The organism is Pseudomonas sp. FW305-70, assembly GCF_058783925.1.
This window is the reverse complement of record NZ_JBYSYZ010000002.1, coordinates 1-57,671: the sequence shown is the minus strand read 5'-3', so window position 1 is coordinate 57,671 and position 57,671 is coordinate 1. Positions and strand designations below refer to the sequence as shown.

Genomic DNA, 57,671 nt, shown 5'->3' with positions numbered 1-57,671 from the left:
GTAGTCAACGCCAGTAAAGGGTGGCTTGGCTGCCCATGCAGGCGTTGAAACAAGTACGGTGGATATGATGAGTTTTTTTAACATGTTTACCTCTCTCCGCTCTTGTAGGAGTTGTGACGATTAAGCTGTAGGAACAATCGTTGTTGAAGTGCGCGAGTATTTTTTATTATTCAACTCGCGGGAGCGGAGTATGAGCGTGGTAATGGATTTGTTAAGTGCTAACTCAATACGAGGTTTTTCCAGGCATAGATGCAGTTTTGAATGTTGTTTTAATTAAACATGGCGTTAACGACGTCGCATCAAACCGATGAAGAACAACCCGCCAATCGCCGCCGTGGCCACCCCGATGGGCAAGTCTTCGGGCGCGATCATCGTCCGGGCGGCGACGTCGACCCAGACCAGAAACACGCTGCCGAGCAACACGCACACTGGCAGCACTCTTCGGTGTTCAGCTCCGACCAGACGCCGCGCGATGTGCGGCACCATCAGCCCGACAAAACCGATCGAGCCGCTGATCGACACCAGCACCCCGGTCATCAGCGATGCAATCAGAAATACCCGCAGGCGCACGGTGCGCGCATCCAGGCCCAGGGTCACTGCCGTCTGCTCACCGGCCATCAGCGCATTCAACGGTCGCGCCATGCCCAGCAGCAACACCAGCCCGAACAACACACTGGCGGTCGGTACCGCCAGCAATTCCCAGCGCGCGAGCCCGAGTCCACCGAGCATCCAGAACATCACCGCCGAACTGGCTCGATGGTCGCCCAGGAACAGCAACAAATTGGCGATCGCCATCATCACGAACGACACCGCCACGCCGCACAACAACAGGCGATCACTGTCGAGGCGACCGTGGCGGCTGGCGATCATCAGCACCACCAGCATGCTCAGCAATGCACCGATGAAGGCGGCGATCGGCAAGGTCAGCAGGCCAACGATTTCTCCGACATGCAACACCACGATCACCGCGCCCAATGTCGCGCCGGACGTGACGCCGAGTAAATGCGGGTCAGCCAGGGGGTTGCGCGTCACCGCTTGCAGCACCGCGCCGATCAGTGCCAGCCCTGCGCCAACCAACGCACCGAGCAGCATGCGCGGGACGCGGATCAGCCAGACGATATGCTCCTGCCCGGGGCTCCAGTGTTGCACACCGAAACCGAACAGCTTGTGCAGCAGGATGCGCCACACCACGTCCAGCGGTACCCGCGCCGGGCCGAAACCCAGGGACACTACGCACGACACCAGCAACAGGGTACCGAGGACGATCAGCAACAGGGCGTAGCGACGGTTGATCATTCGCTGTGAAAGCCCTTGGCCAGGGTGGCGACCGCCAGCACGTTATCGATGCCCGGCGTGGCCTGTACGTACGGGATGACGATGAAGCGCCGGTGCTTGATCGCGTCCACTGATTGCAGGGCCTTGTTGGCCAGCAGGAACTGAATCTTCTGTTCGGCAGTGATTTCGCTGTAGTCGACGATCACGATCACCTGTGGATTGTGTTCGACCACGCTTTCCCAGTTGACCCGGGTCCAGCTTGCGTCGACATCATCGAGGATGTTGCGCCCGCCAGCGGCGTCGATCAGCGCTTGCGGCATGCCGAGGCGGCCTGAGGTCATGGCCCGGTCTTCGCCGCTGTCGTACAGGAAGACCCGCGGTCTTTGCGCGGGCAGGGTTTTGCGAATGTCCGCTACTTGCGCCTGCATGTGGGCGACCAGGGCGTTGGCGCGGTCCTGCACGTCGAAGATCCTGCCGAGGTTGCGCAGGTCGTTGTAGGTGTCTTCGAGGCTGGCTGGTGGGCGCTTCATCACGAAGGCGCAGGATTCGCTCAGCTCATACACATTGATGCCCAGCGGCTGCAGGGTTTGCGGAGTGAGATCGCCGCCGACCCGCATGCCGTAGTCCCAGCCGGCGAAGAGGAAATCGACGTTGGCATCGAGCAGGGTTTCCACCGACGGGTACTTGGCCGCCAGCTCCGGCAGACCGTCGAGCAGCGACTGCATGTCGGGTGTCACGGCCTTCCAGCCACTGACGCCGCTGTAGCCGGCCATCCGCGGCTTGAGGCCGAGGGCGAGCATCATCTGGGTCATGTTGATGTCGTGGCTGAGGGCATGTTGCGGTGCTTGCGTGAAGGTCACTTCGCGGTTGCAGCTTTTGACTGTCAGCGGGTAATGGGTGGCTTCGGCCAAGGCCTGGGCGCTGATCGACAGCATCACGAGGCAGAGGCCGGAGCGCAGCAGGGAACGCAAATTCATGGTTGGGTTATCCAGGTGATTCGTGGGTAGCCGTGCAGCGGATGGTCATCGATAAGCGCTTCGACGCCAAACACATTGCGCAGCAGGGCGGTGGTGAGCACCTCTTGCGGCGTGCCGCTGGCGACGATGCGGCCATGGTTGATCACGTACAGCCGATCACAAAAAGCCGCCGCCAGGTTGAGGTCGTGGATGCTCGCCAGGGTGCCTATGTTCAGGTGCTTGACCAACTTCAACAGCTCAAGCTGATAGCGTGGGTCGAGGTGGTTGGTCGGCTCGTCGAGGATCAGCAGTTGCGGTTGCTGGGCCAGGGCGCGGGCGAGGATTACCCGCTGTTTTTCACCGCCTGAGAGGGTGGCGAACTCATGGTCATCGAAGCCCTTGAGGCCGACGGACTCCAGCGCCTGATGAATGAGTGTCGAGTCCTCGAGCGTGTCGCCATCGAACAGGCCTTTGTGCGGCGTGCGGCCCATGGCGACCACTTCCTCGACGGTCAGGCCGAAGGCGTCGGGGAACTCCTGCAAGACCACGGCGATGCGTTGCGCACACCAGCGCGAGGATTGCTTCCAGACATTCTGGTGATCGAGCCTGACCTCACCGTGCTCCGGTTTACTGAAGCGCCAGGCACAACGCAACAGGCTGGTCTTGCCACTGCCGTTGGGGCCGATCAACCCGACGAACTCACCCGCGGCCACGTGCACGGAGGCATCACGCAGCTGGAACTGATGGTGGCAATGGCCGTGGCCCAGTGGGGACCAGGTGAGGTTGGTGAGGTGCAGCGAGGTCATGCCGTTACTCTTGAGGTGAAGCTGATGGCCTCTTCGCGAGCAAGCCCGCTCCCACAGGAGTTGCGTGAATCCTGTGGGAGCGGGCTTGCCCGCGAAGAGGCCCGAAAGGACACCCTTGATGCTAGAGGGTGACGTGCGGGGCAGTTTACAGCCCCTTGAGCCCCGCGCATCTCAGCTGTTTCATGATGAAGATGAGGCGTTCTCAGTCTGCCGGGTAAAACGCGACAGCAGCACACGATCCAGCACCCACACCACCACCAGCGAAGCGCCCACCAACGGGAAGGCCACCGCGAGGGCGAACATGATCACCATGGCGGTTTTCCATTTCGGCAGGTCGTGGCGCAGCGGTGGTACGCCGAGTTTTCCTTGCGGACGACGCTTCCACCAGATCACCACGCCGCTGACCGCGCTGAGCAGGATCATCAGGCAGATCAGCAAAACGATGATTTGATTGAGCGTGCCGAACATCTTGCCTTCGTGCAGCATCACCCCGATTTCCGTGGCGCGGGCGACGGCGCCGTAGTGCTCGAAACGCACATCGGCAAGAACCTTGCCGGTGTACTGGTCGATGTGCAACGTGGCGTCATTGCGCGGGTCGTCGGCGAACACCGAGATGGTGAACACGCCGGTTGCGGATTTCGGAAAAGTGATGCTGTAGCCCGGTTCGACCTTACTCTGCGTAGCGATGTTTTGTACGTCTTGCAGGCTGATAGTCGGCGCGGCGGGGCCGGCGTGCGCACCGTCGTGGGCCATGTGCTCGGCGTGGTCGCCGGACATTGGCATCGGCGTGTTTTCCATGGCCCAGGGCACGGTCTGGCGGGTGGCGCTGTTGAGGCTGCGCGCCTCGACGTCGGACTTCGGTACGTTGTCCCACATTGCCGCCGGAAAGACGTTCCACACGGCAGCGTATTGCTGGCCCCAGAAGCCGGTCCAGGTCATGCCGCTGAGCAGCATCACCAGCAGCAGGGAGGCGCCCCAGAATCCGGTGACGGCATGCAAGTCACGCCAAAGCACCCGCCCGCGACTGCTCAGGCGTGGCCACAGAATGCCGGCGGCCTGACCGCGCGGCCACCACAGGAATACCCCGGACACCACCAGCACCACACCCCAACCGGCGGCCAGTTCGATCAGCCGATCGCCGACGGTGCCGATCATCAGCTCGCCGTGAATCGCGCGCGCAATGGCTTGCAGGTTCTTCTTGGCATCTTGCTCGCCGAGGATGTCGCCGTGGTACGGATCGACAAAAACGTTCAGCTCGTTGCCGTCGTTGAGCACGACGAACTGGGCGCTACGTTCGGCATTGACCGGTGGCAGGTACTGTTTGATCGTGGCCTGGGGATACGCATCTTTTACCCGCTTGAGCAGGTCGTCGGCCGGGACAGTGTGATGACCGGCCGGCACGTTGAGCAGGCTGCTGTACATCAGCGAGTCGAGTTGCGGCTTGAACAGGTAAATGGTGCCGGTCAGGGCCAGCATCACCATGAATGGCGCAACGAACAATCCGGCATAGAAATGCCAGCGCCAGGCCAGGTTGTAGAAGTTCACTTTTGGCTGTTTCATCACGTGTGCTCCGCTTGGCTGGATTTTTTAGTTGTTTGTTTTACGGTTGCTGCGCAACCGATCGCGGGCAAGCCCGCTCCCACAGGTTCAACATTGTCCATGTGGGAGCGGGCTTGCCCGCGATGCTCTTAAAAGCTCATATCCACCTTGGTCCAGAGCGTGCGCCCCGGCTCCTTGATGGCTTGCGGGTCATTGGCGGGGTAGCCGAAACCGGCGTTCCCTGCCAGGTTCAAGTGCTCGGCGTAAGCCTTGCCGAACAGGTTGTCGACGCCGCTGCTGACCTTCCAGTTGCTGTTGATCCGATAGGCACCGTTGAGGGAGAACACGCCGAACCCCGGCGTCTTGCCGAAGTCCTTGCCGACCACGTTGCCCTTGTTCTGGTCGATACGGTTTTGTGCGGCGACCACTCTCCACAGTGCGCCGGCACTCCAGTTGTCTTCGCTGTAGGTCAGGCCGAAACGGGCATCCAGCGGCGGCATCTGCGGCAATGCAGAGCCATCGCTGCTGTTCTTGCCCCAGGCGTAGGCCAGGGTCGCGTCGGCTTTCCAGTGTTCAGTGAGGCTGTACGCGGCGCCCAGTTCGCCGCCCATGATTCGTGCGTCGATGTTCTCGGCTTGCGAGGTCGTGCCCATCATCGTCGGGGTGTAGTTGAACAGGATGTAATCGCGCACCTGCCCGACGTAACCCGAGGCCCAGGCTTGGAGTGTTTCGGTCTTGTATTGCAGGCCGAAATCGAGCTGGGTGGTTTTTTCCGGCTTGATCGAATCGAAGGCATTCACCGAACCGGCGGGGCCGGACTTGGGTGAAAACAGCTCCCAGTAATCCGGGAACCGCTGGGTGTGACCGAGGCCCGCGTACAAGGTGGTCGGGCTGTCGGCCAGGTCATGCTCGTAGCGGATGAAGCCGCTTGGCAGGGTGTCGGCGCGGGTGTCGTCGGCGGTCGGATTCGGGCGGGTCATCATTCCCGAGCCGATGGTCTGCCGATAGTCCTTGGCCGAGGCGCGGTCCAGGCGTGCGCCGCTGATCAAGCGGTCACGGTCGGTGGCGTACCAGGTCAGTTCGCCGAACGCACCGTAGTTATGGAAGTCGGCATCCTTGGTGTAGGGCAGGTCCTTGTAGGTGTCGATGCCCATGGCGCTGCGCTGGCGATGTTCGTTGGTCTGTGCGTCGATGCCGCTGATCAGCTGCACATCAGCCCAACGCCAGGTGGCCTTGATCCGTGCGCCGAGGGTGCGGCGGTCGACGTTGGAGGCCATGGGGCCGGCCATCATGCCGGTGCCGGACGGCGTGCGCAGGGTGTAGTTGTCCATCACGTGGTCGGCGTAGTTGTAATAGACCTGCGCCTCGACTGTATCCAGCACATCGCCGATGCTGGATTTCTCGAAGCGCAGGCCGAGGCTTTCGCGCAGGAACTGCGAACCGTCCATGCTGCGCCCGGCGTAGCGCGCTTCACCGTCACCCTTGCCGGCGGTCAGCTCCAGCAGGGTATCGGCATCCGGGGTCAAACCGAGTGCGACGTCGCCGTTCCATTTGTCGTAACGCGATGGGACGGTGTCGTTGTTGCCGTCCTGGTAGTCGTCTGCATGTGCGGTGTTGCCGATTACCCGCACGTAGCCCAGTGGCCCGCCGGCAGCGGCGTCCACCAGTTTGTCGAAGCGCCCGTTGGAGCCGGCCAGTACGCTGGCATTCACCCTCGTGCCGAGTTCGCCGAAGCTTTCCGGCTCGCGCTCGAACAGGATGGTGCCGGCCGAAGCGCCCGGCCCCCAAAGCACGGTTTGCGGGCCTTTGATCACGGTCAGCTTGTCGTAGGTTTCCGGCGAAATGTAGGAGGTCGGCGCGTCCATCCGCCCAGGACAGGCGCCAAGCATCATGCCGCCGTTGGTGAGGATGTTCAGGCGCGAGCCGAACATGCCGCGCAGCACCGGGTCGCCGTTGGTGCCGCCGTTGCGCACCTGGGCGAAGCCCGGAATGGTTTTCAGATAATCCGAGCCGTCGCTGGCCGGCACCGGTTGGCGCGGGTCCTTGGGGTTGGTGACGATGGTCAATGGCGAGCTGGGGGCAACGGCGGTAATCACCGTCGGACTCAGTTCTTCAGTGTGACCGGCGTGTTCATCGGCCAGCGCGGAAGGCGCCAGCAATGCACTGCACAAAATTGCAGTGGCGTGCCTGAAACGAATGCCGGATTCGTTTTGGGCCATGGAGACTTGAGCTGGGCTCAAGCCTGTGTCAGCAGAAAACCTGGACATGAAATTTCCATCGAACAGTCGTAAACGACACGGCCGGCAGCCTGAAGCTTTCCCTGTGGGAGCGGGCTTGCTCGCGAAAGCAGTGTGCCAGGCGACATCAACGTTGACTGACACTCCCTCTTCGCGGGCAAGCCCGCTCCCACCGGTTGCTTGGGTTGTCTTGCGGACCGTGTGAGATCGGAGGTGGGTGTTTACGCGACGGAAGGCGGGGCGCGGGTGCGGGCGCCGGGGAAGACGGTTAGCCGGGCATGGCCCAGGCGCGGAGAGGGTGTGGTGAAGGTGTTGACGGGTGCAATGACGAAGTTGGCGAAGGACACGCCGCCGGTCAGCGCCGGGCAATTGAACAGCAGGCTGCAATAGCCGCACTTTTCCCACAGCACATGGTGCCCCGGGGCAGGCGGGCAATGCTCGGCAGAGGTTTGCTTGCCGTGGTCGGCATGCTCCATCGCCGACATGTCCATGCTCATACCTGCAGGCATGCTCATCGACATGGCGCGCGAATCCATCGGCATCGACTGGGAAATCAGCGGACCGATAAAGATCATCAGCATGGCGAACAGGCTGATCCAGCTGCCGCGTGTCAGGCTCAATGCCTGACTGCGTGGCCTGGATGACCTGGCGCTAAGCGGGCGCATGGGCGTTTTCAGTTCAGGCGATTATGGATTGTGCATGTGCGCTTGCATGCCGTCCGGCGCCTGCTTCTGCACCGCGACTTCGACCGTCACGTCACCGGCTTTCTCGAAGTGCAGCGTCATGGGGAAGCGCTTGCCGTCAACCAGCAGGCTGCGGTCCTTGAGACCCAGCAACATCACGTGATAGGCCATCGGTGCGAAAGTGACCTCGCCACCGGCGGGCACTTCCACGCTTGGTACGTGCTGCATTTTCATCATGTCGCCTTGCATCACGTGCTCATGCAATTGCGCTTCGCCGGCAATGGGGGTATCGACGCTGAGCAGGCGGTCGGCGGTCATGCCTTCGTTGTCGATCACGAAATACGCCGCAACGGTGGGCGCATTGGGTGGCAACTCCTGAGACCACGGATGGGCGATTTCCAGCGTGCCGACCTTGTATTCGTGGGCATTGGCAAAGCAGGCAGGCAGCAACAACGCGGCCAGAACGATGAGTTTGTTCAACATGGCAGTTCTCCGGAACGATTTAAACGCAGGTCAATTGCGAGAAAAAATCACACCAGAGGGGACGCGCGGGGGTTGAGACTCGGCCATTGCTGGCGCGGTGACGGGCTGTCGAGCGAGGTGGCAGGCAAGCTTCGGTTGGATTCGAAGTGCGCGAAATACAGCTGTGGCGAATGTCCCGGCAACGCCACCAATGGCGCAGAACCCGAGCAGCACCAGCAATGCTGCATATTGGAATGATCGTCGTTCTGCGGGGCTTTCTGTTCAAGGTCGCCGATGGAAATCGCCACCATCCTGGTGCCGCTGGCGCTGCAGAAGCTGCCCCACAACAACTGTTCGGCAGGTGACTTCGACGTTTGCGCCATCGCTCCGGACATCGGCATGGCGAGCAAATTGAACAGCACTGCGAAGCAGGCTATCCAGGCAATTGCGAGCCGTTGTCGGGACATGGGACAAAATCCGTTTGGGTGGGCGATCAGGCGCGGGCTATTTAGCCTGATCAGGGCCGATAAGTAAAAACGCGGTGTGCGGTTTGGTGTCGCAGTGCGTTGCACCGCGGTCATTGATTTCATGATAGCCGCGAATTCCAGAATGCTAGCACCGCTTAAACATTGTTCAGAATCTCAGAGATTCAGTCGTTCCTTAAAGGTTTGTACGTAAAGTCGGAGTGACGGGTAGGTTCCAATCTTTGCGTCACCACTGATGGCGCCTTCACGGGCAAGCCCGCTCCCACAGGTTTCTTTGTCTGGCCATGGATTTGTGCTCAGTGAGGTCCACTGTGGGAGCGGGCTTGCCCGCGAAGGCGTCCTGACGTGTTCGCAAAAATCAGATCAATTGCTGCTCTGCCATTACCTGCAGTATCACGGCCACCGCCGCAAACTCTCGCTCAACCCCAGGCAACACCGGCCGCTTCAAAACAATCACCGGCACCCCACGCTCACGCGCCACTTCCAGCTTCGGCTCGGTCGCCGTGCTGCCACTGTTCTTGCTGATCAATACGTCGATCTGCCGACGTTCGAACAACGCGCGCTCATCGTCGATCAGGAACGGTCCCCGTGCGCCGATCACTTCGCAGCGCTCGTTGCCCGGATAGATATCCAGCGCGCGCAGGGTCCAGAATTGCTCCGCAGGAATTTCATCCAGGTGTTGCAGGGGCTCGCGGCCGAGGGTGAACAGCGGTCGGCGGAAGGGTTTCAGGGCCTCGATCAGTTCGGCCCAATCGCTGACTTCCCGCCAGTCATCACCCGCCCGGGCTTGCCAGGCCGGACGCCGTAGCGCCCAGCAGGGAATACCGCTCAAGCGCGCGGCGGTCGCAGCGTTCTGGCTGATTTGGGCGGCGTAGGGGTGAGTGGCGTCGACCAGCAGTCCGATACCCTCATTGCGAATAAATTGCGCCAGACCCTCGGCACCGCCGTAACCGCCAACGCGGATCTGACATTGCAGGTCCGTGGGCACCCGACCGATACCGGCCAGGCTATAGATGTGCTGCGGCCCCAGCGTGCGGGCAATGGCCAAGGCTTCGGTCACACCGCCGAGCAACAGGATGCGCTTCATTGAAAAGCGCCTGCATGGCCGACAATCCCGCCCTGGCGATCGATGGCAAAGACTTCCACCTGAACCTGCGCCGGCACCACGCTGCGGGCAAAGTCCAGGGCGTGCTGACAGACTGCATCACCCAGGGCGACCCCGGCTGCGGCGGCCATGGCCAGTGCCTGCTGGCTGGTGTTGGCCTCGCGGATGCTTTGCTGCAATGCCGTATCGGCACCGACCTGTGCGGCCCATTGCGCCAGTTGCGGCAGGTCGATGCTCGAATGACGACTGTGCAAATCCATATGCCCGGCCGCCAGTTTGCTGATCTTGCCGAAACCACCGCACAGGCTGAGCTTGTCCACGGGCACTTTGCGCAGGTGCTTGAGTACGGCACCGACGAAGTCGCCCATTTCGATCAGGGCAATTTCCGGCAGGTTGTAGACCTGGCGCATGGTGTCTTCGCTGGCGTTGCCGGTACAGGCGGCGATGTGCAGGTAACCGTTGGTTTTCGCCACGTCGATGCCCTGATGGATCGAGGCGATGTAGGCCGCGCATGAAAACGGCCGGACGATGCCGCTGGTGCCGAGTATCGACAGTCCGCCAAGAATGCCCAGGCGCGGGTTCATGGTTTTCAATGCCAGTGCCTCGCCATTCTCGACATTGACCGTCACGTCGAAACCGCCGGCATAACCGAGCTCGTCGGCCAGCCGGGCCAGGTGATCGCCGATCATTTTGCGTGGCACCGGGTTGATCGCCGGTTCGCCGACCCCCAGCACCAGCCCGGGCCGGGTCACGGTGCCAACGCCGCGGCCGGCATGGAAGCGAATCCCCGGCTCGGCGCTCAGGCGCACCTGGGAGTACAGCAGGGCGCCATGGGTCACGTCGGGATCGTCGCCGGCGTCCTTGAGGGTTCCCGCTTCGGCGCCGTCCTCGGTGAGGCGGCAGAACTCCAGGCGCATCTGCACGTGCTTGCCTTTGGGCAGCACGATGTCCACCGCGTCGGCTGTTACACCGGCCAACAGCAAGCGTGCGGCAGCGAGGCTGGTAGCGGTGGCGCAACTGCCGGTGGTCAGGCCACTGCGCAGCGGGGCGGGTTGTTCGGCGGTTTCGTCACGCATCGAAAGGCTTCGTCACGTCCAGCAAGGTAATCGGCAGGGCCTGGCGCCAGGTGTCAAAGTCGCCCAGCGGTTGTGCTTGCGCGATATGAATTCGCGTCAGCTCTCCGCCGTGTTGCTCGCGCCAGGCCATCAGGGTCATTTCACTTTGCAGGGTGACTGCGTTGGCAATCAGCCGGCCACCGGGTTTGAGTTCGGCCCAGCACGTATCCAGCACGCCTTCACGGGTGACACCGCCGCCGATGAAAATCGCGTCCGGTCGCTCCAGGCCGGCCAGGGCCTGCGGCGCATTGCCGCGAACCAGTTGCAGGCCGGGAACGCCGAGGGCATCGCGGTTGTGCTCGATCAACGCCTGGCGGCCGTCATCCGCCTCGATGGCCAATGCGCGACAACCGGGGTGGGTGCGCATCCATTCGATGCCGATCGAGCCACTGCCGGCACCGACATCCCACAACAGTTCGCCGGGGATCGGGGCCAGACGTGCGAGGGTGATGGCGCGCACATCGCGTTTGGTCAATTGACCGTCGTGCCTGAAGGCGGAGTCCGGCAGTCCGGCCAGTCGGGACAGGCGAGGTGTATTCGGTTCAGCGACACATTCGATGGCGACCAGGTTCAGGTCGGCGATCAGCGGGGCGTTCCAGTCGCTGGCAATGCTGTCGATACGCCGCTCGGCTTCGCCGCCCAGGTGTTCCAGCACGGTGAGACGGCTGGGGCCGAAGCCTCGTTCGCGCAACAGTGCAGCGATGGCCGCGGGGCTGCGGCCGTCGTTGCTCAATACCAGCAAGCGCACGCCGCTGGACAGGTGGGCGTTGAGTGCGGCGAGCGGCCGGGCCACCACCGAAAGGGTGACCACGTCCTGCAAGGGCCAACCCATTCGCGCTGCTGCCAGTGAGCATGAGGAGGGCGCGGGAAGCGTCAGCACTTCGCTGGCAGGGAGTTGTCGGGCAAGGCTGGCGCCGACGCCATAGAACATTGGATCACCGCTGGCCAGGACGCAGACGGGCTCGCCACGTCGGGCCAGGACCGGTTCAAGGGAAAAGGGACTTGGCCACACTTGCCGTTCGCCACGGATGCAGGCTGGCAGCAGATCCAGTTGTCGTTGACCGCCAATGATCCGCGAAGCCTTCAGCAGAGCATGTCGGGCATTTTTTCCAAGCCCCTTGAAGCCTTCCTCTCCGATGCCTACTACTGTCAGCCAGGGGGTCATGCTGTTCCTCATCTATCAATCGAAGCCAAATCACGGAGCCGGTCCGTGCCGGGCTGGCGGTTGCGCATCATACCGCGGCGCGGCATTCGCCTGTTGTCATCGGGTGAAGGCGTGCTTTTGACCGTGATGACACCATTCAAGTGTCAGGATATTCAATCTTATGATGGCTTGCGCAGTTCGAATCTCTTCATGGTGATCTCGCGAAGCTTTTTTTCAATCAGCGGTTTTTTATTTTCGAGTTTGTATCTGTCCAGTTTAAGGCTGGCCCGTCGCTGGGTGATTTGTGCATCCTGATCTTCCCAGTTCCAGAACAAAAAACCACTTTTTCTTGTGGTTACTACCAATTCAAGATTAAAGACGGCTATTTCAAGGAACCCCCTTGAATCGTAGCGTGCAGGTATTACCTGAAAACCTTCTCCCATAAGACTCTCTTTATCCAGTGAAAACAGCGCCGATTTGTCGGGCTTCAGCGCGTCGAGCGTGTCTATCATGGCATTGCCTTGTCGGGAGTCCCGCATGCCTTCAGCGCTTTGCACCAGAAAGTGCGCAACGCTTTGTGAAATGACGCTACGGGTGCGGGTGAAAATCGCGTCTTCAAAGACAGACCAACCCAGGAAATCCAGCGTATTTACATACTCATGCAGCCACGTTGACGAATCAGTGAAGCGACTACAAAGCATGTCAGCGGATTTTGTGGCTATTTGTGTGCAATCGGTAAGGTCGTTGTGATCTTGCAGTGAAAGTTCGTCTATGCATGAAGTAAGGCTGTGTCCGGTTAATGCTCCAGACAGGCTGTTTTTGCTCATGGGTTGCTCCTGATAGTTAGCTGTTTGCTATTGCTGTTTGCGAATTAAAAGTACAGGAGTCGATAGAGGGTTGAAATAAGAGCGGGTTGTGAAGTTGATTTTTGTTGTGAGTGTTTTTTGCGGCGTTTATGCCTGACATGAGCCAGTACGACTCGTGCGCCAGAACAAACACTCTGACGCCGGAGCCAGGCGCTTTTCGTCGTCCATCTGCCTGGACTTTTCATCCCGCCTGACAAAGCAGGCATAATGCTGCCCTTCGCCTCGTACCGGTCATCCAGTGAATCCTCGTCAGAAATCCAACCCTTTACGCCCTTCGGCCTGTCCCGGGTTGCTGCGTATCGTCCAGGCGTTGGACGGCGGCATTTGCCGAATCAAACTCAGCAGTGGTTCCATCCGCGCACAGCAGGCCTTCGCGGTGGCCGATGCAGCCGAGCGATATGCCGGTGGTGTGATCGAGGCGACCAACCGCGGCAACTTGCAGATTCGTGGCATCGGCAACGAACAGGCCGCCTTGATCGACTGCCTGCTTGCCGCAGGATTGGGCCCGAGCCATGCGGCGGGTGATGATGTTCGCAATCTGATGCTCAGCCCTGCCGCCGGGTTCGATCGGCAGATGCTGTTCGATACCCGTGCGCTGGCCGATCGGATTTTGGCCACGGTGCAACAGCAAGAACGCTTTCACGATCTCAGTGCCAAGTTCGCTGTGCAACTCGATGGCGGCGAGGCTCTGGCGATGCTTGAGCATCCCCACGACCTGTGGCTCGCGGCCTTCGAGCGAAACGGTGAGCAACGGCTGGCGTTTGGGTTGGCTGGATGCCCGACGGACCAACCGGCCGGTTCGGTCGCGCTCGACGATGGCCATGCCCTGGTAGTCGCGGTGCTTGAGTTGTTCCTTGAACGGGCGCGCCCCGAGCAGACGCGGATGCGTCATTTGCTGACCGAGTACTCCATCGAGCACGTTCTGCTTCGGCTGGCTGAGTGTGTATCGATGCAAGCGGTTGTCGATTGGCAGCGGGTTTCGGCTGGCAGCGATTTGCACATCGGCGCCCATCCCCAGGCCGACTCCGGCGTTGTCTATGTGGGGGCTGTCCCGCCACTGGGACGGCTCGATCCGACGATGCTGCGGGGCGTGGCGCAAGTGGCCTGCGAGCTCGGTGATTCGAGTCTGCGCTTCACACCCTGGCAAAGTCTGCTGGTGCCCAATGTTCGCGCGGAAAATGCCACTGAGGTCATTCGGCGACTGCAGTGTCTGGGTCTGCAGTGCGAAGCCGATCAGCCATTGTCCCGGCTGATCGCCTGCACCGGCTCAAACGGTTGCGCCAAAGGCCTGGCCGAGACCAAGGGCGATGCCCTGCAATTGGCCGCGCTGCTGCGCCGCCACGGACCGGCGCTGAACATACACCTGAGCGGTTGCCCGCGTTCCTGCGCCGCCGCGCATATCGCGCCCGTCACGTTGCTGGCCGTCGCCCCCGGTCACTACGATCTATATTTTCGCGACGCAGCGCAGCCGGGTGTCGGCGCGCTGCACGCACACAACCTTACTATTGAAGCGGTCGCGGCCTTGCTCGACGCTCGCTCACGGAGCCCCCTTGATGCTTGATTACATCCGCGACGGTCAGGAGATCTATCGCAACTCCTTCGCGATCATTCGCGCCGAGGCCAACCTCGACCGAATTCCTGCCGATCTGGAGAAACTCGCGGTCCGTGTGATTCACGCCTGCGGCATGGTCGAGGCCATCGACGGTTTGCAGTTTTCCGAAGGGGCGGGCAAGGCCGGGCGTGATGCGCTGGCGGCCGGCGCGCCGATTTTGTGCGATGCGCGAATGGTCTCCGAAGGCGTGACCCGCGCGCGGTTGCCAGCGAACAATCCGGTGATCTGCACCTTGCGCGACGAAAGCGTTCCGGAACTGGCCCGTGAGTTGGGCAACACCCGCTCAGCCGCTGCGCTGGAACTGTGGCGTCCCCATCTGGAAGGTAGCGTGGTGGTCATCGGCAACGCCCCGACGGCATTGTTTTATTTGCTGGAAATGCTCGACGCCGGTGCGCCGAAACCGGCGCTGATCCTCGGGTTCCCTGTAGGTTTCGTCGGCGCCGCCGAATCCAAGGCAGCGCTGGCGGCTGACAGCCGTGGCGTGCCGTTTGTCATCATGCAGGGTCGCCTGGGCGGTAGCGCCATGGCTGCCGCCGCCGTCAATGCCCTCGCCACGGAGATCGAATGATGCAGCAACCTGGACGTTTGATCGGCCTTGGCGTCGGTCCCGGTGATCCGGAACTGATTACCGTCAAGGCGTTGCGACTGCTGCGCGAGTCGCCTGTAGTAGCGTACTTCGTCGCCAAGGGCAAGAAGGGCAACGCCTTCGGTATCATCGAAGCCCACCTGCAGGACGCACAGAATTTGTTGCCACTGGTGTACCCGGTGACCACTGAAGCCTTGCCAGCGCCGTTGTCCTACGAGCAAGTGATCAGCGACTTCTATGATGACGCTGCCGCAGAGCTGGCCGCGCATCTCGACGCAGGTCGCGATGTGGCAGTGATCTGCGAGGGCGATCCGTTCTTCTACGGCTCCTACATGTACCTGCACGACCGGCTCGCCCAGCGTTATCAGGCTGAAGTCGTGCCTGGGGTGTGTTCGATGCTCGGCGGTGCTTCGGTGCTCGGTGCGCCGCTGGTGTATCGCAATCAGAGTCTGTCGGTGTTGTCCGGTGTGCTGCCGCACGACGAACTCAAGCGTCGCCTGGCCGATGCCGATGCGGCGGTGATCATGAAACTGGGACGCAATTTTCCCAAGGTCCGCCAGGTGCTGGAGGAACTCGGCCTGGCCGAGCGAGCGCTGTACGTCGAACGCGCAACCATGGCCAACCAGAAGATCGTGCCGCTGGATCAGGTCGAGCCGATGTCTTCGCCGTACTTCTCGTTGATCATCGTTCCCGGTGAAAGGTGGCAAGGCTGATGACCCGTCCAGTTCCGGCGATTGTCATTCTCGGCAATGGCAGCCTCGCGACCGCACAGAAAATTCAGCAGTTTTATCCGGGGGCGTTGATCCACGGCCTGACCGGGCGGGTTGAGGGCGCTGATCGCGTCTACCGAGAATTCGGTGCGACCCTGCGTGAGCTTTATCAACAGGACACACCGATCATAGCCTTGTGCGCAGCCGGGATCGTGATCCGAACGCTGGCGCCGTTGCTGCTGGAAAAAGGCGCCGAGCCGCCAGTGCTGGCCGTGGCCGAAGACGGCAGCGCGGTGGTGCCTCTGCTTGGTGGTCTTGGCGGCGTGAATGTGATGGCGCGCGAGATTGCCGCCGCACTGGAAGTCTCGGCGGCGATCACCACCAGCGGTGAACTGCGTTTCGGCACCTGCCTGCTCAATCCGCCCAGTGGGTATGTCTTGGGCGATCTGGAATTGGGCAAGCGTTTCGTGTCCGATTTGCTGGCGGGTGAAACGGTGCGCATCGAAGGTTCTGCACCGTGGTTGGCGCAAGCGCAATTGCCTGAGAATGAACACGCGCGACTGACCGTTCACGTCGGTCATGCCGAGCGAGCGCCTGTGGCCCACGAATTGCGGATCTATCCACGCAACGTGCTGGTTGCCGTGGCGGGCGAAGTGGCCAATGCATCGGCCGCCATTCGCCAGGCTTTGCGTCAGGCCGGAATCGCAGTGCAATCGGTGGCTTGCCTGTTGGCCGCCGACAGTGAAATGGCCGGCTCCACGTTGCGCGAAGCGGCGCTCGAGCTGGGTGTGCCGTTGCGTTTTGTCAGCGCTGCAGGTGCGGCGAGTGAGCTGGTGCATCATGCCATCAGGCCTGTATCCATCGTCGGCGATGACGTGGTTGCCATTGCAGTCGCCGAGCAGCCGTTGGAGCCATCGCAGATCGGCCGACCGCGCGGACGGCTGGCGGTGATTGGCCTCGGGCCAGGCGCTGCCGACTTGATGGTGCCGGCGGTGAAGGCAGAACTGGCTCGCGCCAACGATGTGCTCGGCTACGAAACTTACGTACGCATGGCCGGGCCATTCCGGGCTGACCAGGTGTTGCACTGCACGGATAACCGCGAAGAAATGCAGCGTGCCCGTCACGCCTTCGAACTGGCGGCTCAAGGGCGTTCGGTGGTGGTGGTGTCGTCCGGTGATCCGGGGGTCTTTGCCATGGCCGCGGCTGTGCTGGAGGCGCTTCACGAGTCCAGCGATGCTGCCTGGCACAACGTCGATCTCGAAATCCTGCCAGGTGTCTCAGCCTCGCTGGCGACGGCCGCCCAGGCCGGTGCGCCGTTGGGTCATGACTTCTGTGTGCTGTCGCTGTCAGACAATCTCAAGCCCTGGTCGATCATTGAAAAACGTCTGGACCTGGCCGCGCAAGCTGATCTTGCGCTGGCTTTCTACAATCCGATCTCTCGTTCACGCCCATGGCAATTGGGCCGGGCGCTGGAGATTGTCAGCCAGCACCGTGAGCCGGGAACTCCCGTCGTATTGGGGCGGGATATTGGCCGTCCGGGTCAGACGTTACGGGTGACCACGCTGGGTCAACTGGGTGTCGATCAGGTGGACATGCGGACAATGGTGCTCATCGGGTCTTCGACAACTCGTGTGTTCCCTCGCCTGGACGGTAGTACCTGGGTGTACACGCCACGCAGTTATGGCGACAAGCTTACCCCCATTCAATAGTTACTATTCCGGACTGCTGAATAACGCCAGGCCATTATTAATTAATAATGGCCTGGTTGGTGGTGTCTGTTTGTTGTTGAATACGTGTCTCGCTAGTTTGTAATGATTGATATACATATGTTGTATTTAGTTGTGGTTGATGGTTGGAGTGAACTGCGTTAGTTTTAAGGCGCTTCTGGATGGAGCGCTTGTTAATAAATAAAGGAGTATTACTTGTGGATGATTTTGAAAGCTCTGTAAGCTTTTCGAAAAGTGCTGATTTTGTAAGGGCATGCATTAAGATGCGTAAAAGTGCCATGGCCAAGCGGCCGCGCACAATGTCGTTGATGTCGTCGGTCGCTTCGAGTCCTACCAAGGAATTGGACGCGCTGGTGTTGGGCAATAGTCTGATTGGCTACGGTGACAAGATCAGCATCGAGAACATGGCGATCATTGAAAACCTGATAACCATGTCGAAGATGGAAGCCAATTACGAAGTGCCCGGGAATAAGGATCCCAAGGCTTGGTATCACGCCTTTACCAAGTGTCTGGAAGAGTTGGGGTGTTTCGTTCCAGATAAAGGTTACTCAAAGTACAGTGCCACTTCGCTGAAGATCACGATGGATAATGTCATGGTCGATATTATCCAGGCTGCCATCGAGGCTGCAAAGGCCGCAATTCCTGGCGCAACTGTGCTCAGTGCAATCACCAACTCCACGCTGGATGCATTGAAGAAAGAGCCAGATGCACTAAATCTGTTCAACCTTGAAGCGAAGAATACGGAAGGCGTACGCCTGACCACTATCCCCTGCGAGCAAATGGCCAACGGAATTATCCTGATCGCGGTAGGCGCGGTTGATCATCAGGGTGGTAGTGATGATGGCGGTGCGCTGTTTGTCGACTGGAGGACTTCTTCCCTGGAAATCTTTCACGGAAAGTCGTTTGTAACGTTCAACCCTGCCCGTTATGCGGAAATCAAGTCGGACATCGAAGAGTACCTTGGCGAGCACCGAAAAGATGTGTTGGTCAGGCGGTTCAGCCGGCGCAAGTGAAGGAACGAGGCCAGAGGTTTTCGGCCTTTGGCCTTCCTGAATCAAGGAAAGCGAATGACGTACTCCGTAGTAATAAATTCAGGCAGCGTTTTGCTGATGTCGAAGGCGTTGTCGCCTGCGGCCCTGCAGGACAGCCTTGACACTGTCTTGTTTGCGCAACTCACCGCCGAGGAAGATTTTCCGAATGGTCACGCCCACGTCAAATGGGCCGAAGTATTCGTGGATACGCTGGGCGCTTGTGGCTGGCAGTTCCATGACCAGGGGGCAACCTCAGGAATGTTCCCTCGATCAGGCGTTACGATTTTTTCCGTGTATGACGCTGTGCATGCAGCCTTTCAATCAAGGCTGTCCGCTCAGCAAGTCCTTCTGATGGGAAGTGCTCTGCGCATGATTGCGCAACTGCCGGTACAGTCGCTGGGGGCTGGGGTTTTCCGTGAGCAATCGATATTGGAGAGTGGGACTCATTCAGTCGGTATCGAAGACAATCTCAAGCGTACTCATCGTGTGAGAGTGCTGGCAGGCGTAGTCGAGGCTGATGGTTTTTTAACATTGGCCACCGTGTTCTTTGAAACAGATCAGCCGATTGAAGGCCAGTTTATCGGGCAAGACTTCGCTTTGAATCGCGTAGCGGGAGGTGTGATGACTTCATTTCTTCACGCCCGATTTGCTGTCAACGAATACACGGCATTCCGAGAAGACACAGTGCGGTGGCTAGGGCCGCAACGGCAGGCACTGTGCATCAAGGTCGGCGAACACGCGGTGCAGCTTGCTTAGAGGGGGCTAAGGCACCAGATAGCCCCTCACCCCGGTGAAGATAATCTGCGCCGCCAGTGCGCATACGAATAGCCCCATCAAACGGCTGACGATCTGTAATCCCTGATCACCGAGAATGCGCTCGATTCGACTGGACAAAAACAGCACCACGCCCACCGTAAAACTGGCCATGGCAATGCCGACAATGGCGGTGAGTTTGTCGTCCCAGTGCGGCTGACTCACGCCCATCACCAGTAACGCACCGATGGTGCCCGGGCCGACGGTCAGTGGAATGGTCAGCGGGACGATGGTCACATCCTGCTGCACGTTGTCGGTCTGTACTGCCGATTTACCTTGTGCCATCCCGAGTGCCGAGATGAACAGGACGCTACCGGCACCGATGCGGAACGCATCCACGGTAATGCCGAAAACACTGAAAATCACTCGGCCGAACAAGTACAGCAGCACACTGGAGACCAGTGTGGCGACTGCAACTTTCCAGGCCAGTCGACGCTGTTCCTTGCGCGAATAACCACGGGTCAGGCTGATGAAGCAGGACAACACGAAGAATGGGCTGTAGAGCACCAGCATCTTCAGGTAAACGCTGAACAACACATGGAGCATGGTGCCGGGCTCACTGGCGAGGGAAGTCGAGGGGGAGTCTATCAGGGGTTGCGCAGTCTGTCGGCTCAGGACGTTTGGGTCGTTGCGCGATTCTGCTGGTCACGCTGGGCGACCCAGTGTTCGATCAATTCACGCAGTTGTGACAGTTCGACCGGTTTGGCCATGTGTCCGTCCATGCCGGCCTGGCGCGCACGCTCTTTGTGTTCGGCCAGGATGTGGGCGGTCAATGCCACCACGGGGGTACGGACCCGCTGGTTGCCGACTTCCCAGGCACGCAATTGCTGGGTGGCCGAGAAGCCGTCGAGGATCGGCATTTCGCAGTCCATCAGCACCAGGTCGTAACGCTGGGCTTTCATCGCCTGCAAGGCTTCTTCGCCGTTGCAGGCGGTATCCGGTTGCAGGTTGAGCTTGCTCAGCATGCCGCGGATCACCTTGGTCGAAATGCTGTTGTCTTCGGCCACCAGAATGCGGAAATCGCTGGGGACCTTGACCGGCGGGGGCGGGCCGCTTGGCAGTGATTGCGTGACGACCAGGCCTTTGTTGCGTTGGGTCAGTTCGTCGGCCAGGGTGGTCTTGAGGGTGTAGCCGGCCACCGGTTTGGCGAGGATGCGCTTGATCCCGGAGTTACGCGCAATGATCTTGCTCGGCGCATTGCTGATGCCGGTGAGCATGATCAGCAGGATGTCATGGTTCAGGCTCGGGTCTTCCTTGATCTTGGCCGCCAGTTGCATGCCGGTCATGCCGGGCATGTTCTGGTCCAGCAGGACCACATCGAAGTAATCGCGCAAATGCGCCTTGGTGCGCAACAGTGCCAGTGCTTCCTTGCCGGAAGGCGCGGCGCTGACGTTCAGGCCCCAGGCGCTGCATTGCTGCACCAGCACCTTGCGACAGGTGTCGTTGTCGTCCACCACCAATACCCGTGCACCTTGCAGCGGGCCATCGAGGTCGGAGGTCGGGTGTTCGAGGCGATCCGGATCCAGCGGCAGGGTCAGCCACAGGGTGCTGCCCTGGTTGCTGCCACTCTTGATGCCGAATTCCCCTTGCATCAAGCGTATAAGTTGCCGGGCAATCACCAGACCCAGGTTGCCGCCCAGGTGGGTGGCCGACAGAAAATGCCGGCTGTGCAGTTCGGCGTGCATCAGGGCGTCGCGTTCATCGGCGTCCATCGGCTCGCCGCTGTCCTGCACGGCGATACGCAGGCGCGGTTTGGTGTTGCGCTCGTCGAGCGCCACGACGATCAGGATTTCGCCTTCGTCGGTTTTTTTCAGGGCGTTTTCGAGCAGGCTCAACAGGGTCTGGCGCAGGCGTGTCGGGTCACCGCTGATCACTCGAGGCACTTGCGGCTGGATGAAGCTGATCAACTCGACGTTTTGCTGCTCGGCCTTGGCGCGGAAGATGCTCAGGCAGTCTTCGATCAGCGCGTTGAGGTCGAACTGCACATCGTCCAGTTCGATCTGCCCGGACTCGAGTTTGGAAATGTCGAGAATTTCGTTGATCAGTGTCAGCAGCTCGTTCCCGGCGCTGTGGATCGTCTGCACATAGTCGCGTTGCTTGACCGACAGCGGGGTGCCCAACAGCAGCTCGGTCATGCCGAGAACGCCGTTCATCGGGGTGCGGATTTCATGGCTGATCTTCGCCAGGAACTCGGCCTTGGCGTTGACCTCGGCATTGCTGGCCGCCAGGTCGCGGCTGATGCTGAAACGGTCTTCGGTGATGCGGCGCTGGCGCTCGCTCAACGCGATGCTCATCAGCAGGCCGCTGATGCAGATGAATACCAGCAAGGTCGTGATCAGGCCATGGGGTTCGACCAGGGTCAGCCCCAACAGCGCAGGCAGGATGACCAGGGTCCCGAGGTTGAACACCACCATGGCCGCCACGAAGAGACGCGCCGGGCGATAGCCTTTTTGCCAGTGATAGGCGCTGATGAACAGCATGGTCAGGCCAGCCAGGGCTACCAGGCCGTAGGTAATGAAGTTCAGCGGCAAGGTATTGACGAATAGCAGCATCAGGCCGCAAGCGGTGATGAGCAGGACCTCGCCGAGCAGCAACCGGTTCAGCGGGTGCGGCCCGAGCGGGGAGAAGAAACGATAGGCAAGCATCAGGCCGCAGGGCGCCGTCAGCAGCAATGCCAGGTAGGCCCCCGGCGTCTGCAGTGCGTGCCAGTCCGGTAGCCAGGGGCCGGCGAGGTTCAGCAACAGCAGCAGGCTGAGCATCAACAGCCCTTCGCACGTTGCCAGCCAGAGGGCGCTGTGCGAGCGGGTGTAGGCGTAGCGGATGAGGTTGTGCAGGATCAGCATGGCGATGCAACCGAACAGCAGGCCATAGATCAGCGTCTGGTTCTGGTTGGCAGCCGCGATGACCGCCGATTGCAGGGTGATGTAGGGTCGTAACTGGTGGTCGGAGGCCAGTCGCAGGTAGACGTCCAGCGGGCTGTCACTTTGCGGCAGCGGCAGCATGAAGTCGCTGCTGGGCAATGGACGCTCGGATTGGGGCTGTTCGTTGCCTGTGCTGGATTGGTCGATCAGCTTGTCGCCGTCCAGTACGTACATGTTGAACTGGCGCAGGTCAGGCGCGAACAATCGCAGCACCTGTTCGTGCTTGCCCGGTGCAAGCTTGAATCGCAACCATAGCGCCCCATCGGGTTCAGCCGCGGTAATGCGATCGAGTTCGATGGGGCTGAATTGATTGGTGTAGCGTGCGGAACGGATGTCGCTCAGTTGCAGGTCGCCCTGTTCGTCGAGCAATACCGCCCAGCCACTGCCTTGCGCGGCTTGGGCCGGTAGCATGCAGAGCAGGGTCAGCAATGTGACGGTTAAGCTTATGGCAATCCTGAGCCAGCGCACGGCGAAATCCCTTCGATAGGTTGATGCCAGAATATAACGATGCGCGGCGCCGGAATAGCCAGGCAATGAACCGTGTTCATTGCCTGGTGCGGTGTCTACCTTATTCCTGGCTTTCGCCGCGCTCGCGGGCAATGGCGCGGTAGCCAATGTCCTTGCGATAGAAACAGCCTTCCCAGTCAATCGTTGCCGCCAGCTTGTAGGCCTGCTGCTGTGCAGCGTCGACGCTGGCACCCATGGCTGTGGCGCACAACACACGACCACCGGCGGTCACTACCTGACCGTCCTTGAGCGCCGTACCGGCGTGGAAAACCTTGCCTTCCAGTGCGGCGGCTGCATCCAGCCCCTTGATGGCTGTGCCCTTGGCGTAGTCACCAGGATAGCCACCAGCGGCCAGAACGATGCCGACGCTCGGACGTGGATCCCATTGCGCTTCCACTTTATCCAGCGCCTGGGCCAGGGCGGCTTCGACCAGCAACACCAGGCTCGACTGCAGGCGCAGCATCACCGGTTGGGTTTCAGGGTCGCCGAAACGGCAGTTGAATTCGATGACTTTTGGGTTACCAGCCTTGTCGATCATCAGGCCTGCATACAGGAAACCAGTGTAGACGTTGCCTTCTTCGGCCATGCCGCGCACGGTCGGCCAGATCACCAGGTCCATGACGCGCTTGTGCACGTCGGCGGTGACCACTGGCGCCGGGGAGTAAGCACCCATGCCGCCGGTGTTCGGACCGGTGTCGCCGTCGCCGACGCGTTTGTGGTCCTGGCTGGTGGCCATCGGCAGCACGTTCTTGCCGTCGACCATGACGATGAAGCTGGCTTCTTCGCCGTCCAGGAACTCTTCGATGACCACGCGCGAACCGGCATCGCCAAAGGCATTGCCCGCCAGCATGTCGCGCACGGCGTCTTCGGCTTCGGCCAGGGTCATGGCGACGATCACGCCTTTGCCAGCGGCCAGGCCGTCGGCCTTGATCACGATCGGGGCGCCTTTTTCACGCAGGTAGGCGAGGGCTGGCTCGATTTCGGTGAAGTTCTGGTAGTCGGCAGTCGGGATCTTGTGGCGAGCCAGGAAGTCCTTGGTGAAGGCTTTCGAACCTTCCAGCTGCGCAGCGCCAGCGGTCGGGCCGAAGCAGTCGAGGCCGCGGCTGCGGAACAGGTCCACAACACCGGCAACCAGCGGCACTTCAGGGCCGACGATGGTCAGGGAAACGTTTTTCTCGGCAAAGTCTGCCAGTTGCTCAAGCGCCAGTACGTCGATGGCAACGTTCTCGCACTTGGCTTCGATGGCGGTACCGGCGTTGCCCGGCGCCACGAACACCTTCTGCACGCGCGGATCCTGAGCCACTTTCCAGGCCAGGGCGTGTTCACGGCCGCCGCTGCCAATGATCAAAACATTCATTTCAAAAACCTCGGATGACGCTAATTCTTGATAGCACCGCTGGGATGCTCTTATGTGGGAGCGGCGGTGCGACGATTCGACTTGCTCGCGAAAGCGGTGTTTCAGTCACATCAATATTGAATGTGCCGCCGTCTTCGCGAGCAAGCCCGCTCCCACAGTTGATCGTCGTATCAGTGGCGGAAGTGGCGCATGCCGGTGAACACCATCGCGATGCCGGCTTCGTCGGCCGCTGCAATCACTTCAGCATCACGCATCGAGCCGCCTGGCTGGATCACGGCAGTCACGCCCGCCTTGGCCGCATTGTCCAGACCGTCGCGGAACGGGAAGAATGCGTCGGAAGCCATCACCGAACCGGCTACCTGCAAGCCGGCATGTTCTGCCTTGATGGCAGCAATGCGCGCCGAGTTCACGCGGCTCATCTGGCCGGCGCCGACACCGATGGTCTGGCGATTCTTGGCGTAGACGATGGCGTTGGACTTCACGTACTTGGCGACTTTCCAGGCGAAGATCAGGTCGTTGATTTCCTGTTCGGTCGGTGCGCGCTTGGTCACCACTTTCAGGTCGTCGGCGCCGATCATGCCGATGTCGCGGCTCTGCACCAGCAGGCCGCCGTTGACGCGTTTGTAGTCCCAGGCAGCGGCGCGGTCAGCCGACCACTCGCCACAGGCCAGCAGGCGTACGTTGGCTTTGGCGGCGACAATGGCGCGGGCTTCTTCGCTGACGCTAGGGGCAATGATCACTTCGACGAACTGGCGCTCGACGATGGCCTTGGCGGTCTCGGCGTCCAGTTCGCGGTTGAAGGCGATGATGCCGCCGAAAGCCGATTCGGTGTCGGTGGCGTAGGCCAGGTCGTAGGCCTTGCGGATGCCGCCTTCGGCGTCAGGGCTGACAGCCACGCCGCAGGGGTTGGCGTGCTTGACGATCACGCAAGCCGGCTTGACGAAGCTCTTCACGCATTCCAGTGCAGCGTCGGTGTCGGCCACGTTGTTGTACGACAGCTCCTTGCCTTGCAGCTGGGTCGCGGTGGCGATGCCGACTTCGGCAGGCTTGGCTTCCACGTAGAACGCCGCGCTCTGGTGCGGGTTCTCGCCGTAGCGCATTTCCTGGGCCTTGATGAACTGGCTGTTGAAGGTGCGCGGGAATTCGCTGCGGCCTTCTGTGCTCAGGGTGTCGGCCGCCTGGTTCACGGTGCCCATGTAGTTGGCGATCATGCCGTCGTAGGCGGCGGTGTGTTCGAACGCCTTGAGCATCAGGTCGAAGCGCTGAGCGTAGGTCAGGCCGCCGGCCTTGAGGTTCTCGAGGACGCTGGCGTAATCGCTGGCATTGACCACGATCGCTACGTCTTTATGGTTTTTCGCGGCCGAACGAACCATGGTCGGGCCGCCGATGTCGATGTTCTCGATGGCGGTCGGCAGGTCGCAGCCTGGCTTGTTGATGGTGGCTTCGAACGGGTACAGGTTGACCGCGACCAGGTCGATCGGCTTGATGCCGTGCTCGTTCATGATTGCGTCGTCAATACCGCGACGACCGAGGATCCCACCGTGGATTTTCGGGTGCAGGGTTTTCACCCGGCCGTCCATCATTTCGGCGAAACCGGTGTAATCCGCGACTTCCACTGCGGCAACGCCGTTGTCCTGCAGCAGCTTGAACGTCCCGCCGGTGGAGAGGATCTCGACGCCCAGGGCTTCAAGCTCCTTGGCGAATTCGAGGATCCCGGTCTTGTCGGAAACGCTGATCAAGGCGCGGCGGATCGGCAGGCGGGTAGTCTGGTCGGTCATCTCAATTTCCATCAAAAGCAAAGGAAGTCAGCAAAAAAGGCGACCGGTTTTACGCGGGCGCCTTTCTGGTTTGATTGAATGCTTACAGCAAATCGTACTGCTTGAGTTTCTTGCGCAGCGTGCCCCGGTTCAGTCCGAGCATCTCGCTGGCCTTGGTCTGGTTGCCCTTGACGTAGTTCATCACGCATTCGAGCAGGGGAGCCTCGACTTCGGAGAGCACCAGGTTGTACACATCAGTGACGGCAGCGCCCTCAAGGTGGGCGAAATAATTGTGCAGCGCCTTCTCGACACTCCCGCGAAGGGTCTGGCCCTCTTCGCTCGGTGTATTGAGGTGCTGTTTCAAATTCACGTTGTCGCTCACGGGTGTTGTTCCACTCACTAAAGTCTCGGTCATCATCGTCATGCGGCCACCCACTCTCCGTCCCCTGTCAGGCTCTTGTAACGCTCGGCGAAAAACGCCCGAACGTTGGCGCATTGTGTATCCGTACCATCCAAACGATTGAAGTGGGCGCGAAACTCCCTGGCGCCCGGCAGGGTTGCGAGATACCAGCCCACATGCTTTCGAGCAATGCGTACACCCATGACATCGCCATAGAAGGCGTGCAGGGCAGCCAGATGCTCTAGCAGGATGCGTTCCACCTCGATCAGTTCCAGCGCCGGGAGTTTCTCGCCGGTACGCAGGAAGTGGTCGATCTCGCGAAAAATCCATGGCCGCCCCTGGGCAGCCCGGCCAATCAACAAACCATCGGCACCGGTCGCGTCGAGCACGTACCGGGCTTTTTCCGGCGAATCGATATCGCCGTTGGCGAAGACCGGAATCGACACCGCCTGCTTGATCGCGGCAATGGTGTCGTACTCGGCAACACCGGTGTACAGGTCGGCACGGGTGCGGCCATGCACTGCCAGCGCCGTAATGCCTGCCTGCTCGGCGATCTTCGCCACCGTCAGGCCGTTCTTGTTGTCCCGGTCCCAGCCGGTCCGGATCTTCAGGGTAACCGGCACATCGACCGCAGCCACGACGGCCTGCAGGATCTCGGTTACCAGGGTTTCATCCTTCAGCAGTGCAGAGCCGGCAGCCTTGTTGCAGACTTTCTTGGCCGGGCAGCCCATGTTGATATCAATAATCTGTGCGCCCATTTCAACGTTGGCACGGGCAGCGTCCGCCAGCATCTGCGCGTCCCCACCGGCGATCTGTACCGAGCGTGGCTCGGGATCACCCGTGTGGATCATGCGCATGCGCGATTTGCGGGTGTTCCACAAACTCATGTCGCTGGTGACCATTTCCGAGACGACCAGTCCCGCGCCCAAGCGCTTGCACAGCTGACGAAAGGGCTGGTCGGTGACACCCGCCATGGGGGCGAGAATCAAGCTGTTATGCAATGTATATGGGCCGATGCGTACCGCCGACATAGGACTTCCCTGTTGTGGGGCCGGATCATGAGAGTTCGAAAAAGGGTGGGCATGATACCCGCTCTCGATGACTGGATAAAGGCTGAATTGAACAAAATCTGAACAGTTATTCTGTTATTACCCGTGGTTTGGTTGGCCAGGGGGAGTCAGAAAGCCGACTTCAATCGGGGAGCGATGAAGCGTTTCACTCCGGAGAGTGGAAGCTCAGACTGTAGTTCACGGCCTTGGCGCCGGGGTCGAGAATGTCCAGGGCGATGTGGATCGGCGTCTGCGGAGGCATTTCCGCCATGCCTTCGAGATCGCCATTGAGGTACTCGCCGGGTTTGAAGCGGCGACTGGCGATCAGGTGGCCATTGAGGTCGGCGAAGCGCAGTTCCAGCAGCGGGAAGGGCTGGGAAAAGGTTGCACGGTTATAGATGATCGCATCGACCACCAGCGCGCCATTGAATTCAGGATGGCTGCGCACCACCAGGTTGCTGCTTTTGATTTTTGCAATGTCGACTTTGGAGGGCACCGTGCAGCCGATTTGCGGGCACAGTTGCTGGAACCACGGGCGATATTGATCCTGTCTCGCCAGTTCGTCGAAATGGTAGGCGATGTACTGGCCGGCGAGCGCGCCAGCGGCAATCAGCACCAGCAGCAACCACAACAGCCGTCGGCCCCAGGGCGAGCGGCGTTTTTGCCAGTCCAGTTGCAGCGGGTCGTCGGTCAGGTCTTGCAGCACTTCGGCACGCGGGCCTGCCTCGCTGCGTTCGCGTCGCTTGCGCAACGGTTCGATCGAGGGCAGGTTGTCGTCGATTTCGTTCTCGTCGGCGGCCGACAGGCGTTCGTGGTGCAGTGGCGCATCGAGTGGGTCATGCAAGCGCAACTGGGGTGGCTGCAGTTCGTCGTCGAGATCGACCGGTTCCAGGGACAGCGAAGGTTCGGTGCGCGAGACTTTGCCCGGTTCAGCCGTCGGCTCTGGCAATTCAGGGTGGTCTAACGGTTCGTCGACTTGCGCGCGATCGGCCGCCGACTCACTGAACAGGCTGTCGGACCAGGGCTCCTCGTCATCCTGCCCGGTGCTGTCGCGACGGGCGCTCAGCGAGTCGTCGCGATGGCGGCCGAGCTCGGTGGCCGGCTGGATTTCCCGCTGTTCGAGCCGGGCGAGTTCTTCGTCGAGGTCGAGACTGTCCAGGTCCAGTTCAGTCACGCTCCATTGCTTTTGGCTGATGACGCGCGGTGCCGATGGCTCGAGCGGTTCGGCAGGCTGCACAGGCGGTAGCGGCGCCGCTACCGGTGGTTCCTTGCCGGCCTGCTCAAGCAATTGCCTGGCGGCATTGAACACCTGCAGGCAGGAGCCGCAGCGAACCACGCCGCGAGCCATGCTCAATTGGGCATGGCTGACGCGGAAGCTGGTTTGGCAATGCGGGCACTGAGTGACGAAGCTATCGGTCATGCGGCATTCCGGATTATGCAGGCGGACATTCTAGCGCCGACGGCCAGTGATGCGCACCCAGCCATCGCGATTGGCGATCGGATCCAGGTCGAAGTCCTTGGCGTAGGCGGCAGCGACTTCGTCACCCTGTTCGGCGAGGATGCCCGACAGCGCCAGGCGACCGCCCGACTTGACCAGGCCGGACAGCTGCGGCGCCAGGGAAACCAGCGGGCCGGCGAGAATGTTGGCCACCAGCACATCGGCCTGAACCTGCGGCAAATCTTCCGGCAGATACAGTGGGAACAACTCATCAGCGATGTTATTGCGCCCGGCGTTGTCGCGGGACGCTTCCAGCGCCTGCACGTCGATGTCGGTGCCCACGGCTTCCCTGGCGCCCAGCAACAGCGCGGCGATCGCCAGGATCCCCGAACCGCAGCCGAAGTCCAGCACGTTGCAGTCTTTCAGGTCCTGACCGTCGAGCCATTCCAGGCACAGTGCGGTGGTCGGGTGGGTGCCGGTGCCGAACGCCAGGCCCGGATCAAGCAACAGGTTCACTGCGTCAGGTTCCGGCGCGGCGTGCCAGCTCGGCACGATCCACAGGCGCTGGCCGAAACGCATTGGCTGGAATCCGTCCATCCAGCTGCGTTCCCAATCCTGGTCTTCGATGACTTCGCTGTGGTGTTCAGGCAGCGGGCTGCCGGTCAGCAGCTCCAGGTGGGCCAGTACCGGGCCGGGCTCGGTGCCACCTTCGAACAGGGCCAGCAGGTGCGTGTGCGACCACAGCGGCGTGGTATTGAGTTCCGGCTCGAAGATCGGCTGGTCTTCGGCGTCCATGAAGGTCACCGACACGGCGCCCACTTCAAGGAAAGCGTCTTCATAGGTTTCGGCTTGTTCTGGGCTGATGGCGAGACGTACTTGCAGCCAAGGCATGGCGGGCACCTTTGAAAAATGTTGATTGCAGCCAGGCGGGCTGCGAGAAGGACGCAAGTTTACGCGAGAGCGGGGGTTTTGTGGGAGTCCGCTGTGCCTGTGGGAGCGGGCTTGCTCGCGAATGCGTACTGTCTGTCGCATTGATGTTGGATGTGCCGACGTCTTCGCGGGCAAGCCCGCTCCCACAGGGATTGTGCAAAGCCACCTATCTGATGAAATGTCCAGATACAACAAAGCCGCCCGGAGGCGGCTTTGTCATGTGCCAGCTAAAGCTTAGTGCTTCTCGCCAGCCAGCTTGTGCTCGAGGTAGTGAATGTTCACGCCCCCTTTGCAGAAGCCTTCATCGCGGGTCAGGTCGCGGTGCAACGGGATGTTGGTCTTGATCCCGTCAACCACGATCTCGTCCAGCGCATTGCGCATGCGCGCCATGGCTTCGTCACGGGTTGCGCCGTAGGTGATCAGCTTGCCGATCAACGAATCGTAGTTCGGCGGAACGGCATAGCCACTGTACAGGTGCGAGTCGACGCGAACGCCGTTGCCGCCTGGAGCGTGGAAATGCTTGACCGTGCCAGGGCTCGGCATGAAGGTTTTCGGGTCTTCGGCGTTGATCCGGCATTCCAGCGCGTGACCGCGGATGACCACGTCATCCTGGGTGAACGACAGCTTGTTGCCGGCGGCGATGCTGAGCATCTCCTTGACGATGTCGATGCCGGTGACCATTTCCGAAACCGGGTGCTCTACCTGGACACGAGTGTTCATCTCGATGAAGTAGAAACGACCGTTTTCGTACAGGAACTCGAAAGTGCCTGCTCCACGGTAGCCGATGTCGATGCACGCCTTGACGCAGCGTGCGAGGACTTCCTGACGTGCGTTCTCGTCAATGCCCGGTGCCGGCGCTTCTTCAAGAACCTTCTGGTGACGACGTTGCAGCGAGCAATCGCGGTCGCCCAGATGGATAGCCTGGCCCTGGCCATCGGAAAGAACCTGGACTTCCACGTGGCGTGGGTTGGTCAGGAATTTTTCCAGATAGACCATCGGGTTGCCGAACGCCGCGCCTGCTTCGGAGCGGGTCAGTTTCGCCGAGGAAATCAGGTCTTCTTCCTTGTGCACAACGCGCATGCCGCGACCACCGCCGCCGCCAGCGGCCTTGATGATCACCGGGTAACCCACTTCGCGACCAATGCGCAGAGCGGTTTCTTCGTCTTCCGGCAGCGGGCCGTCAGAACCCGGAACGGTCGGTACGCCAGCTGCGATCATGGCGTGCTTGGCCGATACCTTGTCGCCCATCAGGCGAATGGTTTCGGCTTTCGGGCCAATGAACGCGAAGCCGGATTTCTCGACCTGTTCGGCGAAGTCGGCGTTTTCCGCAAGGAAGCCGTAGCCCGGGTGAATGGCGGTGGCGCCAGTCACTTCGGCTGCGGCAATGATTGCCGGAATGTGCAGGTAGGAGTGGGCGGCCGATGCCGGACCGATGCAGACGGATTCGTCTGCCAGTCCCAGGTGCATCAGTTCCTTGTCAGCCTTGGAGTAAACGGCGACGGTCTTGATGCCCATTTCTTTGCAGGCGCGCAGGATCCGCAGGGCGATCTCACCGCGGTTGGCGATCAGAACTTTTTCCAACTTCGCAGTCATCAAAGGCTCTCCGCGGTTCAAACGATGGTGAACAGCGGTTGGTCGTACTCAACCGGCTGGCCGTCTTCGACGAGGATGGATTCGATCACACCGCTGGTTTCAGCTTCGATGTGGTTCATCATCTTCATGGCTTCAACGATGCACAGGGTGTCGCCTTTCTTCACGGTCTGGCCGACTTCAACGAAGGACGGCGAGGTTGGCGAAGACTTGCGGTAGAACGTACCGACCATCGGCGAACGGGCAACGGTGCCGTTCAGCGCTGGTGCGGCGGCAGCAGCAGGTGCGGCAGCGGCAGCCGGAGCGGCGGCAGCGACAGGCGCAGCAGCCGGAGCATGCATTGGAGCCGGCGCGTAGTACTGTTGAGCCGGGGTCTTGCTATGACGGCTGATGCGTACGGACTCTTCGCCTTCCTTGATCTCGAGCTCGTCGATGCCGGACTCTTCCAGCAATTCGATCAGTTTCTTAACTTTACGGATATCCATGAATCATCAACTCCCAAGGGTCGGTCAGGGGCGGTTAACTTGTTGTTCAAGCTGTTCCAGGGCGGCCTCCAGGGCCAGTCGATAACCGCTGGCGCCAAGGCCGCAGATCACTCCCACCGCTACGTCGGAGAAGTAAGAGTGATGGCGGAAAGGTTCGCGTTTGTGCACGTTGGACAAATGCACTTCGATGAATGGGATGCTCACCGCCAGCAGCGCGTCACGTAATGCGACACTTGTATGTGTAAAAGCTGCCGGGTTGATCAAAATGAAGTCCACGCCTTCGCTGCGGGCAGCGTGAATACGGTCGATCAATTCGTACTCGGCATTGCTTTGCAGGTGCAGCAAATGGTGACCGGCTTCGCGGGCACGGCGTTCCAGGTCCTGGTTGATCTGCGCCAGCGTCGTGGCGCCGTAGGTGCCCGGTTCACGAGTGCCGAGCAAGTTCAGGTTGGGTCCGTGCAGAACCAGTAGGGTCGCCATCGGCTGTTCCTTTATTTTCTGTGAGCAATTGTCAGAACCCGGCGACTATGCCGCAAAGCCTTTGTGACTGTCCAGTTCTCTGCAATAGGCAGCACGATGACCGATGTTTGCGCGAAATATATGACTGCTTGATTAAATGCGGTCATTCGCCCTGGTAACACGTTCGGCGAAGTCCCTGGCGTTGATCTCGCCGATCACCCGCACATCGACGCGTTCGACGCCGTCCTTGCCGAAAAACATCAGGGCCGGGGGGCCGAACAACTGGTAGCGGTCGAGCAAGGCGCGTTGCTCGGCGTTGCTGGCGGTGATGTCGAAGCGGATCAGCCGGTAACCCTTGAGGCGTTCGATGACGACAGGGTCGTCCAGCACCTCACGCTCGATGACTTTGCAACTGATGCACCAGTCGGCATACCAGTCGAGCAGCAGCGGTGTGCCGGAGGAGCGTGCGTCGGCGAGTGCGCGGTCCAGATCGGCTGGCGTGCTGACGGTTTGCCAGGCGCTGGTGGTTTGCTCCTGGCCGCGGTTGTCGACGATGCGAGGCTGGCCTATCGGGTTGAACGGGTCGGTCTGGCCGCTGAACGCGCCGTACCAGCAGGCCAGCCCGTAAAACACCAGGAACATGCCGAGCAGCTGTCCGAGACGTTTGCGTGGTGGTTTATAGACGAACTCCAGCGCCCCCATGAACAGGCCGACACCGCCGGCCAGCAAACCGATCAGCAGCAAGGTGACCTGGCCCGGCAGGACGCGACTGAGCAGGCCGACGGCCAACCCGAGCAACAACACGCCAATCGCGTTTTTCACGTAGACCAGCCACGGACCGCTTTTTGGCAACCAGGCTGCGCCACCGGTGGCCACCAGCAACAGCGGTGCCCCCATGCCGAGGCCGAGCATGAACAGTTTCAGGCCGCCGCCCAGCGCATCGCCACTGGCGCTGATGTACAGCAACGCGCCGGCCAGTGGTGCCGAAACGCAGGGGGAAACCAGCAAGCTGGAGACCACGCCCAACACCGCGGCGCCCCACAGTGACCCGCCTTCGGTGCGACCGGCGATGCGGTCCAGGCGACTGCTGATGGCGTGCGGCAGCTTAAGTTCGAAGACGCCGAACATCGCCAGCGCGAACAGCGCAAAAAACATCGCAAAAGGCACCAGCACCCAGGCCGATTGCAGCCGCGCCTGCAGATTGAGCTGGGCACCGAACAGGCCCATCAGCGCGCCGAGCAGGGCAAAGCACGCGGCCATCGGCAGGACATAGGCCAGTGACAGATTGAAACCGCGCCAGCCACCGACCTGGCCGCGCAGCACCACCCCGGACAGGATCGGCAGCATGGGCAGCACGCAGGGTGTGAACGTCAGGCCCAGGCCCGCGAGGAAAAACAATGCCAGTTCGCGCCAGCTCCATTGAGATGCCGTCGTCGTCGTCGTCGCCGCGCCGCTGCCGTCGATGCTCAGGCGCTCGGTCTCCGGCGGATAGCACAGGCCTTTGTCGGCGCAACCCTGATACGTCACGGCCAGGGTGAAGGCCCGCTGATCGGTGCGCGGTAGTTCGACGTCGAGAATGCCGTGGTACACCTCGACGTCGCCGAAGTACTCATCGTGCTTTTTCTGGCCATCGGGCAGTTTCGCCGCACCGAGCACGACTTCGGCCGGATCGGCGCGAAACTGGAAGCGGTGACGGTAGAGGTAATAGCCTTCAGTGGCGACGAAGCGCAGCTTGATCGATTGCGGCGTGCTTTCTACCAGGCTCAACTGGAAGGCTTCGCGCACGGGCAGGAAGTCGGCGCTGTTGTTGATCGAGCCCAGGGTCGAATTGGGACGATTTTCCAGCAAGCCGGTGGCGCTGGCCGGCAGGGCGAACACTAAAAGCAGCAGGCAGAGCAAACGGCGCATGACGATCTCGCGTATCGGAATGGGGGGATGATAGCGGACAGTGGGCCGGTGTACAGGGGGAGTTTTGCGGTGGGTTTTCTGACGCTTTCGCGAGCAAGCCCGCTCCCACAGGTGACCGCGTTCTTTCATGGAGGTGCGGTTAAATGTGGGAGCGGGCTTGCTCGCGAAGGCGGTCGGTCAGACGCGGAAGGCTTGAACGGCGGTGTGCAATCGCCCACCCAGCACCAGCAGGTTCTCCCCTTGCTCACGACCTTCGCCAATGCGCAGCAAGTTATCCCCGCCCAACTGATGAATCCGCTCGCTGTGATCACGAATCTCGCTGACCGCGCCGCTTTGCTGGGCGGTGACATCGGCGATGCGCACCGCCGTGTCGGAAATGGTCTGGATCGCCCCGACGATTTTATCCAGCGCGCCATCGGCGGCCTGGGCCTGGCTGGCCGTGGCTTCGGCGTGTTCGACCTGGGCACGCATGCCTTCCACCGACTGCCGCGCGGCGGTTTGCAGCCCGGCGATCAGCGTCTGGATTTCTGCCGTGGCCCCGGCGGTACGTTGCGCCAGTGAGCGCACCTCTTCCGCCACTACGGCAAAGCCGCGGCCCATTTCCCCGGCCCGGGCCGCCTCGATGGCAGCGTTCAAGGCCAGCAGGTTGGTCTGGTCGGCGATCGAGCGGATCACCGTCAACACGCCGCCGATGGTGGCCGACTCCTCGGCCAGGTGTTCGATCATTTGCGCATTGCCTTGCACTTCATCCACCAGCGCATGCAGGCCGGTAAGGCTCAGGCCGATGACTTTCTGTCCGTGCTCCACGGCCAGGCCGGCGTGGCGGCTGGCGTCGGCGGCCTGGCTGGCGTCACCGGCGACTTGCTGAATGGTCGCTTCCAGTTCGCTCAGAGAGTCGCGGATCAGCGCCGTGTCGCCGGCCTGATGTTGCGCACCGTCATGCAAATCATTGCTCAGGTCCGCCAGGGTGCGGCTGCTGCCGGCCACTTGCTGTGCATTGAGGCGGATGGTCCCTACCAGGTCCACCAGATAAGCGCGCAGGCGGTTGAGCGAGGCTTCAATGTCATGCAGTTCGCGGTTGGTGTTGCCCAGTTGAATGTCGCGGCTGAAGTCACCTTCGGCCCAGGTCGACAGGGCCGGGGCGAGGTTGGTCAGGGTCCGGGCCAGTTTGCGCTGCAAGGTGTCGATCAGCAGCGCGATCAACAGAATCAAGCCGATCATCACGCCTTGCATCAGCCGTACTTCACCCTGGATCTGCCCGTGCTGGGCGCGTATCACCGGTTCCAGTCCGGCGATGGCCTGTTGCACGTCGGCGATTTTCAGGTGAGTCGCGCTGCTCAGGTCAGCGCGTTTGCCGATTTGATCGCGGGTGCGCGCGAGCTCGGCCGGGTAGCGGGTGAGCAGGCTGTTGAGCTCTCGCTTGAGGCCGACGCCGGCATCTTCGGCGACGGTTTTTTCCTGGTGCTCAAGACCCATCATCGCGGCGAAATCATCGGCGTTCGATTCGCTGCTGGAGGTCACCCCCAGCAAGGGCAGGGCATCGAGCTTTTCTGCCTGGGTGCGGATGTTGGTCACTTCACGTTCGACGTCGGCGGCCAGCTCGCTGCGGCCGCTACTGACCAGTTTGTCCCGCGCCAGGGACAACTTGCCCAGGTGCTGCGATGCGATGAGCAGCGGCGTCAGATAGGCGGCATTGCCACTGGCGTACTGGCTGAGCTGATCGAGACTGGCACCCAGTTCCCGTTCGGCCTGCAGCAGCAGGGCCTGCGGATCGCCGGCCAGTTTGCCGGCGGCCAGCAGGTCGGTTTTGCTGAATTCTTCAAGGGTCGACAGGCTCGGGCGCAAGGCCTCGGCCAGGGCGGGTGGCAATTCGCCGAGTTGTTTTTGCAGGCTGTCGATGCCTTGGGCGGCACTGTTCAGGCGCAGGGCATCGCCGCTGCCAAGGTAATCCTCGACGCTGCGGGCGACTTCATTCTGAAACTGCTGCGACAGGCCCAGGTAGCGCTCCATTAATAGATACGGACGCTCAAGGGCTTTTTGCGACCACCACAGCGTAGCGCCGAGGGCCACGCACACGGCCACCAAAAGGAGGGTATTGAGATTGGTCAGCAGCTTCAGGCGCATTAAGGACTACCAACGGCAGAAATGGTAAGCGCCTGAAGTTATTGCGTTTCTGTTACAGGGTTATGACCGAATCGGTCGATTCCGATGAAAAAGTGGCACTTTGCTTTGATGTGCGGGCGGCCTGTACGCGATTGCGTCCGCCGCCCTTGGCACGGTACAGCGCCTCGTCTGCCAGGCTGGCCATCATCAGGCTGTCGGAGCTTTCGCAGAACTCCACCACCCCGGCACTGAAGGTGCACCACAGGTCCTTGGGTTGGGCTGGGTAATGAATCTCGGCAAAACGCTGGCGGATTTCATCGAGCACGTTGTAGGCCGCTTCGATATCGGTGTCCGGCATGACGATGGCGAATTCTTCGCCACCGTAGCGGCCGATGAAGTCGGTTTTGCGCAGGCGTTGCTTGAGAAACAGCGCCAGGCTCTTGATCACCCGGTCGCCCATGGGGTGGCCGTGGCTGTCGTTGACCCGTTTGAAATGGTCGATGTCGAGCATGGCAAAGCTCAGTGGCTTGTTCTCGCGACGGGCGCGGAACGAGCAGTCTTCGAGCAATTGCAGGATGTGCGTGTGGTTGTACAGGCCGGTGAGACTGTCGCGGACCATCCGTGCCTTGAGGTTGCGGGCCCTTGCTGCGCGGTTGCGCACGGTGGTGATCAGGTGCCGGGGCTTGATCGGTTTGGTCAGGAAGTCATCGCCGCCCTCGCTCATGGCGTCGAGTTGCTTGTCCAGGTCGTCTTCGGCCGACAGGTAAATGATCGGCACGCTGACATAACGGTCGTTGTGACGGATCACCTTGGCCAGTTCCGTACCGGTGCAGGCCGGCATGTACATGTCGAGGATGATCAGGTCCGGCTGGAAGTCCGCCAGTTCGGCCATGGCCTGGATCGGCTCGATCAACGTCCGGGTGACGATCCCGGCACTGTTGAGCAGGCGCTCGGTGTGCAGGGCCTGGGCGCGGGAGTCGTCAATGATCAACACTTTATAAGGTTCGTACTGGGCGACGCAGGTCAGGACTTCGATTTTCTCCAGCAGGCTCGACGCTTCGAGGGTGCCGGTGAGGAACTCCTGGCCTCCGGCGCGCACGGCGGCGAGGCGGGTCGGTGTGTCGGTTTCGTGCAGGCTGAAGAACAGCAGCGGCAAGCGATGGTCCAGGCCTTCCTGGGCTTCGGCGGCCAGCTTCAGGCCGACGCCGGGGCCGCTGAAGTCCACGTCCATGACAATCGCCGCGGGCAAGCGCTCGACCATCGACGAACGAAACGCGTCTACGCTGTCCAGGGACTGGGCGCTGAGCCCGAAGAATTCCAGTTGTTTGGCCAGGCGCTCGGCGCGGTCGTGATCCTGCAGCATCACATAGATGGGCTTGCGCAGTGGCGGCAGGAAGGTTTGATCGAGTTGGTCGCCATGGCGCAGGCCGGTGCGTGACAGGCGCTGCATCAAGCGGTTGAGGTCGGTGATCAGACCGCTGCTCAGGCGTCCGCGGTTGGCGTCGACCGCCTCCAGGGATTGACCGATATGACGCGCCAGTTGCGTGTGTTCCGGTTGTTCGAAGCGCTCGGCGAAACGCAGCAGGCGCAGATTGGCCTCGCTCAGTTCCGACAGGTCGGCGGTGGACCACTCGCTGCGTTGCAGGCGCTGCCATATCTCAAGAATCTGACGAGCCTGATGAATTACCCGCTGGGCAAAGTGGTGCTTGAGGCGCTCGCGGCTGGGGTCTTCTGGCTCGGTCATATCCTGACTACTAGTTAGGGTGCACACTGAGGTCGACTGGTGGCTCTATGCTAGCATCACTTTTCCGTTACATGAGTGCTGTACGTCAATAATCTGCAATGCAACCTCATTCAGTTTGTGACCGATCAGTCTGGTTTTGGCCTTTAAAGTCGCGGTGTGCGGGTGTGAAGCGCTTTATTCAGGGCACTTGGTGGGCGTGGGGCGGCAATTGAAGTGTGACCTGCATTTGGAGATTCATGATTTTCCAGCCTCTGCGCAGTGGCCCTTTTTTTCGGTTTCGGGGGGTAGGGGATTCCCTTAGGCGGTAGTTCAGGGCATTAGCCGGATTTTGAAGGTCGTAGCGTCGTCGGGAGGCCAGGAACATTTTTCATCCACAAGCCTGGTAATTTTCCGCATCGGTGCAATGGCGGGTGCCGGGCCAAGGCACGTTGTTGTATGGTTGTGGTCGAACCGTTGAACTCAAGAGATTGAAAGGATATCGCCATGCTGGACTGGAAGAACCGCACAGGCAGTGCGCCTGAACGTACTGCTGAACCGAAGTCGGAGACCCGCAGTTACCTGGGCGGTCTGTTGTTCAGCCGGGCGCTGGCCACTCTGCTGGGCATCTACCTGTTGGTGGCGAGTGTCCTGGGCTGGTACTGGAGCCAGGAGCCGGCGCTCTTCCCGGTCCAGCAGACCGCACAACTGGCGGCCGAGAAAGAAGGCAAGCAGATGGTCGTCGGCTACACCACGGTGGAAACCCTCAAGACCGTCGCCGGCACCTTGCTGACCAAGCCAGGCGGCTATATATCCAACGACCGTTTCCCGCCAGGCCTGTGGATGGACAACATGCCGAGCTGGGAATATGGCGTGCTGGTGCAGGTCCGCGACCTGAGCCGGGCGTTGCGCAAAGATTTCGCCCGTTCGCAGTCGCAGTCCGCCGAAGACGCCGACCTGGCCAAGGCCGAGCCGCGTTTCAACTTCGACAACAAGAGCTGGGTGCTGCCGTCCAGTGAGTCCGAGTACCAGGAAGGCATCAACTCCCTGAGCCGCTATCAGGCGCGCCTGTCCGATCCGAACCAGAAGAGCGCGCTGTTCTATGCCCGTGCCGACAACCTGAACAACTGGCTGGGTGATGTCGGTACCCGCCTGGGTTCGCTGTCGCAACGGCTGTCGGCCAGTGTGGGTCGGGTCAAGCTCAACACTGCGCTGAAGACCGAGGTCGTGACACCGGGTGTGGCGCCGCAAGTCGATGAAGAAATCGTCGAAACGCCATGGCTGCAGATCGACAACGTGTTCTATGAAGCCCGCGGTCAGGCCTGGGCCTTGTCGCACTTGCTGCGCGCCATCGAAGTCGACTTCGCCGATGTGCTGGCCAAGAAAAACGCCACGGTCAGCGTGCGCCAGATCATTCGTGAACTGGAAGCGTCGCAGGAGCCGGTGTGGAGCCCGATGATCCTCAATGGCAGCGGCTTCGGCGTGCTGGCCAACCACTCGCTGGTCATGGCCAACTACATTTCCCGGGCCAACGCCGCGGTGATCGATTTGCGTCAATTGCTCAATCAGGGCTGAGTCATGGTTGATAACTCTGTCGATGGAATGCGAGAGGCCGCGCACCGTGCGGCTTCCGATGCCGAACAGATCGCCTGGGTCGATGAGCAGGACAACCTGCTCGGCGCCCTGGTCCGTTCCGACTTGCGCGAGCGCGGGCTGATCGGGCGCGGCACCTACATTATGTTGTTCAACTCCGCTGGCGAGCTGTGCGTGCATCGCCGCACCCTGAGCAAGGCGATCTATCCCGGTTACTGGGACGTGGCAGCGGGGGGCATGGTGCTCGCCAGTGAAACCTACGCCGAATCGGCGGCCCGGGAGCTGGAAGAAGAGCTGGGCGTGAGTGGCGTGGAGCTGACCGCCCATGACCATTTCTTCTTCGAGGACACCGGCAATCGCCTGTGGTGCTCGGCGTTCTCGGCGGTGTGGGACGGCCCGTTGACCCTGCAACCGGAAGAGGTGCTGGAAGCGCGCTTTATCCCCATCGATCAGGTCATGCTGGAGATCGCGGAAAAGCCTTACTGCCCGGACTCTCTGGCGGCGTTGAAGCGCTATCTGAAGGCTCAACAAAGCAACGTCGCAAAACAGCTATAAATTGGCGCCGATTGGCTCTTAGCAATCGGCGTTTTTGCCGTTACACTGCGCGACCTTTTTAAACTGTAACGGTATCGCTGTAACTGTAGGAGCGAGCTTGCTCGCGATGGACGTCAACGATAACGCGGGCATCCAGAATGAACGCGTCGTCCTTGAGTTCATCGCGAGCAAGCTCGCTCCTACAGAGAAGACGCGTTTTGTCCGATGGACGTTAGCGTGTTTCGAAAAAGCTCTGCCGTTTCAGTAGCGCTGCCCCTGCCTGAGTGGGGCTTCGCGGTCGATAGCCTTCCCAAGTGCTGCGACCAGTCTTTGTCCTCCGAAGAGGATTGCCGGTGGCCAAAAAAGCCGCATCCTTCGCCGCCTTGGGCGGCCTGGTATTTTCCACCGACGCAGGTCGTCATTGCCCGGAATGCAGTAAACCGGTGGACGCCTGCATCTGCAAACAGACCGTTATCCCGGCCGGCGACGGCATTGCGCGCGTGCGTCGCGAAAGCAAGGGCCGTGGCGGCAAGACGGTGACCACCATTACCGGTGTACCGTTGGCTGAAGATGCGCTCAAGGAACTGGCCACGACGTTGAAGAAGCGTTGCGGAACCGGTGGGGCGTTGAAAGACGGTGTCATCGAAATCCAGGGCGATCATGTCGAGCTACTCTTGGCAGAACTGATCAAGCTCGGTTTCAAGGCGAAGAAATCCGGCGGCTAGCAGCCTCTGTGAAAACCACCCTCGGCTTGATCCGGTCCTGATGGCATTCAGGCCTGGCGCCGTCCACATGGTTTTCACAGAGCCTGTTCATGACCGGTTTCTAAACTCACTGCGGTCGGCGGGGTCTATTGCCTCGTTGACGAACCGTCATTTTCATTCTTTAGACTGCGCCGGCCTGAATCCAGGCGACGCACTATGACTTCTTTATAGGGGACTTCGATGTCCGTACGACGCACACGCAAAGACGATGGCAGCCAATGGACAGTTGCGGACAGCCGCAGTGTTTACGGGATTCGCCATTGGGGGGCCGGGTATTTCGCGATCAATGACGCCGGTCGCGTCGAAGTTCGTCCGAACGGTCCGAGCAGCTCGCCTATCGACCTGTTCGAGCAAGTCGACCAGCTGCGCAAAAGCGGCCTGTCCTTGCCGTTGCTGGTCCGTTTTCCGGACATCCTGCAAGACCGCGTGCGTCAGCTGACGGGCGCATTCGACGCCAACATCGAGCGTCTGGAATACCAGAGCAAGTACACCGCGCTGTACCCGATCAAGGTGAACCAGCAGGAAGCGGTGATCGAAAACATCATCGCCACCCAGAACGTTTCCATCGGTCTGGAAGCCGGGTCCAAGCCTGAGCTGCTGGCGGTGCTGGCACTGGCGCCGAAGGGCGGCACCATCGTCTGCAACGGTTACAAGGACCGTGAGTTCATCCGCCTGGCGCTGATGGGCCAGAAGCTCGGCCACAACGTGTTCATCGTGATCGAGAAAGAATCCGAAGTCGGCCTGGTGATCGAAGAAGCGGCCTCGCTCAAGGTCAAGCCTCAGGTCGGCCTGCGCGTGCGCCTGTCGTCCCTGGCGTCGAGCAAGTGGGCAGACACTGGCGGCGAGAAATCCAAGTTCGGCCTGTCGGCGGCGCAACTGCTTTCGGTGGTCGAGCGTTTCCGCGCGGCCGGCCTGGACCAGGGCATTCGCCTGCTGCACTTCCACATGGGCTCGCAGATCGCCAACCTGGCGGACTACCAGCACGGCTTCAAGGAAGCGATCCGTTACTACGGCGAATTGCGCAACCTCGGCCTGCCGGTGGACCACATCGATGTCGGTGGCGGCCTGGGCGTGGACTACGATGGCACGCACTCGCGTAACGCCAGTTCGATCAACTACGACATGGACGATTACGCCGGTGTCGTGGTCGGGATGCTCAAGGAGTTCTGCGATGCGCAGAGCCTGCCGCACCCGAACATCTTCTCCGAAAGCGGCCGTTCCCTGACCGCGCACCACGCCATGCTGGTGATCCAGGTGACCGACGTCGAGAAACACAACGACGACGTGCCACAGATCGAGAACAAGGAAGCGCTGCCGGAAACCGTACAGTGGCTGGTGGACCTTCTGGGTCCGACCGACATCGAGATGGTCACCGAAACCTACTGGCGCGCCACGCACTACATGAGCGATGTTGCCTCCCAGTACGCCGACGGCAAGCTGACCCTGGCCGAGAAAGCCCTGGCCGAGCAATGCTACTTCGCCGTGTGCCGTCGCCTGCACAACTCGCTGAAGGCGCGCCAGCGTTCCCACCGTCAGGTGCTGGACGAACTCAACGACAAACTGGCCGACAAGTACATCTGCAACTTCTCGGTGTTCCAGAGCCTGCCGGACACTTGGGCCATCGATCAGGTCCTGCCGATCATCCCGCTGCACCGCCTCGACGAAGAGCCGTTGCGTCGTGCGGTGCTGCAAGACCTGACCTGTGACTCCGACGGCAAGATCAACCAGTACGTCGACGAGCAAAGCATCGAAACCAGTTTGCCGGTGCACGCGCTGAAGGAAGGTGAGGACTACTTGCTGGGTGTGTTCCTGGTCGGTGCCTACCAGGAAATTCTTGGCGACATGCACAACCTGTTCGGTGACACCGACTCGGTGAATATCTACCAGAACGCCGACGGCAGCGTGTACCACGCCGGTATCGAAACCCACGACACCATCGAAGACATGCTGCGTTACGTGCACTTGTCGCCGGAGGAGTTGATGACTCACTACCGCGACAAGTGCGCCAGTGCCCGCATCAGCGCAACCGAGCGCACGCAGTTCCTCGATGCCTTGCGTCTGGGTCTGACCCGTTCGTCTTACCTGTCTTCCTGAGGTAAGTTCCACGCTCATCAGGTTGTCTGAAAATTTTCCTTCTGCCTCGGAAATTTCAGATGACCTGGTGCGGCAATTCTCCGATTCCATGGGAAATTACCTGCGTTTCGACTACTTAGCGCATTTGGTCTTCTTTTCGCGTAGGTTATTTCCTAAGTTGTATTTCGGCACTCTACTCGGCCATGTCTCTCAGCGAGAATCCCCGGCCGCCCCTCCCGTAGAGAAACGCCGATGTTCAATCCAGTCAGCGAACCGTTATTTCGTCTGGATGTTGCAGGTTTGCCCGACTCCCTTGAGGTCCTGGCCTTTACCGGTAGAGAAGCCATCAGCGAGCCGTTCGTGTTCGACCTGGAGCTGCTGATCGATGACCCGGTGCTTGACCTTGCCAGTTTGCTGTACCGCCCGGCCTCCTTGCATTTCGGGCCAGCCGGAAACCATGTGCATGGACAATTGCATGAACTCGTCCAGCGTGATCATGCCTCGGGGCCGCGACTCTGTCAGGTGCGCCTGGGGCCAGGACTGGCTTGCCTGGCCCAGCGCTTCAGCCAACGAATCTTCAGTGCCCGTTCGGTGCCGCAAATCCTCGATCAGGTGCTCAAGGAGCACGGCATTACCGGTAAAGATCGACGCCTGGCGCTGAGCGGCGACCACCCGCCCCGGGATTTCTGCACGCAATATCGAGAGTCGGACCTGCAATTTCTCCAGCGACTGTGCGCCCAGGAAGGGCTGCATTACCACTTCGAAAACCGGGTCGGGGGGCACTGCGTGGTGTTCAGCGACGATCAGCAACATTTTCGAACCGGTGAGCCGGCGGTAATGCGCAGCGAGGGTGATCGGCCGGCAGTGCGGCAGCTCAAACGCCAGCGTAGCGCTGCGACAGCGGCGCAATGTGTCGAGTGCCGGACAGACCTGGCGACCTTGCGCAGCGGTCGGGTGATGCCGCTGTCCGGTCATCCGGTTGCCGATTGCAATCGGCTCTGGCTGGTGACCCACGTTGAACATTGGGGCAGCCAGGATACGGCGACGCCCTACTACAACCAGGCCCGTGCCCTGCAATGGCCGGCCCGCTTCGAGCTGCCCTGCGCGACGAGCAAACCCCAGATGCACAGCCTGCAGCGGGCGTGGGTCGTCGAGGTCGATGAGCAAGGCCCCGACCCGGCAAGGCCGGTACCGGTGCAATTCGACTGGCTTTACCAGGGCGAAGGGGCAGCGCCCAGTCACTGTTGGCTGCCATTGGCCGGGCCGTTGCAGGCCGAGACGTACTCGCCATTGCGCGAAGGAACCGAGCTGGTCGTGAGTTTTGTCGAAGGTGATCCCGATCAGCCGCAGATAACCGGGGTGTTGCATGCGCCGGCAACGATCGAGGAGATGAGCGCGGACACTCCCCAGGTCATCTGTACCCCTGATGAGGGCCTGGAGCAATGGTTGCACTCGGCAGAACCGCTGCTGATGCTGTGCCTGCTGCCCGGCGGTGGCAGTTTCAATCATTGCGCACAGGCGTTGTGCACCTGTCGTCTGGCGACGCAGCTTGGCCAGAGCTCTGGAGCATGATCGTCGCACGCACGCCCGAGGCGCCCCCGCAGTGGTTGTTGCTGGATGTGCCGGGCACGCCGCAGGCGGGTGTCACGCTTCGGCAGATGTTTGCACAAGCCCGGTGGTATGGGTTGTTCGAAAGGACGGAGTGGCATGCGCTGCGAGCGCAGGGGCCGGTCCTGGTCGATCTGCGCACCTGCCCGGCACTGGCCGATCTGTGCATCGTCGACGGCCAACGCTGGCCCGGATTGCTGATGGTCAGCGAGGCCGGCGCTGCGCCGTTGCTCGCGCATTTACGGCGCATGCTTACGGTTACGCTTGGCTTGCACCGGGCCCTTTTGAACTATTACAACCCGATCACGGCCAGCTATTTTTTCGATGCTTGCGATGCCGCTGAACTGAGTCGCTGGCTAGGGCCCATCCAGCAGTTGCGTTGGTTCGGCGGCAGTTGGGCCGATCGCGCAACGGGATGCGAGGGGTGGCAGCGTTTATCCAACCCCGGGCTGGCGGTCAGCCCGTTGGCCGTCGAGGAGAGCCTCAGTGCCGGGCAACAGGAAAAACTGCAAACCTGCCTGCTCGAACAACATGCCTGGCGCTGGAACCGATCCACCGGGGCCGATTTCTCCCGCCTGTGGGCCCGTGTGCAGGAGGGACTGGCGCTGGGTTTCAGCGAGCGCCCGGTACTGGATGGCTGGATATGGCTACGTTTGCAGTATCCCGACGCCGTGCCCGTGCAGCCATTGCCGGGCAGGACTCAGCAGGAGCGCCTCGATAGCCTGCGCCACCGGTGGCAGAACGACCAACCCTGGCCATGAACTCGAGCCACTCAGTGAGTGCTGCCGGCAAACCAGCCATCGTGACGGCGCAGGCGCCAGGCGATCACGCCGAGGGTCAGGCTGCGCAGCAGCATGAACAGCAAAAAGGTTATCCACAGGCCATGGTTGCCCCAGCCTTGCAGTGCCCAGCCGAAAGGCAGCACCAGCACCACAGTCAGCAGCATGCCGTTACGCATTTCCCTGGCGCGGGTGGCGCCGATGAAAAGGCCGTCGAGCAGGTAGCTCCAGACGGCAATCAGCGGCAGTACGGCGAGGTAGGGCAGGTAGATGAACGCGGTGTCGCGCACACTCTGAATGTCGGTCTGCATTTCGATGAACAAATGCCCGGCGAGCAGAAACAGCGCGGCAAAGCCCAGGCTCGCGAGCAACGACCAGCCGCCCGCCACCACCAATGATCGGCGCAGGGCATCGCGGTCGCGGGCGCCGAGGGCGTGCCCGCACAGCGCTTCCACGGCGTGGGCCAAGCCATCAAGGGCATGGGCGGTCAGCAGCAAACCGTTGAGCAGCAGGGCATTGGCCGCGACCGTGGCGTCGCCCAGCCGCGCGCCCTGCACCGTGATCAGAAAAAACACCGATTGCAGCGCCAGGCTGCGGATGAAGATGTCGCGGTTGACCGCCAGCAATGGCCGCCAACTCTGCCACAGCGCCAATGCCGCCCAGACGATATGCCCGGGATAGGCACGCAGGGCCTTGCGGGTCATCAGCAAGCCGATCAGCGCCCCCGTCCATTCGGCAATCACCGAGGCCCGGGCGGCACCGACCACGCCCCATTCGAGGCCAAGGACGAACCACAGGTTCAGGGCGATATTGACCAGGTTGGTACTCAGCAAAATCGCCAGCGGCGCCCGGGCATTCTGGGTGCCGAGAAACCAGCCGACCAGTGCATAACTGGCCAGCGCGGCGGGCAGTCCGAACAGGCGGGTGTGGAAAAACTCGCGGGTCAGCTGATCGAGCTCCGCCGACGGTTGCATGAAGTGCAGCGCCGCTGTGCTCAACGGCACGCCCACAGCACCCAGGACCAGGGCCAGGCCGAAGGCGAGCAACAGGCCTTGCAACAGAATCTGCCGCAAGGCCGCACCATCCCCGCGTCCGGCCGCCTGGGCGGCGAACCCGGTGGAGCCCATGCGCAGAAAACCCATGGCCCAGGCAAGGAAGGTATACAGACTGGCCCCGACCGCGACGGCGCCGAGTTGATGGGCGTGGGGCAGGTGACCGATGACGGTGCTGTCGACCAGTGCCACCAGCGGTACGGAAATGTTCGAAAGAATCATCGGCGCGGCGAGTGCCCAGACCCGGCGATGGGTAGGGCGGTCGCGCCAGTCGGCGGTCAGGTCGGACATGCAGGCTCCTTGGGGGAGCGGGCATTGTAGCGGCAGATTCAGAGCATGCCGTGTATTCAATTGTGGGAGCGGCGGTGCGGCGATCCGACTTGCTCGCGAAAGCGGTCGTCCAGTCAATATTGATTCGACTGACACTCCCTCTTCGCGAGCAAGCCCGCTCCCACAGTCTCCGGTGGGGTCAGTGGATGATCCAGCTGAGCAGCCAAAGTCCCAGCATCAACCAGATGATCCCCATGATGAAGGATGCATTGAGAAAGGCGCGGATCGCCGTCCACAGCAGGATCAGACCGAGGATCAAGGTCACGATGCTGACGACCGAAGTCTCCATGCCCAGCGCCTGGGACAAGCCTTCGACAAAATTGCTGCTGGCGTTGCTCAACAGATTGAACAGCCCACTGAGGCCATCAACGATGAAGCGGATGATCGAGCCGAGTACCTGGCCGAGCCATTCGGAAAAACCTTCTACCTGCATGGAGTGAACGTCCTGATTAAAGAGAATTGAGCCTTGGGCTGTCGATCATGCTGCCGAGTTCCCACCAGCATAGAGGGTTGCGCCGTAACTGTGGGAGCGGGCTTGCTCGCGAAGGCGGCGTGTCAGTCGAATCATTATTAACTGGACAACCGCTTTCGCGAGCAAGCCCGCTCCCACAAAAAACAAACGGAACACTGAGCCGTTGTCACTTGCCATCCTCGGTCATCCCCCCGAAGCTATACGCCTTCAGGAGAGCCCGATGAACCTTGTTGAACTGACCGAACGCCTGCACGCCATCCGTGACCGCAATGACTGGCGGCAATTTCACAGTCCGAAAAACCTGGCCATGGCCGCGAGCGTGGAAATGTCCGAGCTGGTGGAGATTTTCCAGTGGTTGACCGAAGACCAGTCACGCCAGTTGCCGGCGGACAAACTCGCCCATGCCGGGCAGGAAGTCGGTGACATCGTGCTTTATCTGTTGCTGCTGTGCAGCGAGCTGGGCCTGGACATGGAGGCCGTGGTGCGCAGCAAACTGGCGGACAGCGAGCGGAGGTTCAGCTGATGAGCGACCGTCATTTCGATCAACTGGCGACCCGTTTCGCCGAAAAAATCTACGGCGGTGCCAAAGGTGCGATCCGTCTGGCGGTGTTGCAGGCCGATCTGGCCGAAGCCTTGCCCGATCGCCCGCTGCGTGTGCTGGACATCGGCGCGGGCCTTGGCCACATGTCGTTGTGGCTGGCCCAGCGTGGCCATCAGGTGACCCTCGCCGAACCTGCCGAACCGATGCTCGAAGGCGCCCGCCAACGCTTCGCCGATGCCGGACAGAGCGCCACCTTCATTCAGGCACCCTGGCAGGAACTGCTCGGGCAGCTCACCGAACCCTACGACCTGGTGCTGTGCCACGCCGTGCTGGAATGGCTGGCCGAACCCCACGCCATCCTGCCGGTGTTGCATCAATTGACCAAGGCCGATGGTTGGCTGTCCCTGGCGTTCTACAACCGCGATGCGCTGATCTACCGCAACTTGCTCAAGGGCCATTTCCGCAAGATGCGCAAGAACGACATGGCCGGTGAAAAACAGAGCCTGACCCCGCAGCAGCCCCTTGATCCGCGTGAACTGGCGGCGCAACTTGAAGGTCTATGGCGGGTCGAAACCCAGAGTGGCGTGCGGGTTTTTCACGATTACATGCCGGTGGAATTCCAGGCTCGCGCCGAGTTGGTGGACCTGCTGGAAATGGAACTGGCCCACCGCCGTCATCCAGCCTATGCCGGGCTTGGACGTTACTTGCACTGGATCTGTCGGCCTGTCTGATCGGAGCACGCAATGAAAAGTCATTCAGGTGTACTGCTGTTCTGCCTGGGGCTGGCCGCCTGTCAGGGCAGCAACCCTTATGTCGCCACGTCCAACCCTTTGCCTCCGGCACCGCCCCAGGCCGCCAAGACTTTCGACCGTAGCGCTTATCCGGCAGCACCCCGTGACTATGGGCGCTACCGCAGTTGGGCCTGGCTCGACGGGCACCTGCCACCGGGCACGGCCTGGGCGGACTCGGCGCAGGTTGCCGAAGCAGTCAGCAATGCGCTGGACCAACGCGGCTTGCGCCCGTTGCACGACAATCGTCCGGCCGACCTGTTTGTCAGCGCCGACCTGCGCCTGGAAACCCGCTTGCGCCAGGTTCAGGACGATTACGGTTACTACGGCGGTTACGGTGGCTACGGACCGGGGTACGGCATGTACGGCAGCGTGCCGATCGTACGCACCTATTCGGAACAGGTCGTGGTGGTTCAGGTGGACATGTTTGACGCCAAAAGCGGTCAGCCGATATGGAGCTCCAGCGCTGAAACCGGCAACCGGGGCAGCGAAAGCGAGCGCGTCGATGCCATACGGGAGGCTGTGGAAAAGGCGATGTCGGCGTATCCTCCCAGTTAGCTTCTGTAGATAAGAAGCATTTCGCAGGAGAACCATCATGTTCCGCCGTTTCATACTACTGGCCATGGTCGCGCTGCTCAGTGCCTGCGCCGCCAACCAGGTCAATCATGACTTCGACGCCAGCCGCGACTTTGCTGCCTATCGCAGCTGGACGTGGAAAGAACCCGCCCTGCAATACCGTCCCGATGATCCACGGATCAAGAGCGACCTGACCGAACAGCGCATCCGTCAGGCGGTAGCCGATCAACTGGACCAGCGCGGTCTGCGCCCGGCCGCCGCGGGTGCCAAGGGTGACTTGAATGTGCAGACCTACCTGATTGTCGAAGAGCGGCAACAGCAGGTGACCACCAACTACGGCGGCGGGTGGGGGTACCCGTGGTATGGCTACTACGGCGCGCCCATGTATAACGAAACCCGTAATGTCAGCTACAAGGTAGCGACCATCCAGATCGACCTGCTCGATGGCAAGGACGGCAAACTGGTGTGGCGTGGCAGTGACGAACAGATACTCAGCCGCACACCGAACCCGTCGGATCGTCGTGATGCCATCCTGGAAACAGTCACGCGGATATTGGCCAACTATCCACCGCACGCCACTTAGAATCAGCCAGTCTCTCAACCCCTGTGTTCCCACAGGGGTTTTTATGCTCGACACTTGCGAGCCTGGGGATCGACCTGAACCAGGTCGAGGTGGGTGCCAACCTCGGTTGTCACACGGGACGCCCAGCCCAGGTGATCTAGTCCGTCAGCACAATCGGCAGTTCGATGCAGAAACGCGCGCCCTCGGCGGAGTTCCTGACGCTCAGCTTGCCGCCCATGTTCTCGACAATGCCATAGCTCACCGACAGCCCCAGACCGGTGCCGACACCCACCGGTTTGGTGGTAAAGAACGGCTCGAAAATCCGCTCCAGCAAACGCGGGTCGATACCGCCGCCGTTGTCCTCGACCCACAGGCGTACCGCGTGTGTATCCCGTTCGGCGTACACCGAAATCCACGGTTTGAAATCGGGGTTGGCCTCGCGCTTGCCGAGCAATGCATCCCGGGCGTTGACCATCAGGTTGATCAGCACTTGCTCAAGCTGATCGACGTAGCCGCGCACCAGCACATCAAAACCGGTCTCGCTGATGCGCAGGTCGACACCTTTGCCGCGCATCCCTTCGGACAACAGCGCCAGTGTGCCTTCGATGGCCTGGGCCGGGTTGAACGGTTGCTGCTCGATTTCCGAGCGGCGGCCGAACACCCGCATGTGGTCCACCACCCGCGCGGCGCGTTGCACCTGGCTGTCGATGCGGGTGAGCTTGTCGATCAGGTAGTCGACCTGTACGTCGCCGTTGCTGAGGCGCTTGAGGACATTGACGATGGCCATGCGTATCACGTTCAACGGCTGGTTGAGCTCATGGGCCAGGCCGGTGGCCATTTCACCGAGGGTGGCCATTTTCGCGCTTTGTGTGAGCTGCTGCTGCGAGCGTCGTACCTCGGTGTTGTCGCGTCCTACGGCCTGGACCTCGAGCAAGCGTCCCTGTTCGTCGAATACCCCGCGATCGGACCAGACCCACCAGGCGTGTTCGCGCCCGGGCAGTTGCAGGTTGATCTCGGCGGTGCTGACCGGAAACTCCGGGCTCAACTGGTTCAGCCGCCGGGTGAATGCCTCGCGCTGTTCCCCGGACATCCAGTTGCCCAGATTCACCCCCGGCAATTGCTCGGGCGCCAATTCCAGATAGGTGGCCAGCGGGCGGTTGCCGAAGGTCAGGGTCAGGTCCGGCTGGTAGCGGCAGATCATCGCCGGCGAGTCTTCCACCAGAATTCGGTAGCGTTCCTCACTCTGCCTGACCTGCTCGGCCGCCAGGGTCGCTTCGGTGACGTCCAGCCACAAGCCCACGGCTTCCACCGGCAAGCCGAGGTCGTCGCGCAACAATTTCGCTTCATCCAGCAGCCAGTGATAGTCACCCTGACTGTCGCGCAGCCGATAGCGGGCGCGCACCGAGCCTTCACGCAGCAGCCGTCGCGTGCGCTCGAAATACTGCAGGCGGTCGTCGGGGTGTACCCGCTCCACCAGCGCCCCGGGTGCGCAGTCGGCCAGGGTCCAGCCGAGCAACGGGAGCAGGCTGTCGCTAAAGAACACCGGTTGCAGAGCGCCTTCGTCATAGCGCTGTACATAAATCACCGCCGGTGAACTGGCGATCAGATTGTCCAGGCGTGCATGGGCAGCGGCGGCGCTCTGCTGCTGATTCTTGATGTCGCTGATGTCGTGCATGAAACCCACCAGCCGACGGTTTTTGCCCACGCCCAGCGCTTGGCCTTGCAGGCGATACCAGACGGGTTCGAGTGCATCGTCGGGGCGATACAGGCGCACGCACAACAGCAGTGGCATGCCCGACACCTGCAAGTCCTGCAGACGGATGCGCAGCTCTTCGCGGTCGGCGGGATACACCTGGTCGAGCCAGTCCTGTACCGATAAACGCGATGTTCCAAGGTTCAGGTTCGTCGCCAGCGAAGGTGCCAACTGCACCTCTTCGCTGTCGCTGAAAACTTCCCACCAGCCTGTGCCCAGCAACGCTTGCAGCGACTCCAGGCGTTCCAGTTGCAGGTGATGTCGGTGCTCGCGCAAGCGTTCAAGCAAGGGGCTGGCGAGCGCGGCGGTGATTTGCAGCCAATCGCGTTCGGTGACATCGGGGGCGCGTTGTTGCGGCGTGTAGAAACCGCACAGCAACCAGGCGACCACCCCTTGCGCATCGTGGTAGGGCACGGCGAAGCCATCGTTATTGCCGAACGTGCCTTGCAGGCGCGGGTGTTCGCGCGGGATCAGGTACTGGGGTGCCGAGCCGCTCAAACTGTCCAGCCCCGTGCCCAGGCGCTGGTCGTTTTGCCATAGCTGCGGTGCATCGAAAGCCGTGTAGTGCTGGTGAATCTGCCAACCCTGCTCCTGCTCATCGAGCAAGGCCAGGGCAATGCAGGGGATCTGAAAACGCTGGGCCAGGCTTTGCAGTTGTTCGCCCAGCATCTCGGGCAGACGTGTCAGGCTGCACAGGCGCAACTGTTCGGCGATTTGCAGCACCAGCACCTGGCATTGCTTGCGGTTGCGCGATTGCCGGCGCTCGAGCAACAAGTCGCCGATGTCGAGCATCTGCAACAGCCAGGCATCGGCCAAGGGTTGCACCCAGCCGCGCAAATGCAGGGGCGGACCATTGAGACTGTAGAAGTCCAGGTCCAGGGTTTGTCCCTGCCAGTGCGCCGGCGCGCCTTCGATGACGAGGCCGCTGTGGGGCAACAGGAAGTCGAGCAGGTGTGGTTCCTGTGTGCCGGGGGGATGCTGGGCCAGCAAGTGCCGCAGCGGACCGCTCAATTGAACGACACGCCCATCGGCATTGAGCTGCATCTGCAATCCGAAGCTGTGCACCCGCAGTGTTTCCGGCGGCTCCGGTGGGGGCGGCGGGTGGCGGTGGAGCAGGCGCCCGAACAATTTATCCCCGGCACTCAAAATTGCAGGCTCGCACTGGCCGTGAGGGTCGCCGGCAGATTGGGTACCCGACCGATGCCGGGCAGGTTCAGGAACGGAATGACGGCGCTGATTTTATTGGCGGGGTAATGAATGGCGACGGTCAGCAATCCCAGGGCGAACTCTATCGCGGCGGCACCTTTTTGTTTGTGGGGGAGTCTGGCTTTCATGAGTGCGTCTACCCTGATATCACTGAGTAATGTCAGCATAGAATCATTCCGCCAAAACGGAGGTTTTTACCGAGTGCAGCGCTTTAAACTCATGGCCGCCCCGGGTCTTGCGACGGACGGTATGCACGTGCCCGGCACGTTTACGGGTGCTGGATTGGCCAGTGTTTTCTGGCTGCTGCTAGCGTCAAGAGTCTGGCTCCTGTGAGTCAGGGGCTTAGAACCTGCTTTTTTATATGGCGCCTGAAATGTCAAAGAAACAGTCATTTGCACCGTTCGTGCGGGTGGGGCTGATGCTGACATTCACCTGGCTCCACTAGTCGGCCCTTATATGTTCACAGCCGGAAACTACGTCTACTTTTCAGGCAGGCGGGCAAGGGACAGACCAATTATCAGATTACGTGTGAGTTGGGGATTATCAAGAACACGGTGAAGTTGTATGTGTCGCAGGTGTTGAGGTTGACGCATATGCATAAGCGGACGCAGTTGGCGTTGGCCTTGTCGCCCAGTAATTCCGGGATGCGGCAGTGGTTTGCGGCGCACTGATTTTGTGTACATATCCGTTTCTGCGGTAACGGCCGCTTATGGTTTCGCCCTGACGGCGACTCACGAGGCCTCCCGAGGGGGCGGTTGGATCAAGATCAAGAGCTGCAGGCGAGCTAACGCTCTGCCTGATGAGTGGTAAGAGGCGTGGGTTTACCCCGGCCCATTGTGGGAGCGGGCTTGCCCGCGAAGGCGGTCTTACAGTCAACCAATCCTGTGTAGTTTTCCTCAAGTCCCGAGGACACCTCTGACACGCTTTTCAGGTTGTCCGTCGGAAGCGCGATCTCTAGCCTTTGTCGGTCGCTGAAAATTCAGCGTCCGGGCGTCGCGGCTCGATTCCTAAGGCATAATCGCTCCACCTGACGACAACACTTTCTTGTGTCTGTCGTTCTGTGTCATGGCGACTGTGCGCGGGATACCTTCGGGTATGCCGAGCTGCCTCTGGGATCGGTCCGCGAACCCGCGTACAGCTGCCACCCCAATTTGCTTCGCGGCAATTTGGACGTGGCTCCATTTCATCCCAGAGGTGCAACGATGATAAAACCAACCCCCCAATCCACCCAAACAACCCGCCGTGCACAAACCCAGCACGATGTTCGTCATCGCCCCGAACATCGACACCGAAACCCTGCTGGCCCACGCTTGTGAATCACTGGCGTCGGCGAGTGTGATGGCGAGTGATTTCGCGGGTTTTCTGCAGGGCTCGCAGCGCAATACGCTGCTGGGGATTGCGCAGGTGATCATGCTGGGTGAGATGGCGGTGAACCGGGCGTTGGATAATCTCGATCCGCAAGACTGACCACGGAGCTTTGTGGCGAGGGAGTCCTCCCGCTCGGGTGCGTAGCGCCCGCCCGACAAGCTTCCTCGCCACAGGCATCGGCCTTGTCAGGCCACCGGCCGCCAATGCCCGACCATATGCTCCAGCTCTCCGACACCCACCAACTGAAAGTCCCCGCTCGCCCCCGGCTCGCTGGCCAGCAGCGTCACCTCACCGGGCAACCGCACCGGCTTCTTGAACTGCACGGCGATCTCGACGTTCGCCACAGGCAGGTGCCCGGCCAGTGCCGCCAACGTGCGCGCCTTGTTCCACAGGCCATGGGCGATGGCGGTCGGGAAGCCGAAGAGTCGGGCGCTGGCCGCGCTCAGGTGGATCGGGTTGTAGTCGCCGGACACCTTGGCGTATTGCCGGCCGATGTCCGAGGGCGCTTTCCAGTGTTCGACTTCGTTCATGTCCAGACTCGTTACCAGGTTCTCCTCAAGTGGTTCGCCCTCGAGTTTGACGCCGCGGCAGAGCATCCGGCTTTGTGCCTCCCACAACGGCCCCAGTTGATCGTCGAGGGTGGTCAGCAAATCGAACGTCGCGCCTTTGGCGTGGGGTTGCAGGTTCTGCACCTGCACGCTGACACGCGCCCGATTCACCCCGCCCATGGGGCGTAGCAGACGAATCCGATTGCTCAGGTGAATCAGGCCCAGCAGCGGGAACGGGAAGTCCCTGGCCGTGAGCAATTGCATCTGCAAGGCAAAGCCGAGGATATGCGGATAGGTCGGCGGCAGCAGGCCGTTGTCGGCAAAGCCACAGACCTTGCGATAGGCCGCCAGGCGTCTGGGATCGACGTCGACCCAGCAGCGCAAACCCGAATCGGGCAGGGTGGTGCCGGTGATTTTTCGCCGTGTCGCCGCTCGTGCGTACAACCCCGGGAGGCTGGGTTCGCGGTTGAGAGTGTGCCAGTCGGTGATCATCCTCAAGCCCCCAGAACGCTTTGCCCGCATACGCGCAACGCTTGCCCGGTGTATGCGCCGGTGCCCGGTTGCGCGAGCCAGGCCACGGCTTCGGCGACGTCCTGTGGCAGGCCGCCCTGGCCGAGGGTGCTCATGCGCCGTCCGGCTTCACGCAGGCCAAAGGGGATGTGCGCGGTCATTTGCGTTTCGATGAATCCCGGTGCCACGGCGTTGATGCTGATGCCGCGTTCGGTGAGCAGCGGCGCCCAGGCTTGCGCCAGGCCTATGAGCCCGGCCTTGCTCGCGGCGTAGTTGGTTTGCCCGCGATTGCCGGCGATGCCGCTGATGGAGGCCAGCAGAATCACCCGGGCGTTGTCGTGCAGGGCGCCGCTGTCGAGCAGGGCTTTGGTCAGCACTTGCGGTGCGTTGAGGTTGACGGCCAGTACGGCGTCCCAGAAGTCCGGGGTCATGTTGGCCAGGGTTTTATCGCGGGTGATGCCGGCGTTGTGCACCACGATGTCGAGGCCGTCGGGCAATTGTTCGATCAACTGCGCGGCGGCGTCTTCGGCGCAGATGTCGAGGCTGATGCTGCGCCCGCCGAGGCGTGCGGCGAGGGCTTCGAGATCGGTTTTGGCCGCGGGCACGTCGAGCAGGATGACGTCGGCACCGTCACGGGCCAGGGTCTCGGCGATGGCGGCACCAATGCCGCGTGCTGCGCCGGTAACCAGTGCCTTGCGCCCGGCGAGCGGGCGCGTCCAGTCGCTGACGGGCGTCGAGCACGGATTCAGGCGAATGACCTGCCCGGACACGAAGGCGCTTTTGGGCGAGAGAAAAAACCGCAGCGGGCCTTCCAGTTGCGCCTCGGCCCCTTCGCCGACGTAGATCAATTGCAGGGTGCCACCGCTGCGTAATTCCTTGGCCAGGGAACGGCTGAATCCCTCCAGGGCACGCTGGGCACTGGCGGCGAACGGGTCACGCAGGGTTTGCGGATCGCGTCCGAGAATCACCAGGTGCGCACAGTGATCGAGGTTCTTCATCAACGGCTGGAAGAACTCACGCAGTTGCTTGAGCTGATCGGTGTGCAGCAGGTCACTGGCGTCGAACACCACGGCCTTGAGTTTCGGTCCGTGGCCGGGAATCCAGGCCGTGGCCATCGAAGGCTCGGTGCCGTAGCTGTAGATCGCGTCGGTCAGGCGGTTGGCGAAGGCACTGACGTGTTCCGTCAACGGCCCGCCGCCGATCAGCAGCGCACCTTCCACGGGCCGCAGCCGGCCTGCCTGCCAGCGCTCCAGTCGAGTCGGTGCCGGCAACCCCAGGGCGCCGACCAGGCGATGGCCGATGGACGAATTGGCGAAGTCGATATAGCGGTCAGACATGGAACGCGCTCCGAAAGCTGAGGTTCAAAGTGTGGACCATGAATGGCGATCAGTCGTTCGATCCACGAGATAAGGCCTACGCTTGGTTACAGCAGATTAGTTTGTCGCAGGATTTATGGTGCACGCAGTCCCTGTGGGAGCGGGCTTGCTCGCGAAAGCGGAGTGTCATGCAACATTGATGTCGACTGACACGACGCCTTCGCGAGCAAGCCCGCTCCCACAAGGGGCAGTGTTCAGTTCAGATAATTCATCAGGAGTTCCTCATGACCCAGCTGCGCCGCGTCGCGATCATCGGCGGTAACCGGATTCCTTTCGCCCGCTCCAACGGCCCCTACGCCACGGCCAGTAACCAGGTGATGCTCACCGCTGCCCTCGAGGGTCTGATCGAGCGCTACAACCTGCATGGCCAGCGCATCGGCGAAGTGGTCGCCGGCGCCGTGCTCAAGTTGGCGCGGGACATGAACCTCACACGCGAGTGCGTGCTCGGCTCGCGGTTGTCGCCCGCCACCCCGGCCTATGACATCCAGCAGGCGTGCGGCACTGGGCTGGAAGCGGCGTTGCTGGTGGCGAACAAGATTGCCCTGGGCCAGATCGACTGCGGCATCGCCGGTGGCGTGGACACCACCTCGGATGCTCCGATCAGCGTCAGCGAAGGGTTGCGCAAAATCCTCCTGCAAGCCAATCGCGCGAAAACCACCGGCGACAAACTGAAGACCTTCCTGCAATTGCGCCCCAAACATCTGATCCCCGAGTTCCCGCGCAACGGTGAGCCGCGCACGGGGTTGTCCATGGGGCAACATTGCGAGCTGATGGCCCAGACCTGGAACATCCCGCGCGAAGCCCAGGATCAATTGGCGCTCGAAAGCCATCAGAAACTCGCGGCGTCCTATGCCGAAGGCTGGCACAACGATCTGATGACGCCGTTCCTGGGGCTCACCCGCGACAACAATCTGCGCCCGGATTCGACCTTGGAAAAGCTCGCCGCACTCAAGCCGGCCTATGAGAAAAGCGCCAAGGGCACCCTGACGGCGGGCAACTCCACGCCGCTGACCGACGGGGCGTCACTGGTGCTGCTGGGCAGCGAGGAATGGGCGAAGGCGCGAGGGTTGCCGATTCTCGCGTATTGGCGTGACGGCGAGGCGGCGGCGGTGGATTTCGTCAACGGTGCCGAAGGGTTGTTGATGGCGCCGGTCTACGCCGTGCCGCGTTTGCTCGCGCGCAATGGCCTGAGCTTGCAGGACTTCGACTACTACGAAATCCACGAAGCTTTCGCCGCGCAAGTGCTGTGCACATTGAAGGCGTGGGAGGATCCGCAGTACTGCAAAACCCGTCTGGGGCTCGATGCGCCGTTGGGCTCTATTGACCGCAGTCGGCTCAACGTCAAGGGCAGTTCACTGGCGGCAGGGCATCCGTTTGCCGCCACCGGTGGGCGCATCGTCGCCAACCTGGCGAAGTTGCTGGATACGGCGGGCAAGGGGCGGGGGCTGATTTCGATTTGTGC

General features: G+C 61.3%; 49 protein-coding genes and 4 pseudogenes (1 of these 53 running past the window's edge). 20 read left to right on the top strand and 33 right to left on the bottom strand.

The annotated features are described in order from the left end of the window. The 13 genes from AC3WN7_RS01805 to AC3WN7_RS01745 form a co-directional block, all read right to left on the bottom strand. Positions 1-84 carry the 5' end (the start) of a hypothetical protein gene (locus tag AC3WN7_RS01805; protein ID WP_095964746.1) on the bottom strand. The gene continues 339 nt to the left of window position 1, outside the view, so 84 of the gene's 423 nt are visible here — the first part of the coding sequence; the start codon lies at positions 82-84; its stop codon lies beyond the left edge, outside the window. Positions 85-285: 201 nt separating this feature from the next. Further along, a complete protein-coding gene (locus tag AC3WN7_RS01800; RefSeq protein ID WP_102673130.1) occupies positions 286-1,296 on the bottom strand; it encodes a FecCD family ABC transporter permease in 1,011 nt (336 codons plus the stop codon). Then, a complete protein-coding gene (locus AC3WN7_RS01795; RefSeq protein WP_095964748.1) occupies positions 1,293-2,252 on the bottom strand; it encodes an ABC transporter substrate-binding protein in 960 nt (319 codons plus the stop codon). The genes AC3WN7_RS01800 and AC3WN7_RS01795 overlap by 4 nt, the downstream gene beginning before the upstream one ends. Continuing rightward, positions 2,249-3,037, bottom strand: coding sequence for an ABC transporter ATP-binding protein (locus AC3WN7_RS01790; protein WP_095964749.1), 789 nt, complete (start codon positions 3,035-3,037; stop codon positions 2,249-2,251). The genes AC3WN7_RS01795 and AC3WN7_RS01790 overlap by 4 nt, the downstream gene beginning before the upstream one ends. A 180-nt stretch (positions 3,038-3,217) precedes the next feature. Next, complete coding sequence (locus tag AC3WN7_RS01785; protein ID WP_095964750.1) at positions 3,218-4,597, bottom strand: PepSY-associated TM helix domain-containing protein; 1,380 nt, start codon at positions 4,595-4,597, stop codon at positions 3,218-3,220. A 128-nt stretch (positions 4,598-4,725) separates the two neighbouring features. After that, positions 4,726-6,795: a TonB-dependent copper receptor gene (locus AC3WN7_RS01780; protein ID WP_371918065.1), complete on the bottom strand. Its 2,070-nt coding sequence runs from the start codon at positions 6,793-6,795 to the stop codon at positions 4,726-4,728. 239 nt (positions 6,796-7,034) lie between these two features. Then, complete coding sequence (locus AC3WN7_RS01775) at positions 7,035-7,478, bottom strand: DUF2946 domain-containing protein (RefSeq protein ID WP_095964752.1); 444 nt, start codon at positions 7,476-7,478, stop codon at positions 7,035-7,037. Between the two features lie 21 nt (positions 7,479-7,499). Next, positions 7,500-7,979, bottom strand: a complete 480-nt coding sequence (locus tag AC3WN7_RS01770) for a copper chaperone PCu(A)C (RefSeq protein WP_095964753.1) — start codon at positions 7,977-7,979, stop codon at positions 7,500-7,502. Between the two features lie 47 nt (positions 7,980-8,026). Then, positions 8,027-8,425, bottom strand: a complete 399-nt coding sequence (locus AC3WN7_RS01765) for a DUF2946 domain-containing protein (RefSeq protein ID WP_015093286.1) — start codon at positions 8,423-8,425, stop codon at positions 8,027-8,029. Between the two features lie 376 nt (positions 8,426-8,801). Then, a complete protein-coding gene (locus AC3WN7_RS01760) occupies positions 8,802-9,530 on the bottom strand; it encodes a cobalt-precorrin-6A reductase (protein ID WP_095964754.1) in 729 nt (242 codons plus the stop codon). Further along, positions 9,527-10,624, bottom strand: a complete 1,098-nt coding sequence (locus AC3WN7_RS01755; protein WP_095964755.1) for a cobalt-precorrin-5B (C(1))-methyltransferase — start codon at positions 10,622-10,624, stop codon at positions 9,527-9,529. The genes AC3WN7_RS01760 and AC3WN7_RS01755 overlap by 4 nt, the downstream gene beginning before the upstream one ends. Continuing rightward, positions 10,617-11,828, bottom strand: a complete 1,212-nt coding sequence (gene cbiE / locus AC3WN7_RS01750) for a precorrin-6y C5,15-methyltransferase (decarboxylating) subunit CbiE (RefSeq protein ID WP_095964756.1) — start codon at positions 11,826-11,828, stop codon at positions 10,617-10,619. Before cbiE ends, AC3WN7_RS01755 begins: the two co-directional genes overlap by 8 nt. 158 nt (positions 11,829-11,986) lie before the next feature. After that, positions 11,987-12,634 carry a hypothetical protein gene (locus AC3WN7_RS01745; RefSeq protein WP_095964757.1) on the bottom strand — a complete coding sequence of 216 codons (648 nt, stop codon included), beginning with the start codon at positions 12,632-12,634 and terminating at the stop codon, positions 11,987-11,989. A gap of 277 nt (positions 12,635-12,911) precedes the next feature. Here AC3WN7_RS01745 and cobG point away from each other — a divergent pair, with 277 nt between their 5' ends. The 6 genes from cobG (at position 12,912) to AC3WN7_RS01715 (ending at position 19,095) form a co-directional block, all read left to right on the top strand. Beyond that, positions 12,912-14,234 (top strand): precorrin-3B synthase, encoded by a 1,323-nt coding sequence (cobG, locus tag AC3WN7_RS01740; protein ID WP_102673129.1) that lies wholly within the window; start codon positions 12,912-12,914, stop codon positions 14,232-14,234. Then, the gene (locus tag AC3WN7_RS01735; protein WP_007979603.1) at positions 14,227-14,853 is read left to right on the top strand and encodes a precorrin-8X methylmutase; all 627 of its coding nucleotides are present in this window, start codon (positions 14,227-14,229) and stop codon (positions 14,851-14,853) included. The genes cobG and AC3WN7_RS01735 overlap by 8 nt, the downstream gene beginning before the upstream one ends. Further along, positions 14,853-15,584, top strand: coding sequence for a precorrin-2 C(20)-methyltransferase (locus AC3WN7_RS01730; protein ID WP_095964814.1), 732 nt, complete (start codon positions 14,853-14,855; stop codon positions 15,582-15,584). Before AC3WN7_RS01735 ends, AC3WN7_RS01730 begins: the two co-directional genes overlap by 1 nt. After that, positions 15,584-17,290 (top strand): precorrin-3B C(17)-methyltransferase, encoded by a 1,707-nt coding sequence (gene cobJ, locus AC3WN7_RS01725; protein WP_102673128.1) that lies wholly within the window; start codon positions 15,584-15,586, stop codon positions 17,288-17,290. Before AC3WN7_RS01730 ends, cobJ begins: the two co-directional genes overlap by 1 nt. Before the next feature lie 215 nt (positions 17,291-17,505). Further along, entirely contained in the window at positions 17,506-18,321 is an 816-nt protein-coding gene (locus tag AC3WN7_RS01720) for a hypothetical protein (RefSeq protein ID WP_256585597.1), read from the top strand. 54 nt (positions 18,322-18,375) lie between these two features. Next, positions 18,376-19,095, top strand: coding sequence for a hypothetical protein (locus AC3WN7_RS01715; protein ID WP_095964760.1), 720 nt, complete (start codon positions 18,376-18,378; stop codon positions 19,093-19,095). A gap of 6 nt (positions 19,096-19,101) precedes the next feature. Here the strand turns inward: AC3WN7_RS01715 and AC3WN7_RS01710 are convergent, their stop codons facing one another. From AC3WN7_RS01710 to gcbA, 14 genes are all read right to left on the bottom strand, one after another. Further along, on the bottom strand, positions 19,102-19,698 hold the full coding sequence (locus AC3WN7_RS01710; RefSeq protein WP_007971378.1) for a MarC family protein: 597 nt from the start codon (positions 19,696-19,698) through the stop codon (positions 19,102-19,104). A gap of 65 nt (positions 19,699-19,763) precedes the next feature. After that, positions 19,764-22,541, bottom strand: a complete 2,778-nt coding sequence (locus AC3WN7_RS01705; protein WP_095964761.1) for a hybrid sensor histidine kinase/response regulator — start codon at positions 22,539-22,541, stop codon at positions 19,764-19,766. Between the two features lie 100 nt (positions 22,542-22,641). Further along, positions 22,642-23,937, bottom strand: a complete 1,296-nt coding sequence (purD, locus tag AC3WN7_RS01700) for a phosphoribosylamine--glycine ligase (protein WP_095964762.1) — start codon at positions 23,935-23,937, stop codon at positions 22,642-22,644. A 170-nt stretch (positions 23,938-24,107) separates the two neighbouring features. Further along, on the bottom strand, positions 24,108-25,715 hold the full coding sequence (purH, locus tag AC3WN7_RS01695) for a bifunctional phosphoribosylaminoimidazolecarboxamide formyltransferase/IMP cyclohydrolase (RefSeq protein ID WP_015093300.1): 1,608 nt from the start codon (positions 25,713-25,715) through the stop codon (positions 24,108-24,110). A gap of 82 nt (positions 25,716-25,797) precedes the next feature. Continuing rightward, positions 25,798-26,118, bottom strand: coding sequence for a DNA-binding transcriptional regulator Fis (gene fis / locus AC3WN7_RS01690; RefSeq protein ID WP_015093301.1), 321 nt, complete (start codon positions 26,116-26,118; stop codon positions 25,798-25,800). Continuing rightward, the gene (dusB, locus tag AC3WN7_RS01685) at positions 26,115-27,125 is read right to left on the bottom strand and encodes a tRNA dihydrouridine synthase DusB (RefSeq protein ID WP_015093302.1); all 1,011 of its coding nucleotides are present in this window, start codon (positions 27,123-27,125) and stop codon (positions 26,115-26,117) included. The genes fis and dusB overlap by 4 nt, the downstream gene beginning before the upstream one ends. A 184-nt stretch (positions 27,126-27,309) precedes the next feature. Then, positions 27,310-28,563, bottom strand: a complete 1,254-nt coding sequence (locus tag AC3WN7_RS01680) for a DUF3426 domain-containing protein (RefSeq protein ID WP_102673126.1) — start codon at positions 28,561-28,563, stop codon at positions 27,310-27,312. A gap of 30 nt (positions 28,564-28,593) precedes the next feature. Then, positions 28,594-29,472 carry a 50S ribosomal protein L11 methyltransferase gene (gene prmA / locus AC3WN7_RS01675; protein WP_095964764.1) on the bottom strand — a complete coding sequence of 293 codons (879 nt, stop codon included), beginning with the start codon at positions 29,470-29,472 and terminating at the stop codon, positions 28,594-28,596. A 273-nt stretch (positions 29,473-29,745) separates the two neighbouring features. After that, positions 29,746-31,104, bottom strand: a complete 1,359-nt coding sequence (gene accC, locus AC3WN7_RS01670; protein WP_095964765.1) for an acetyl-CoA carboxylase biotin carboxylase subunit — start codon at positions 31,102-31,104, stop codon at positions 29,746-29,748. 17 nt (positions 31,105-31,121) lie between these two features. Continuing rightward, complete coding sequence (gene accB / locus AC3WN7_RS01665; protein ID WP_095964766.1) at positions 31,122-31,586, bottom strand: acetyl-CoA carboxylase biotin carboxyl carrier protein; 465 nt, start codon at positions 31,584-31,586, stop codon at positions 31,122-31,124. A gap of 24 nt (positions 31,587-31,610) precedes the next feature. Then, on the bottom strand, positions 31,611-32,066 hold the full coding sequence (gene aroQ, locus AC3WN7_RS01660) for a type II 3-dehydroquinate dehydratase (protein ID WP_007971361.1): 456 nt from the start codon (positions 32,064-32,066) through the stop codon (positions 31,611-31,613). 132 nt (positions 32,067-32,198) lie between these two features. Then, entirely contained in the window at positions 32,199-33,953 is a 1,755-nt protein-coding gene (locus tag AC3WN7_RS01655; protein WP_095964767.1) for a protein-disulfide reductase DsbD, read from the bottom strand. Between the two features lie 177 nt (positions 33,954-34,130). Next, positions 34,131-35,174: a methyl-accepting chemotaxis protein gene (locus tag AC3WN7_RS01650; RefSeq protein WP_442963888.1), complete on the bottom strand. Its 1,044-nt coding sequence runs from the start codon at positions 35,172-35,174 to the stop codon at positions 34,131-34,133. A 955-nt stretch (positions 35,175-36,129) separates the two neighbouring features. Then, positions 36,130-37,800 carry a diguanylate cyclase GcbA gene (gene gcbA, locus AC3WN7_RS01645; protein ID WP_095964769.1) on the bottom strand — a complete coding sequence of 557 codons (1,671 nt, stop codon included), beginning with the start codon at positions 37,798-37,800 and terminating at the stop codon, positions 36,130-36,132. A 483-nt stretch (positions 37,801-38,283) separates the two neighbouring features. Here gcbA and AC3WN7_RS01640 point away from each other — a divergent pair, with 483 nt between their 5' ends. From AC3WN7_RS01640 to AC3WN7_RS01615, 6 genes are all read left to right on the top strand, one after another. Then, on the top strand, positions 38,284-39,351 hold the full coding sequence (locus AC3WN7_RS01640; protein WP_102673125.1) for a DUF2333 family protein: 1,068 nt from the start codon (positions 38,284-38,286) through the stop codon (positions 39,349-39,351). Positions 39,352-39,354: 3 nt separating this feature from the next. Then, positions 39,355-39,924, top strand: coding sequence for an NUDIX hydrolase (locus tag AC3WN7_RS01635; protein WP_102673124.1), 570 nt, complete (start codon positions 39,355-39,357; stop codon positions 39,922-39,924). Between the two features lie 332 nt (positions 39,925-40,256). Continuing rightward, complete coding sequence (locus tag AC3WN7_RS01630) at positions 40,257-40,628, top strand: translation initiation factor Sui1 (protein WP_007991289.1); 372 nt, start codon at positions 40,257-40,259, stop codon at positions 40,626-40,628. 219 nt (positions 40,629-40,847) lie between these two features. Further along, positions 40,848-42,761 (top strand): arginine decarboxylase, encoded by a 1,914-nt coding sequence (speA, locus tag AC3WN7_RS01625; RefSeq protein WP_095964774.1) that lies wholly within the window; start codon positions 40,848-40,850, stop codon positions 42,759-42,761. Positions 42,762-42,992: 231 nt separating this feature from the next. Then, positions 42,993-44,312: a type VI secretion system Vgr family protein gene (locus AC3WN7_RS01620; protein WP_102673123.1), complete on the top strand. Its 1,320-nt coding sequence runs from the start codon at positions 42,993-42,995 to the stop codon at positions 44,310-44,312. Next, positions 44,309-45,109: a DUF4123 domain-containing protein gene (locus AC3WN7_RS01615; protein ID WP_102673122.1), complete on the top strand. Its 801-nt coding sequence runs from the start codon at positions 44,309-44,311 to the stop codon at positions 45,107-45,109. Before AC3WN7_RS01620 ends, AC3WN7_RS01615 begins: the two co-directional genes overlap by 4 nt. A gap of 11 nt (positions 45,110-45,120) precedes the next feature. Here AC3WN7_RS01615 and AC3WN7_RS01610 read toward each other — a convergent pair whose 3' ends face one another. Both AC3WN7_RS01610 and AC3WN7_RS01605 read right to left on the bottom strand, forming a co-directional pair. Beyond that, entirely contained in the window at positions 45,121-46,470 is a 1,350-nt protein-coding gene (locus tag AC3WN7_RS01610; RefSeq protein ID WP_102673121.1) for an MATE family efflux transporter, read from the bottom strand. Between the two features lie 178 nt (positions 46,471-46,648). Next, positions 46,649-46,942, bottom strand: a complete 294-nt coding sequence (locus tag AC3WN7_RS01605; RefSeq protein ID WP_007971346.1) for a hypothetical protein — start codon at positions 46,940-46,942, stop codon at positions 46,649-46,651. A gap of 259 nt (positions 46,943-47,201) precedes the next feature. Here AC3WN7_RS01605 and AC3WN7_RS01600 point away from each other — a divergent pair, with 259 nt between their 5' ends. The 4 genes from AC3WN7_RS01600 to AC3WN7_RS01585 are packed head-to-tail and all read left to right on the top strand — an operon-like array spanning position 47,202 to position 49,469. Continuing rightward, positions 47,202-47,504 (top strand): MazG-like family protein, encoded by a 303-nt coding sequence (locus tag AC3WN7_RS01600; RefSeq protein ID WP_007971343.1) that lies wholly within the window; start codon positions 47,202-47,204, stop codon positions 47,502-47,504. Then, on the top strand, positions 47,504-48,253 hold the full coding sequence (locus AC3WN7_RS01595) for a methyltransferase domain-containing protein (protein WP_095964778.1): 750 nt from the start codon (positions 47,504-47,506) through the stop codon (positions 48,251-48,253). Before AC3WN7_RS01600 ends, AC3WN7_RS01595 begins: the two co-directional genes overlap by 1 nt. Before the next feature lie 12 nt (positions 48,254-48,265). Then, positions 48,266-48,868, top strand: a complete 603-nt coding sequence (locus tag AC3WN7_RS01590; RefSeq protein ID WP_102673119.1) for a DUF4136 domain-containing protein — start codon at positions 48,266-48,268, stop codon at positions 48,866-48,868. Positions 48,869-48,905: 37 nt separating this feature from the next. Beyond that, a complete protein-coding gene (locus tag AC3WN7_RS01585) occupies positions 48,906-49,469 on the top strand; it encodes a DUF4136 domain-containing protein (RefSeq protein ID WP_095964780.1) in 564 nt (187 codons plus the stop codon). Between the two features lie 136 nt (positions 49,470-49,605). Here AC3WN7_RS01585 and AC3WN7_RS01580 read toward each other — a convergent pair whose 3' ends face one another. Together AC3WN7_RS01580 and AC3WN7_RS01575 are read right to left on the bottom strand one after the other, a co-directional pair. Next, positions 49,606-52,347 (bottom strand): PAS domain-containing sensor histidine kinase, encoded by a 2,742-nt coding sequence (locus AC3WN7_RS01580; RefSeq protein ID WP_102673118.1) that lies wholly within the window; start codon positions 52,345-52,347, stop codon positions 49,606-49,608. Continuing rightward, positions 52,344-52,478: pseudogene (locus AC3WN7_RS01575) on the bottom strand (pilus assembly protein); the annotation flags it as partial. The gene AC3WN7_RS01580 and the pseudogene AC3WN7_RS01575, both read right to left, overlap by 4 nt. A gap of 142 nt (positions 52,479-52,620) precedes the next feature. On the opposite strand from AC3WN7_RS01575, the pseudogene AC3WN7_RS01570 reads away from it, so the two are divergent. The 3 pseudogenes from AC3WN7_RS01570 to AC3WN7_RS01560 form a co-directional block, all read left to right on the top strand. Then, positions 52,621-52,852 (top strand): annotated as a pseudogene (locus AC3WN7_RS01570) (prepilin peptidase); the annotation flags it as partial. A 49-nt stretch (positions 52,853-52,901) separates the two neighbouring features. Further along, positions 52,902-53,078: pseudogene (locus tag AC3WN7_RS01565) on the top strand (LuxR C-terminal-related transcriptional regulator); the annotation flags it as partial. A gap of 574 nt (positions 53,079-53,652) precedes the next feature. Continuing rightward, a pseudogene (locus tag AC3WN7_RS01560) lies at positions 53,653-53,874 on the top strand (DUF6124 family protein); the annotation flags it as partial. 86 nt (positions 53,875-53,960) lie between these two features. Here AC3WN7_RS01560 and AC3WN7_RS01555 read toward each other — a convergent pair. Further along, on the bottom strand, positions 53,961-54,815 hold the full coding sequence (locus AC3WN7_RS01555; RefSeq protein WP_095964784.1) for a MaoC family dehydratase: 855 nt from the start codon (positions 54,813-54,815) through the stop codon (positions 53,961-53,963). A 2-nt stretch (positions 54,816-54,817) separates the two neighbouring features. After that, positions 54,818-56,170 carry a 3-oxoacyl-ACP reductase gene (locus AC3WN7_RS01550; protein ID WP_102673117.1) on the bottom strand — a complete coding sequence of 451 codons (1,353 nt, stop codon included), beginning with the start codon at positions 56,168-56,170 and terminating at the stop codon, positions 54,818-54,820. 263 nt (positions 56,171-56,433) lie between these two features. Here AC3WN7_RS01550 and AC3WN7_RS01545 point away from each other — a divergent pair. Then, positions 56,434-57,671: acetyl-CoA C-acetyltransferase (locus tag AC3WN7_RS01545; RefSeq protein ID WP_102673116.1), on the top strand; the 1,238-nt coding region annotated here is incomplete at its 3' end.

Coding starts and splice junctions, on each gene's coding strand:
- AC3WN7_RS01605 (WP_007971346.1), bottom strand. CDS start 46,942: ATGCAGGTAGAAGGTTTTTCCGAATGGCTCGGCCAGGTACTCGGCTCG.
- fis (WP_015093301.1), bottom strand. CDS start 26,118: ATGACGATGATGACCGAGACTTTAGTGAGTGGAACAACACCCGTGAGC.
- AC3WN7_RS01785 (WP_095964750.1), bottom strand. CDS start 4,597: ATGAAACAGCCAAAAGTGAACTTCTACAACCTGGCCTGGCGCTGGCAT.
- speA (WP_095964774.1), top strand. CDS start 40,848: ATGTCCGTACGACGCACACGCAAAGACGATGGCAGCCAATGGACAGTT.
- cobJ (WP_102673128.1), top strand. CDS start 15,584: ATGACCCGTCCAGTTCCGGCGATTGTCATTCTCGGCAATGGCAGCCTC.
- AC3WN7_RS01760 (WP_095964754.1), bottom strand. CDS start 9,530: ATGAAGCGCATCCTGTTGCTCGGCGGTGTGACCGAAGCCTTGGCCATT.
- dusB (WP_015093302.1), bottom strand. CDS start 27,125: ATGTCGGCGGTACGCATCGGCCCATATACATTGCATAACAGCTTGATT.
- aroQ (WP_007971361.1), bottom strand. CDS start 32,066: ATGGCGACCCTACTGGTTCTGCACGGACCCAACCTGAACTTGCTCGGC.
- AC3WN7_RS01650 (WP_442963888.1), bottom strand. CDS start 35,174: ATGATCGGCTTGATTCTGTTGATCGCGCTGCTGATCGACACCTTGCAG.
- AC3WN7_RS01600 (WP_007971343.1), top strand. CDS start 47,202: ATGAACCTTGTTGAACTGACCGAACGCCTGCACGCCATCCGTGACCGC.
- AC3WN7_RS01555 (WP_095964784.1), bottom strand. CDS start 54,815: ATGATCACCGACTGGCACACTCTCAACCGCGAACCCAGCCTCCCGGGG.
- AC3WN7_RS01595 (WP_095964778.1), top strand. CDS start 47,504: ATGAGCGACCGTCATTTCGATCAACTGGCGACCCGTTTCGCCGAAAAA.
- AC3WN7_RS01610 (WP_102673121.1), bottom strand. CDS start 46,470: ATGTCCGACCTGACCGCCGACTGGCGCGACCGCCCTACCCATCGCCGG.
- AC3WN7_RS01770 (WP_095964753.1), bottom strand. CDS start 7,979: ATGTTGAACAAACTCATCGTTCTGGCCGCGTTGTTGCTGCCTGCCTGC.
- AC3WN7_RS01590 (WP_102673119.1), top strand. CDS start 48,266: ATGAAAAGTCATTCAGGTGTACTGCTGTTCTGCCTGGGGCTGGCCGCC.
- AC3WN7_RS01715 (WP_095964760.1), top strand. CDS start 18,376: ATGACGTACTCCGTAGTAATAAATTCAGGCAGCGTTTTGCTGATGTCG.
- AC3WN7_RS01710 (WP_007971378.1), bottom strand. CDS start 19,698: ATGCTCCATGTGTTGTTCAGCGTTTACCTGAAGATGCTGGTGCTCTAC.
- AC3WN7_RS01795 (WP_095964748.1), bottom strand. CDS start 2,252: ATGAATTTGCGTTCCCTGCTGCGCTCCGGCCTCTGCCTCGTGATGCTG.
- AC3WN7_RS01620 (WP_102673123.1), top strand. CDS start 42,993: ATGTTCAATCCAGTCAGCGAACCGTTATTTCGTCTGGATGTTGCAGGT.
- AC3WN7_RS01745 (WP_095964757.1), bottom strand. CDS start 12,634: ATGAGCAAAAACAGCCTGTCTGGAGCATTAACCGGACACAGCCTTACT.
- AC3WN7_RS01635 (WP_102673124.1), top strand. CDS start 39,355: ATGGTTGATAACTCTGTCGATGGAATGCGAGAGGCCGCGCACCGTGCG.
- cbiE (WP_095964756.1), bottom strand. CDS start 11,828: ATGACCCCCTGGCTGACAGTAGTAGGCATCGGAGAGGAAGGCTTCAAG.
- AC3WN7_RS01790 (WP_095964749.1), bottom strand. CDS start 3,037: ATGACCTCGCTGCACCTCACCAACCTCACCTGGTCCCCACTGGGCCAC.
- purD (WP_095964762.1), bottom strand. CDS start 23,937: ATGAATGTTTTGATCATTGGCAGCGGCGGCCGTGAACACGCCCTGGCC.
- purH (WP_015093300.1), bottom strand. CDS start 25,715: ATGACCGACCAGACTACCCGCCTGCCGATCCGCCGCGCCTTGATCAGC.
- AC3WN7_RS01765 (WP_015093286.1), bottom strand. CDS start 8,425: ATGTCCCGACAACGGCTCGCAATTGCCTGGATAGCCTGCTTCGCAGTG.
- AC3WN7_RS01755 (WP_095964755.1), bottom strand. CDS start 10,624: ATGCGTGACGAAACCGCCGAACAACCCGCCCCGCTGCGCAGTGGCCTG.
- AC3WN7_RS01775 (WP_095964752.1), bottom strand. CDS start 7,478: ATGCGCCCGCTTAGCGCCAGGTCATCCAGGCCACGCAGTCAGGCATTG.
- accB (WP_095964766.1), bottom strand. CDS start 31,586: ATGGATATCCGTAAAGTTAAGAAACTGATCGAATTGCTGGAAGAGTCC.
- AC3WN7_RS01640 (WP_102673125.1), top strand. CDS start 38,284: ATGCTGGACTGGAAGAACCGCACAGGCAGTGCGCCTGAACGTACTGCT.
- AC3WN7_RS01730 (WP_095964814.1), top strand. CDS start 14,853: ATGCAGCAACCTGGACGTTTGATCGGCCTTGGCGTCGGTCCCGGTGAT.
- accC (WP_095964765.1), bottom strand. CDS start 31,104: ATGACTGCGAAGTTGGAAAAAGTTCTGATCGCCAACCGCGGTGAGATC.
- AC3WN7_RS01680 (WP_102673126.1), bottom strand. CDS start 28,563: ATGACCGATAGCTTCGTCACTCAGTGCCCGCATTGCCAAACCAGCTTC.
- AC3WN7_RS01655 (WP_095964767.1), bottom strand. CDS start 33,953: ATGCGCCGTTTGCTCTGCCTGCTGCTTTTAGTGTTCGCCCTGCCGGCC.
- AC3WN7_RS01550 (WP_102673117.1), bottom strand. CDS start 56,170: ATGTCTGACCGCTATATCGACTTCGCCAATTCGTCCATCGGCCATCGC.
- AC3WN7_RS01585 (WP_095964780.1), top strand. CDS start 48,906: ATGTTCCGCCGTTTCATACTACTGGCCATGGTCGCGCTGCTCAGTGCC.
- prmA (WP_095964764.1), bottom strand. CDS start 29,472: ATGCCTTGGCTGCAAGTACGTCTCGCCATCAGCCCAGAACAAGCCGAA.
- AC3WN7_RS01735 (WP_007979603.1), top strand. CDS start 14,227: ATGCTTGATTACATCCGCGACGGTCAGGAGATCTATCGCAACTCCTTC.
- AC3WN7_RS01780 (WP_371918065.1), bottom strand. CDS start 6,795: ATGGCCCAAAACGAATCCGGCATTCGTTTCAGGCACGCCACTGCAATT.
- gcbA (WP_095964769.1), bottom strand. CDS start 37,800: ATGACCGAGCCAGAAGACCCCAGCCGCGAGCGCCTCAAGCACCACTTT.
- AC3WN7_RS01615 (WP_102673122.1), top strand. CDS start 44,309: ATGATCGTCGCACGCACGCCCGAGGCGCCCCCGCAGTGGTTGTTGCTG.
- AC3WN7_RS01800 (WP_102673130.1), bottom strand. CDS start 1,296: ATGATCAACCGTCGCTACGCCCTGTTGCTGATCGTCCTCGGTACCCTG.